Annotated in this window: 43 protein-coding genes, 16 tRNA genes, 2 rRNA genes and 2 pseudogenes; 8 read left to right on the top strand and 55 right to left on the bottom strand. The window is 40.1% G+C overall.

The genetic code is table 11. The annotated features are described in order from the left end of the window. Positions 1-389: 389 nt before the first annotated feature. The 3 genes and pseudogenes from M3650_RS24445 to M3650_RS24435 all read right to left on the bottom strand — a co-directional run bounded on the left by M3650_RS24445 (position 390) and on the right by M3650_RS24435 (position 2,742). A pseudogene (locus M3650_RS24445) lies at positions 390-714 on the bottom strand (NUDIX hydrolase). Between the two features lie 321 nt (positions 715-1,035). After that, positions 1,036-2,253 (bottom strand): serine hydrolase domain-containing protein, encoded by a 1,218-nt coding sequence (locus M3650_RS24440; protein ID WP_251578602.1) that lies wholly within the window; start codon positions 2,251-2,253, stop codon positions 1,036-1,038. 51 nt (positions 2,254-2,304) lie between these two features. Next, positions 2,305-2,742, bottom strand: a complete 438-nt coding sequence (locus tag M3650_RS24435) for a MarR family winged helix-turn-helix transcriptional regulator (protein ID WP_251578600.1) — start codon at positions 2,740-2,742, stop codon at positions 2,305-2,307. A gap of 418 nt (positions 2,743-3,160) precedes the next feature. On the opposite strand from M3650_RS24435, the gene M3650_RS24430 reads away from it, so the two are divergent. From M3650_RS24430 to M3650_RS24420, 3 genes are read left to right on the top strand one after another with little or no spacing between them, the layout of a single operon-like run. Next, on the top strand, positions 3,161-4,315 hold the full coding sequence (locus tag M3650_RS24430; RefSeq protein WP_251578598.1) for a tyrosine-type recombinase/integrase: 1,155 nt from the start codon (positions 3,161-3,163) through the stop codon (positions 4,313-4,315). Further along, positions 4,299-6,242 carry a tyrosine-type recombinase/integrase gene (locus tag M3650_RS24425; protein WP_251578596.1) on the top strand — a complete coding sequence of 648 codons (1,944 nt, stop codon included), beginning with the start codon at positions 4,299-4,301 and terminating at the stop codon, positions 6,240-6,242. Before M3650_RS24430 ends, M3650_RS24425 begins: the two co-directional genes overlap by 17 nt. After that, positions 6,235-6,615 carry a DUF6262 family protein gene (locus M3650_RS24420; RefSeq protein WP_251578594.1) on the top strand — a complete coding sequence of 127 codons (381 nt, stop codon included), beginning with the start codon at positions 6,235-6,237 and terminating at the stop codon, positions 6,613-6,615. Before M3650_RS24425 ends, M3650_RS24420 begins: the two co-directional genes overlap by 8 nt. Positions 6,616-7,014: 399 nt before the next feature. On the opposite strand, the gene M3650_RS24415 is transcribed toward M3650_RS24420, so the two are convergent. Together M3650_RS24415 and M3650_RS24410 are read right to left on the bottom strand one after the other, a co-directional pair. Further along, complete coding sequence (locus M3650_RS24415) at positions 7,015-7,311, bottom strand: DUF2089 family protein (protein WP_251578592.1); 297 nt, start codon at positions 7,309-7,311, stop codon at positions 7,015-7,017. A gap of 732 nt (positions 7,312-8,043) precedes the next feature. After that, complete coding sequence (locus M3650_RS24410) at positions 8,044-8,958, bottom strand: LysR family transcriptional regulator (protein WP_019418942.1); 915 nt, start codon at positions 8,956-8,958, stop codon at positions 8,044-8,046. 307 nt (positions 8,959-9,265) lie between these two features. Between M3650_RS24410 and M3650_RS24405 the strand changes: the two genes are divergently transcribed. Both M3650_RS24405 and M3650_RS24400 read left to right on the top strand, forming a co-directional pair. Next, complete coding sequence (locus tag M3650_RS24405; protein WP_019418943.1) at positions 9,266-9,814, top strand: cupin domain-containing protein; 549 nt, start codon at positions 9,266-9,268, stop codon at positions 9,812-9,814. 203 nt (positions 9,815-10,017) lie between these two features. Next, positions 10,018-10,815, top strand: coding sequence for a dihydrodipicolinate synthase family protein (locus M3650_RS24400; protein WP_019418944.1), 798 nt, complete (start codon positions 10,018-10,020; stop codon positions 10,813-10,815). Between the two features lie 183 nt (positions 10,816-10,998). On the opposite strand, the pseudogene M3650_RS24395 reads toward M3650_RS24400, so the two are convergent. The 18 genes and pseudogenes from M3650_RS24395 to M3650_RS24310 form a co-directional block, all read right to left on the bottom strand. Further along, positions 10,999-11,100 (bottom strand): annotated as a pseudogene (locus M3650_RS24395) (MOSC domain-containing protein); the annotation flags it as partial. 23 nt (positions 11,101-11,123) lie between these two features. Continuing rightward, the gene (locus tag M3650_RS24390; protein ID WP_019418945.1) at positions 11,124-11,510 is read right to left on the bottom strand and encodes an MOSC domain-containing protein; all 387 of its coding nucleotides are present in this window, start codon (positions 11,508-11,510) and stop codon (positions 11,124-11,126) included. Positions 11,511-12,143: 633 nt separating this feature from the next. Beyond that, positions 12,144-16,070 carry an nSTAND3 domain-containing NTPase gene (locus M3650_RS24385; RefSeq protein ID WP_251578590.1) on the bottom strand — a complete coding sequence of 1,309 codons (3,927 nt, stop codon included), beginning with the start codon at positions 16,068-16,070 and terminating at the stop codon, positions 12,144-12,146. A gap of 201 nt (positions 16,071-16,271) precedes the next feature. Further along, positions 16,272-17,378: a DUF3800 domain-containing protein gene (locus tag M3650_RS24380; protein ID WP_251578588.1), complete on the bottom strand. Its 1,107-nt coding sequence runs from the start codon at positions 17,376-17,378 to the stop codon at positions 16,272-16,274. Between the two features lie 315 nt (positions 17,379-17,693). Then, on the bottom strand, positions 17,694-18,293 hold the full coding sequence (locus M3650_RS24375) for a hypothetical protein (protein WP_251578586.1): 600 nt from the start codon (positions 18,291-18,293) through the stop codon (positions 17,694-17,696). Between the two features lie 76 nt (positions 18,294-18,369). Then, positions 18,370-19,119, bottom strand: coding sequence for a TatD family hydrolase (locus M3650_RS24370; protein ID WP_251578584.1), 750 nt, complete (start codon positions 19,117-19,119; stop codon positions 18,370-18,372). A gap of 14 nt (positions 19,120-19,133) precedes the next feature. Further along, positions 19,134-20,477: a Qat anti-phage system QueC-like protein QatC gene (gene qatC / locus M3650_RS24365; protein ID WP_251578582.1), complete on the bottom strand. Its 1,344-nt coding sequence runs from the start codon at positions 20,475-20,477 to the stop codon at positions 19,134-19,136. Between the two features lie 2 nt (positions 20,478-20,479). Then, a complete protein-coding gene (locus tag M3650_RS24360) occupies positions 20,480-21,205 on the bottom strand; it encodes a hypothetical protein (protein WP_155612114.1) in 726 nt (241 codons plus the stop codon). A 7-nt stretch (positions 21,206-21,212) separates the two neighbouring features. Continuing rightward, on the bottom strand, positions 21,213-23,171 hold the full coding sequence (locus M3650_RS24355) for a KAP family P-loop NTPase fold protein (protein ID WP_251578580.1): 1,959 nt from the start codon (positions 23,169-23,171) through the stop codon (positions 21,213-21,215). Between the two features lie 106 nt (positions 23,172-23,277). Continuing rightward, on the bottom strand, positions 23,278-24,444 hold the full coding sequence (locus tag M3650_RS24350; protein WP_251578578.1) for a UvrD-helicase domain-containing protein: 1,167 nt from the start codon (positions 24,442-24,444) through the stop codon (positions 23,278-23,280). Further along, complete coding sequence (locus tag M3650_RS24345) at positions 24,389-26,017, bottom strand: ATP-dependent nuclease (protein ID WP_251578576.1); 1,629 nt, start codon at positions 26,015-26,017, stop codon at positions 24,389-24,391. Before M3650_RS24345 ends, M3650_RS24350 begins: the two co-directional genes overlap by 56 nt. Positions 26,018-26,115: 98 nt before the next feature. Continuing rightward, entirely contained in the window at positions 26,116-27,039 is a 924-nt protein-coding gene (locus M3650_RS24340) for an AlbA family DNA-binding domain-containing protein (RefSeq protein ID WP_251578574.1), read from the bottom strand. Positions 27,040-27,449: 410 nt separating this feature from the next. After that, positions 27,450-29,618, bottom strand: coding sequence for a TnsD family Tn7-like transposition protein (locus M3650_RS24335; protein WP_251578572.1), 2,169 nt, complete (start codon positions 29,616-29,618; stop codon positions 27,450-27,452). Continuing rightward, the gene (locus M3650_RS24330) at positions 29,537-31,246 is read right to left on the bottom strand and encodes a TnsD family Tn7-like transposition protein (RefSeq protein ID WP_251578569.1); all 1,710 of its coding nucleotides are present in this window, start codon (positions 31,244-31,246) and stop codon (positions 29,537-29,539) included. Before M3650_RS24330 ends, M3650_RS24335 begins: the two co-directional genes overlap by 82 nt. A gap of 75 nt (positions 31,247-31,321) precedes the next feature. Then, positions 31,322-33,076, bottom strand: coding sequence for an ATP-binding protein (locus M3650_RS24325; RefSeq protein WP_251578567.1), 1,755 nt, complete (start codon positions 33,074-33,076; stop codon positions 31,322-31,324). Further along, positions 33,069-34,751, bottom strand: a complete 1,683-nt coding sequence (locus tag M3650_RS24320; RefSeq protein ID WP_251578565.1) for a transposase family protein — start codon at positions 34,749-34,751, stop codon at positions 33,069-33,071. The genes M3650_RS24325 and M3650_RS24320 overlap by 8 nt, the downstream gene beginning before the upstream one ends. Further along, positions 34,718-35,248 carry a hypothetical protein gene (locus M3650_RS24315; RefSeq protein WP_251578563.1) on the bottom strand — a complete coding sequence of 177 codons (531 nt, stop codon included), beginning with the start codon at positions 35,246-35,248 and terminating at the stop codon, positions 34,718-34,720. The genes M3650_RS24320 and M3650_RS24315 overlap by 34 nt, the downstream gene beginning before the upstream one ends. 164 nt (positions 35,249-35,412) lie before the next feature. Then, positions 35,413-36,279: a TnsA endonuclease N-terminal domain-containing protein gene (locus M3650_RS24310; RefSeq protein ID WP_251578561.1), complete on the bottom strand. Its 867-nt coding sequence runs from the start codon at positions 36,277-36,279 to the stop codon at positions 35,413-35,415. A 217-nt stretch (positions 36,280-36,496) separates the two neighbouring features. On the opposite strand from M3650_RS24310, the gene M3650_RS24305 reads away from it, so the two are divergent. Further along, positions 36,497-36,913: a helix-turn-helix domain-containing protein gene (locus M3650_RS24305; RefSeq protein ID WP_251578559.1), complete on the top strand. Its 417-nt coding sequence runs from the start codon at positions 36,497-36,499 to the stop codon at positions 36,911-36,913. 376 nt (positions 36,914-37,289) lie between these two features. Here the strand turns inward: M3650_RS24305 and M3650_RS24300 are convergent, their stop codons facing one another. The 22 genes from M3650_RS24300 to M3650_RS24195 form a co-directional block, all read right to left on the bottom strand. Beyond that, the gene (locus M3650_RS24300; protein WP_251578557.1) at positions 37,290-37,646 is read right to left on the bottom strand and encodes a hypothetical protein; all 357 of its coding nucleotides are present in this window, start codon (positions 37,644-37,646) and stop codon (positions 37,290-37,292) included. A 502-nt stretch (positions 37,647-38,148) separates the two neighbouring features. After that, positions 38,149-38,349 carry a hypothetical protein gene (locus M3650_RS24295; protein WP_251578555.1) on the bottom strand — a complete coding sequence of 67 codons (201 nt, stop codon included), beginning with the start codon at positions 38,347-38,349 and terminating at the stop codon, positions 38,149-38,151. A gap of 537 nt (positions 38,350-38,886) precedes the next feature. Continuing rightward, on the bottom strand, positions 38,887-39,984 hold the full coding sequence (locus tag M3650_RS24290; protein WP_251578553.1) for a hypothetical protein: 1,098 nt from the start codon (positions 39,982-39,984) through the stop codon (positions 38,887-38,889). Between the two features lie 60 nt (positions 39,985-40,044). Beyond that, the gene (locus M3650_RS24285) at positions 40,045-40,398 is read right to left on the bottom strand and encodes a helix-turn-helix domain-containing protein (RefSeq protein WP_251578551.1); all 354 of its coding nucleotides are present in this window, start codon (positions 40,396-40,398) and stop codon (positions 40,045-40,047) included. A gap of 228 nt (positions 40,399-40,626) precedes the next feature. After that, on the bottom strand, positions 40,627-42,462 hold the full coding sequence (gene glmS, locus M3650_RS24280; protein WP_251578549.1) for a glutamine--fructose-6-phosphate transaminase (isomerizing): 1,836 nt from the start codon (positions 42,460-42,462) through the stop codon (positions 40,627-40,629). Positions 42,463-42,730: 268 nt separating this feature from the next. After that, positions 42,731-42,916: a hypothetical protein gene (locus tag M3650_RS24275; RefSeq protein WP_157259379.1), complete on the bottom strand. Its 186-nt coding sequence runs from the start codon at positions 42,914-42,916 to the stop codon at positions 42,731-42,733. A 434-nt stretch (positions 42,917-43,350) separates the two neighbouring features. Beyond that, on the bottom strand, positions 43,351-44,694 hold the full coding sequence (gene glmM, locus M3650_RS24270; protein ID WP_251578547.1) for a phosphoglucosamine mutase: 1,344 nt from the start codon (positions 44,692-44,694) through the stop codon (positions 43,351-43,353). Positions 44,695-44,772: 78 nt separating this feature from the next. Continuing rightward, the gene (locus tag M3650_RS24265; protein ID WP_251578545.1) at positions 44,773-46,200 is read right to left on the bottom strand and encodes a CdaR family protein; all 1,428 of its coding nucleotides are present in this window, start codon (positions 46,198-46,200) and stop codon (positions 44,773-44,775) included. Continuing rightward, positions 46,193-47,017 (bottom strand): diadenylate cyclase CdaA, encoded by an 825-nt coding sequence (gene cdaA / locus M3650_RS24260; protein WP_019419002.1) that lies wholly within the window; start codon positions 47,015-47,017, stop codon positions 46,193-46,195. Before cdaA ends, M3650_RS24265 begins: the two co-directional genes overlap by 8 nt. A gap of 298 nt (positions 47,018-47,315) precedes the next feature. Further along, on the bottom strand, positions 47,316-47,933 hold the full coding sequence (locus M3650_RS24255) for a zf-HC2 domain-containing protein (protein ID WP_026010823.1): 618 nt from the start codon (positions 47,931-47,933) through the stop codon (positions 47,316-47,318). A gap of 218 nt (positions 47,934-48,151) precedes the next feature. Beyond that, entirely contained in the window at positions 48,152-48,718 is a 567-nt protein-coding gene (sigW, locus tag M3650_RS24250) for an RNA polymerase sigma factor SigW (RefSeq protein ID WP_019419004.1), read from the bottom strand. A 282-nt stretch (positions 48,719-49,000) separates the two neighbouring features. Then, positions 49,001-51,793, bottom strand: a complete 2,793-nt coding sequence (gene ppc, locus M3650_RS24245) for a phosphoenolpyruvate carboxylase (protein ID WP_251578543.1) — start codon at positions 51,791-51,793, stop codon at positions 49,001-49,003. 367 nt (positions 51,794-52,160) lie between these two features. After that, positions 52,161-52,234: transfer RNA gene (locus M3650_RS24240), tRNA-Gly, on the bottom strand. Positions 52,235-52,241: 7 nt separating this feature from the next. Further along, positions 52,242-52,318 (bottom strand) — tRNA-Pro (locus M3650_RS24235). 18 nt (positions 52,319-52,336) lie between these two features. Beyond that, positions 52,337-52,413 (bottom strand) — tRNA-Arg (locus M3650_RS24230). Between the two features lie 7 nt (positions 52,414-52,420). After that, a tRNA-Gly gene (locus tag M3650_RS24225) sits at positions 52,421-52,495 on the bottom strand. Positions 52,496-53,211: 716 nt separating this feature from the next. Next, positions 53,212-53,285, bottom strand: a tRNA-Gly gene (locus tag M3650_RS24220). A 7-nt stretch (positions 53,286-53,292) separates the two neighbouring features. Next, positions 53,293-53,369 (bottom strand) — tRNA-Pro (locus M3650_RS24215). A 16-nt stretch (positions 53,370-53,385) separates the two neighbouring features. Continuing rightward, positions 53,386-53,462, bottom strand: a tRNA-Arg gene (locus tag M3650_RS24210). 6 nt (positions 53,463-53,468) lie between these two features. Continuing rightward, positions 53,469-53,543, bottom strand: a tRNA-Gly gene (locus M3650_RS24205). 224 nt (positions 53,544-53,767) lie between these two features. Then, positions 53,768-54,004: a (2Fe-2S)-binding protein gene (locus M3650_RS24200; protein WP_251578541.1), complete on the bottom strand. Its 237-nt coding sequence runs from the start codon at positions 54,002-54,004 to the stop codon at positions 53,768-53,770. 215 nt (positions 54,005-54,219) lie between these two features. Further along, a complete protein-coding gene (locus tag M3650_RS24195; protein ID WP_251578539.1) occupies positions 54,220-54,864 on the bottom strand; it encodes a LysE family translocator in 645 nt (214 codons plus the stop codon). Between the two features lie 635 nt (positions 54,865-55,499). Between M3650_RS24195 and M3650_RS24190 the strand changes: the two genes are divergently transcribed. Together M3650_RS24190 and M3650_RS32750 are read left to right on the top strand one after the other, a co-directional pair. Next, positions 55,500-55,937, top strand: coding sequence for a hypothetical protein (locus M3650_RS24190; protein WP_251578537.1), 438 nt, complete (start codon positions 55,500-55,502; stop codon positions 55,935-55,937). 285 nt (positions 55,938-56,222) lie between these two features. Continuing rightward, entirely contained in the window at positions 56,223-56,507 is a 285-nt protein-coding gene (locus M3650_RS32750; RefSeq protein ID WP_369011146.1) for a tyrosine-type recombinase/integrase, read from the top strand. Positions 56,508-56,630: 123 nt separating this feature from the next. Here the strand turns inward: M3650_RS32750 and M3650_RS24180 are convergent. The 10 genes from M3650_RS24180 to M3650_RS24135 form a co-directional block, all read right to left on the bottom strand. Continuing rightward, positions 56,631-56,715, bottom strand: a tRNA-Leu gene (locus M3650_RS24180). Positions 56,716-56,724: 9 nt separating this feature from the next. After that, positions 56,725-56,800 (bottom strand) — tRNA-Lys (locus M3650_RS24175). A gap of 7 nt (positions 56,801-56,807) precedes the next feature. Continuing rightward, a tRNA-Gln gene (locus M3650_RS24170) sits at positions 56,808-56,882 on the bottom strand. A 14-nt stretch (positions 56,883-56,896) separates the two neighbouring features. Continuing rightward, positions 56,897-56,972 (bottom strand) — tRNA-Thr (locus M3650_RS24165). A gap of 6 nt (positions 56,973-56,978) precedes the next feature. Next, a tRNA-Val gene (locus M3650_RS24160) sits at positions 56,979-57,054 on the bottom strand. A gap of 4 nt (positions 57,055-57,058) precedes the next feature. Further along, positions 57,059-57,133 (bottom strand) — tRNA-Glu (locus tag M3650_RS24155). A 42-nt stretch (positions 57,134-57,175) separates the two neighbouring features. Then, positions 57,176-57,251 (bottom strand) — tRNA-Thr (locus M3650_RS24150). Between the two features lie 5 nt (positions 57,252-57,256). Next, positions 57,257-57,332 (bottom strand) — tRNA-Asn (locus M3650_RS24145). A 46-nt stretch (positions 57,333-57,378) separates the two neighbouring features. Further along, positions 57,379-57,495 (bottom strand): 5S ribosomal RNA (gene rrf, locus M3650_RS24140). 68 nt (positions 57,496-57,563) lie between these two features. Then, positions 57,564-57,671 (bottom strand): 23S ribosomal RNA (locus M3650_RS24135); the annotation flags it as partial.

The raw sequence follows: 57,671 nt of genomic DNA, 5'->3' as shown, positions 1-57,671 counted from the left end.
TCTTCAGTCCCTACACATAATTTTCTATTAACTCGAGTTACTCTTGGCCTTACCTTTTTATAAATCTCTTCTGCTGTTCGCTTTCCATAAAAACTTAGGGATACCCCTACTCAGTTAAATAAAAATAATTGCGTTCTAAATCCGACAGAAAACTTTATTTCAAATCTACAAAATCTGTCAGTAGAAAATAAAGTATTAGACTAAGTGCCTTTATTACATGCGACTTTTCGAATTGTCATACCACCAGACTCCATAAAATAAGTTTTAGACTGACCTGAGAAATAGGAACAGCGACAGCTAAGAACGAGAAAATAAAGTCCTAGACTGTCGCTGTTCCATTGAACTAACGTGCCCCGTTAGCTTAATGCTATTTGTTCGATATACTGTAACTAAAACTCTTTATCTTCGGGAAAGGAAAATTGCAGTTCTTTTAGCTGCTCAGAGGCTTTCCAGGCAATTTCATAAATAAGACCATCGGGGTCATGGATTGTTGGTTGTCCGTCTAAAATCTCAATCTCGAAATATGTTACATGGTATTCAACTGGACCAAATGCCCCTGACTTACCTTTTATTTCTTTGACGATTTTACATCGGTAACCTGTCTCCTCATAAACCTCCCTAATACAGCATTTTTCCAGGGTTTCTTCTTGTTCTTTCCCCCCCAGACGGTACCGACCATCGTTTCTCTTCTTCTGGTTTACCTTGTAGAACCATTAGTAACTACCTATCAGAATTAACGCATACACCTGCCGCACCAACCCACTTGTTCAAGGAATTCCCTCCATCATCAGCTTGACCTTCACTATGAATTTTAGCATATATTGGGAGGGAACCTGCCCGTTAGCATAGTGAAGTCTGCCTATCAAGTTGAAGTTTCTAAATCCATGGCAATAAAATCCCTCAGATGCATTCATATTCACCTCTTATAGTTGTCTTATTTCATCCTGTATGATCCAGGAAACTTAAATGATCAATGGCGCATTAGTTAGGGCTTACATGGTTGTCTGGCTGAATTAGATTTCCCTTCATAGATGTCTATTGTTTATGAAACGGTATTTCCACACCTTCATCAATAAAGATTCCTTCAGAAATATGGATATAACTCATCGTGTTTCGAATCCAATACAGATTAGGTTCAACTTTAAATAACTGGGTATCATGTTGGTCATGGAAAGATATAATATAGGAGTTTATCCCCTCTTTAATTATGAAGGATGTTTGGTATTCATCAGCGAGTTGATAGGTACCTACAATATTATCAGCACTATTGAATTTCATGATAATAGGATGCTTTGGAGCATCAGGTTCATTACTATCATTGGGTTGGTTTAAGAATTCTAATATTTGCTGCTCGTAAAAAGGGCTTACCTCTTCATTCGTTAATAGAACCGTCACCTCTTCGCTTGTCAAAGAACATAAGCAATGCGACGAATAGCCCGGCCAACCACCAGAGTGACCAATAGAACCGTCTTGAATGATAAACCCACAACCATATGAGCTATCTAACGGTGAAGGAGTAAGGGCGCGATTCACCATTTCAAGTGATACTAATTTACCTTGAAGAAACCCTTTTACAAATCGGGCTATATCTTGAGCTGTGGCATAAATGCCCCCGTCACCATAAAAATCGTGCTTCTTATCAATATCTTTAAAAATCGGATCGTCTATTACATGGATATATTTCTTATTTATAAAATCAAATAGCTTACCGACAGCAGTTGGCTTAGATTTTGGCTTCGTTGTGGTGTTTATAAGTTGAAGAGGTTGGGCAATCATTCTTTGTAAATAATCCTCATAAGATAGTTGACTTGCCTGTTCGATAATTTTAGCTAGCAAGACATAATTTGTATTTGTATAAAGCCAACCGCTACCTGGTAGGAAATAAGGCTTCTTGTTAAGTAAAATATCTTCAATAGTTTCAACTGAAGAATTATCTATATATTCTGGGATACCGGATGTATGCGTCAATAACTCTTCAATCGTTACATCTTGAAAGGTACTTGTGTCAAACCATTTTGTTAGGTTGTCGTTAAAATGAATCACCTTTTTCTCTATTAATTGAAGTACCATCACAGCTGTGTACATTTTGCTTAAGGAAGCAATGTTAAATAGTGTCTCCCCCGTAATCGGAACTAAATTTTTCATATCTGCAGAGCCTATTGTCACATCTACAATTTCGTTATTGCTCGTTTCTACATAAACTGCACCATTGAACTGGATTTTTTCAAGCGTAGAATAAATAGAGCTGAACATAAGTAAGCCCCCTAAATATATTAGTTATCTAACATATTTGATGTGAAGAACTCAAATGAACTCTTCAGCAGCAATTTGTTTCAATTTATTCGTAATTCTTTCTAACTCATTACGTTCAGCAACAGTTAGTTTAGAAAATAAACGATCGGCCACTGAACGCTCGACATATTGTTGCTTCTCAAAGTACTCCACACCTTTAGTTCCTAACATAATAAAAACTTCGCGGCGATTATCAGGATTGATAGCACGATGAATAAACTGGTTTTTCTCCATCTTCGCAATAAGCTGGCTTACTGCACTAGAACTAATGTTCATTTCTATAGCAATCTCACCTACCGTTATTTTGTTGGCTGAGTATACAATATCCAGCAACACGGCTTGCTGAGTGGTGATAGAGCTAGCTAAATATGGTTCATAGTATTTAAAAATCAAGCGGTTAATGGCATAATCAGCTTCATTAATTTGTTTTACTTGTTCATATAAGTTCACGCAGCTCACCCTCTGAAATATGTTAGATACCTAATATATTAGAGAAGGAGCTACGATAAGTCAAATTTTTCGGTGATGGATTGTAGTGTGATAGCTTTTAACCGATAGGTAATGGAACTTCATAAGGTTTCTAATTGTATTATTGGAAATGTTGACAAGCTATTAGCTGGTATAGTTGAGAAAAGGCATCCATTAAGAATCAAGAATACTATTAAACTGCCCATTAGTTTAACACTATCGCCAGTCTAATACTTTATTTTCTCAGTTTAATTGTAGTAACGTAAATAGAGGATGGTTAGTTCAATATATGAGCTAATCTCCTCTATTTTTTGTTTAATAGAATTATTAACTATGGCTTATAAAATTAGTATGAATTATTTAATATATTGAGGATAAATCTTACGCTGGGAGTGACGCTGTGAGAGTACAAGAGGTATTTCTAAATGATAATAAAAAGAGATATTTGCTGTTGGATGAGGTAGGTGTTCCAGTTGTTCCTGTGATGAAGTATTTAAAACACCTGGATCAGACTGGTAAAAGCAACAACACACTGAAGACTTATTGCTATGCATTAAAACAGTATTTCACTTATCTTGAAGAGCGGAAGATAAATTATAAAGAAGTAGGAGTTAAGGATCTTGCAGACTTTGTAGGGTGGTTACGTAATCCGTTTGAAAGCGGGAAAGTTACTCCTTTACATCAGATTGAAGCGAAAAGAACAGAAAAATCAGTGAATCTTATAATCACAGTAGTAACAAACCTATATGATTACTTTTTCCGTATTCAAGAGATCCAAAACGATATGGTAGATAAACTGGTAAGACAGGTGTTTATAGGTAGTCATAGTAAATATAAGGGATTCCTACATCATTTAAATGAAGGAAAACCGACGAATAAGAACGCTTTAAAGCTGAAAGAACCCAGAAGAAAACCTAAGGCTTTGCATAAGGATGAAGTCGAACACATCTACGAGTCCACAACGAACATTCGTGATCGATTGTTGATTCAGCTATTGTTTGAAACGGGACTACGTATTGGGGAAGCATTATCACTCTTCATGGAAGACTTCGTATTTGATCACAAGAACGGCCATCGAATACGTTTAACGGACCGCGGTGAATTGGAGAATGGAGCAAAACTCAAGACGGGTGAACGGGAATTGCATGTTTCACAGGGACTCATGGATTTATACGACGACTACCTATACAACGTGATTGATGATCTTGAAATCGATACGAATTTTGTATTTGTTAAACTGAGGGGAAACCGAATTGGAAAACCGATGAATGACCGCGATGTACGCGCCTTATTTAAAGTGCTGTGTAAGAAAACAGGGATGCACATTCACCCTCACTTGCTGCGGCACACGCATGCAACAATATACTACCGTCAAACTAAAGACATCAAACAAGTGCAGGAACGATTAGGACACGCCAATATTCAAACAACTATGAACATGTATGTCCATCCATCGGAAGAAGATATTCGTGAGAATTGGGAGAAAGCGCAGCATGCATTTCAGCTTGGCAATATACAATCAAAGGAGATAAGTGATAGTGGAGTTACGGAATAAAAAATATGTGAGTGCGGATAGATTGCAAAATAAGCTTGAACAAGAGATTTCCAGCTATCAAGAGAGGTTAGTTCATGATGATGGGTCTGTGTCATTTCGCAAAGTTGAGAATTCCTATTTCATGACTGAAAATACTTGGAGTGTAGATGTAATTGGTTCAATAGCTAACTTTCAGGATCAGCGAAACAAATATAATCGATCAAATAGAAATATTCGGTTCGAATTTAAGAACCCAAGGGTTAATCTTGAAATCAAGTATGTTGTGTTCTATAAGTTATTTAATGATGAATGGTCTTTTTCAAGCTTATTCGGAACTAATTTCACAAACATAAACCGGCTCACAAGATTTCTTAATGAAAAATACCCTCGACTAGAATCATTATTAGATTTGAACATCGAAAAGGCGGATCAGGAATGGTTGTTTTGGTTGGAGAATCAAAATATCATTACACAAACTATAAGGAAACATGATGTGTACGGAGAACAAATAATTAAATGTTCAATTACACACTTCTTAAGACATTTGCATTATACTTTATCTCAACTTATTGATACTCGTCAGGAATGGGATAAAGATCGTTGGGACATCCGAGCTTTGTATGCTACGTATGGGATTAATTATAATAAGTCACAATCTCAATATTTTGTTGACTTCTCGAAAATAAGGAACCCCTCAATTCGGAGTAATGTTAAAGAATATATAAAGCAACGTCTTTTAAACAAAAACAATTTCTCTTGGTCTACTGCAGTAATTTATATGAATGTTATTCCGGGATTCTTAAACTTCATTTGCAACTTAGAGCCTTTATGGAATGACTTAAAAGATCTTCAAAGAAGTCATATTTTTCCCGAAGACAGACCAAAACGTAAAAAGAAACCTTACGATCAAATTGATTACATACCGGAATATGTATTAGAACAACTTTTTGCTAACTTAAATCATTTGCATTCAGAAGTCCAACCATTGGTATGGATAGCGTTCAAGACTGGTTTGCGTATCTCAGATGTATTGGGATTAACACAAGATTGTTTGTTAAGAATCAATGGAAAATACTACATTGAAACTGATATTGAAAAGACTTTTGTGAAGGGTCATCGCATTCCAATCGATGACGAATTAGCTAATATGTTAGCCGCTTTAATAAAAAAATCAATTGAGAACAGCAATGAGGACAACAATCCAGAAAGTTACATCTTTATTCGATTTCGTGGTTCAAGAAAAGGCAGACCTTATTCCCAATTATGGGTTGGAGAGAAATTGAACTGCCTGGCAAGAAATGTGAACATCACTGATGAAAGCGGAAACGTATTTTACTTTAAAACTCATCAATTTCGTCACACCTATGCTATTAAGATGCTCAACGGCGGAGCAGATATACTAATCGTTCAGGAATTATTGGCGCATGCTTCTCCTGATATGACAATGCGCTATGCCAAACTTCTGGATAATACTAAGCGCAAAGCCTTTGAAACAGTTGTCAAACAAGGCGTATTTAGCTTTGATATGAATGGGAAAATCCATGAGATCCATAAGGATGAAGAGATCCCTTACGATATCCTAGAAACGCTCTGGCGTGATAAGAAGCTAAATGCGATCGATAATCCCTACGGCTCCTGTCGGGCCCGTGTAAATGGTAATTGCCCATACGCGGAAGAACCCCCCTGTTTAACTTGTAACGGCGGCAGCCCTTGTAAAGACTTAGCTGTAGGTCTCTCTGAAATGGACGTACCTAAGTACGAAATTCATATTCAATCAACCTCAAAAATGATAGAAGTTGCCAAACAATACGGCCGCGACGAAATTGCGGAGAAAAACCAAAAGAACCTTGAGCGTCTGACCAGCATCTATGAGACGATCAGGAAAGGTAACATCGTCTTTTGGCGAATGGAGCGTATCAAAGGAAAGCAAGGTGTAAAACATGTCTGATTACGATCGCAGAGCGCATTTAAAGCAGGTTCATGAGGCTCGCAAAGCAAAGACCATACAAAGAGTGGATGAGTCGATTAGAAGGCTTGTAAAAGCCAAAGAGAGCATCAATTTTAATAGTGTAGCAACTGATTCTGGCGTAAGCAAAGCAACGCTCTATAACAATCTTGAGATACGAGTGCGCATTGAATCGCTTCGTCAGCAGCAAGCTCAAGTGCCGACACCAAAACAAATCAAGCAAGAGATGGATGAAAACAATAAGGACGCCATCATTGCTTCACTTAAACGTAAGATGAAGAAGCTCGAAGATGAAAATAAAAAATTACGAGAACAACTTAAGTTTTCATATGCGGAGGTTTATCAAAGGATTTGAAAGAATGTATGCTGCCCTATTCAACTAACGGGCAAGATAGTTGAATTTACATGACAAGAATGACCATCTATTTCTAGGAGATGACCATTCTTTGATTTCTTCTGAATATAAACTATTTTAAGTCGTGAGTTTTTATCTTATCCAATTCTTTTTTTCTCTTCTGGCTAAGGGACTTTCTTCCTGCACTCCATTGTGCAATAAGGAAAAGCAACCCTAATAGTAGATAAAGGATAAAACCTAAAGTGCTTTCGATACGATTAGTAACAAACATCCATATTAAAAACACAATATAGGCTACTGGTATAACTGATCCCCAATATACGTTGTTCCTGGTTGAAAGAAAGTATTGAACTGCTAATATCCCGACTATAACCAAAAGTCTGTATAAATCATCCATTATTATTCTTTCCTTTCTTGTTTATATTTTTCAATGATCAGTTTTGCGTCCTCTACGCTTATGCGATCATCAATCGATAGGTTTTTGATGAATTTGATGAAGTCCTCATTATCTATAGCGTCATTGATTTTTATTTTCTCGATCAATCTATCGAGCTTAATCCTTACTGTTGGATATGACACTTCATATACTTTTGCGATTTCTTTCAAAGAACCTGATTTGAGAACGAAATTTTTTATGAATTCTAAGTCCTCATTTTCCAAGGATAATATCCAGTTAGGCACATTTTTTATATCCATGGCATGTTTCCCCTCCTTTTCCATTAATACAGTAACACATTACTTTAAATAAGTAAAACAAAAACTAAATTATATTTAACATGAATCTTAATTACTAATTTATTTATATAAGTATATAAGTTATATTTACTTCATTTTTTGCTGTTGAAGAGATTAGAAACGCTTAATAATGATTTTTTTAAGGGATAAGAGGGTGTATAAAGTAGATACAATAAACAGTTGCTTCTTCATTTTGGGAATTATGATTAAGCTAACGGGACACGATAGTTAAAAATAAAGAGTTCCACATATTAGTCATGTACAATATGTAGAACTCTTTATTTTATCTGACTTTCTTAAAGTCAGCTCTTGATAAACCGTACTACAACTTTATTTTCCTAGTCTAATACTTTATTTTTCAGTCTAACACTTTATTTTCTTTTAACACATAAAAACACCCCTTTAGATATCCATATCTAAAGGGGTAAAACGATTCGACTTTTTTATATTATCAAGACCTAATTTTAAAAAAGATAAAAAAGTTAAAGGGTTCTACATATTAGATATGACTAATATGTAGAACCCTAGTTGAAGTAGAATAAAGAGCTTATTCAATAATCGCGCCCGATTGTTGAAAAAGAAAATTAAACATTAACAAGGCACTGATAAGTAAGCGTTGTTTATTTCATGTGTTTCTTTTTCCAATCTACCAACGTCATCATTTTTTCGTCTAATATAATGAACTGGTAACCTTTAATCAGTATCTTTATTGGTTCTATAATTCAAATTAATCGTGGTGGCCTTTAGCTGATCAATAAACATACGTGTAGCAGCACCCATATATTTATCTTTCCTATAGACGATTCCTACTTCTCGGGAAAGATTAGAATTTAGAATTGGAATGACTCTTATTTTATTATTGTTAAGGCACTCTAAATAAGGTTTAGGCAATATAGTCACTCCTACTCCTTTTTCAACCATGTCAATTAAAGATTCCATCGTTGTTATTTCAAAATTCGGCTGAGGGAGAAATCCCAAGTCATTACAAGATTTATTGATAAGTTGTCTTAAAAAGTAGTTTTCAGGAAATAAAACGGAAGATGTTGTCCGCAATACATCCAAATGTACCATATCTTGTTCCTCTAATGGATGCCCGTTGGGTACCGCAAGGGCCAGTTCCTCCTTGTACAAAGAAATCGATTCTAATTCTCTATCTTTCATAGGTAAAAAAACAATACCTATATCCAATTTATTTTCTAACAAGCTTTTCCTAATGTCTTCCGTGCGTAGTCCAAACACAGAAATTTTAATAGCAGGGTATAAACGATGAAAATTTAGTAATGTCGGTGGAATTAGGTAGTTTTCAACTGTTAACAATGTTCCGATAGAAATATTTCCTCTTTGGAGTCCGTTTAATTCCTTTATAGCAGTTTGTGCTTGTTCTAATTCATGGAAAATATTCTGAGTATACTTCAGAAGTAGTCTTCCTGATTCTGTAAGTTCCGTTTTTTTACCAATTCGATCAAATAAAGGTGCTCCAATCTCATGCTCTAATAAACGAATTTGTTGGCTTAAAGAAGGTTGGGAAATTCCAATCTTTTCTGCGGCTCTTGTGAAGTGAAGTTCCTGGCATACTGAACGAAAATATTCAAGTTGTCTTAATTCCATTCTAGGGTCCCCCTCAAAAATCATTTTATGGCAATATGTATTATATCATAGTTTTAACCTATTATTACTATATAAATAATTGAATTGAACTATGGTTTAAGATACCCTAAACTGTTAATTAACAAGCCCAGTTTATAACAGTATTTAATAAAGTGGGTTTACCTTTCCATCGCTGTATTGCTAGGTATCATATTGGAAATTTTAAAATCACTTAGTCCTGAAAGGGGGTGCCTTTAAGATTTGATAGGGGCGATGTAAGCACAGGAAGGTTAACAAAGGTTCTCAAAAAATTTAGGAGGTTATTAGAATGAGCGATCAAAGAACAGATATTATTAGTTACAAAGATTTTTTACAAAAAAGTACCAAGCCGACTGTTCGTCCTTGTATTTGGAAAGGAACAGATATAAAGGCACAATTAGATGATTCATTGTCTAGTGATTTTATGGGTGATGGCAGAGGTGCAGTATCGCTGGTAAATAAAGATACTGGTGATAAATACGGTGTGACCCCTACTATAAACGCAGTGGTACAAGTATTGGCGCCAGGTGAACATAATAACCCACATAAACACAGTAATTTGGCTATCTTCATTGTATTTGAAGGAGAAGGCTATAGTATAATTAATGGCGAGAGAATTGAGTGGGAAAAAGGCGATGTATTTGTATCTCCTGCTTGGCTTTCACACGAACATTGCAATACGTCTGATCATGAAAATGCTGTTCTTTATACTATCCAGGATGTACCTACTGTCTCCGGTATGGGGACATGGTTTTTGGAAGAACCTGTTGGGTCAGGAGCAAAACATGTTGTTAAAGAAAATATAACTAATAAGAACGATATTTTACCAGAAAAGTAAAATAAAAAGCTCCTGCCAGCAATGAATATTTACTCATACTTCGGACAATAAGTTTGTACGGATTCGTGTGCACGCGTGGAGAGATAGTTCCCCCTCTCATCCGTACAAAGTGAATACACCCGACAAGTATTAAATTGTATTCAAACGGTATTACGTTGGTTCAATATTAATATTATTGGGTAAATAATTGGAGGATATAATTGATGAAAAATCTAAATGTTGCTATTCCAACTCCCTTTCATGATGATGAAAGCTTATATTTAGAAGGTTTCAACCCCATTGTTGAACATTTGAAGAATAACGGAATTGAGTCACTACTTGTATCTGGTTCTACCGGTGAGCAAAATTCAATGAGTATTGATGAACGATTGCAAATCATTGATTACTTTAATAAGCAAAACTTTCAAAATATTGAACTTATGTTTGGTGTTTCAGGTGCGAGAACGAGAGATGCGATAAAACTTATTCAAGCACTTGAGAAATCTGTTTTTGACGCAATTCTTGTCCAGTTTCCACTTTATATTCAACCATCACAAAAACAAGCCATTGCTTATGTTAATGAATTGCTAAACCATACAACCAAAAAAGTTGTGCTTTATAATAATCCTGCCCGAACTGGTTTTAACCTAAGTGCTGAATCCCTTAATGAACTTGTCTCTCAACAACACTCGAACCTTATCGGACTTAAAGAAGAGTACAATGTGAAGCGTCATAAAAATACACAGTTACCAGATGATTTCATTATGTTTGCTGGAGGAGATGTTGACCTCATAGAAAAAATACTCGATGGCTGCAATGGACTTTCCAGTATGGTAGGAAATGTTTACCCTAAAGAAATCAAGCAAATTTTAAATGACCTATTAATGAAAAAACCAGTTGACGTTCATAAAATAAATCAACTGATTGACGAAGTGACACATTATCAAGCCGTTATAAACATAAAAGAACATTACAATTCCCTTGGTATAAAAGTAGGTCCTTGTCGATCGCCCATTAATTAGTAACTAGTGTCCAGCTACTATACACAGTTGATTCAAACAAACGACTTTTTTGAAACAGCCGCATTTTTCAACAGGAGAATGCGGCTTCATGCTGTTCAAAACAGAAATGGACTGCGAACGCTTAGTCACTCAAGAATCCCACTGACGTTAGTCAGCTTGCCCATTTATGGGTGGGAGTCTCAATTATTCATTAGGACCGATTACGCGGTTACGAATATCTAATTTTCCCTCGCCTTGTGCTCGTTTGTTTAACGTATTACGCCAGTTCGGAGCAAGGAGTTCACAAGCAGCAAGTCTAGCTTCTTGTTCTAGATCTTGTTTTTTTGGTTATGCATAATATCGTTACATTTAGCAACGGTCCATTCGGGAAATGGTCTCTCTTGAAGTTGAAGGTAATCTCCTGCTTGGATATCACCTTCCTTAAGAACACGAAAATACCAACCTGTCATGCCTTGCTGCTGGATTTGTATGGCTAGGTCTTTAATCTTCCAGCGTCGTGCTGGTTTCCAGCAAGGCTGTCTTGGTTGCGAGACTTGTGTTATGGCTTGTCCATCCCCTTGGAGACCCGTTTTGCCTGCCCAGACCTTTCCTTTGACCTCACGCTTCACAATTCCACTTTCCCACTCGCGATCCATTGGTTTTTTTTGCTTCTTTTTGCCCAAATGTTTGTGGCTTTCCGACCATAACTCGCTCAATGACGGGTTGACTCACCTATATCGACTCCTTATTCTTGAATACCTTATATTTAATAGTTGTCTCCTCCTTGAACACTTTTAGTGTTAAAATGTATGCCTGTATATTATTTATCATTTGCCACATTACTATGTCGAAAATTGCACATGTTAAAATGTGAGTAACTCATGATTGATTCCTCCGTGTAATGGTTGTTGTGGTGACTCCATTTTACACGAATCAATCATGAGCCATTTTTTTATATAATGGTAACTGTCGCACTTCATTTTACAATCCGTCTATAATAAAAAATAGAGAATAAATGTTCATATATTGAACATATTATTCTCTATTAATTATAGTCTATTTAATTTATAAACGGTGCAACTTTATTTCAAATCTACAAAATCATGTTAGGTGATAAAAAAGTCGTGAACCGAATTTGTTGGTTTTACTATGTTTGGCGCAGCACGTGATAAAGACGAAAAATAAAAAGTCTGGAACCGCTAGAAAATACCATGAAAAGAAAGTTAGGAACCAATTTGTTCGTTTTTTAATCATTGGCCCTTGAGACACATGATTCAAAGGGAACAAAAGTATAGAAAATGGAATCTACATAAATTGGAGGTCTCTTATTCAACAATACTCAATAAAATTTAAACTTGTGTATTAACTGAGACCCAGTTGTCCAAGTCATAATGGTCATAAAGGTTTTCTTTAACTTCTCTCCCCTTATTACTGCGCTGTTTTTCCGCTTGTTCAATGAGAGTTAGTAATTCATTTTCCGAACCGATATCATTAAAGAATTTTCTTAAGAAGTTTTTCACAATTCTATTAGTAAGTTTAAGTCTAGGTTTATCCTCAATATAAAAATTCAAAAGACAATCATAGGTTGCTTGAACTAATTCTGAATTCTCAACTCCTTGAATCATCTTTCTAGCATAAATTACGAGATTAACAATCGTATAATCCACTTGTACTCTCGGTAATATTTGTTCAAAGAAAATCTCTTTGCCGAAAATTTCATCTAAGTCGTTAAAGTATGAGTACGCCTCAATCTCTTCAACAATATTACTTAAAAAGTGGCCCTTTTTCCCTTGGTCTATATTTCTAAAAAAAACTATCCAAAGATCTTGACTGTCTGGTCCGTTATAAGTAATACATTCCATTCTAAGGGTATTGAATAACAAGTTAATCACATCATCATCATTTGATTTAACAAGTTCACTCCAAATATCCACTACTTTACTTCTAATTTCATCTTTGAAGTCACCCATAATAAATTTATCCACGAAATTTTTAATTGCCACAGTAAATGCAGGATGTTCCGGTAACTCGATAAGTTTTAATAATATTTCAGGCCATCTAGTTAATCTTGCATGATGATAACCTAACCACCACAGCGGTTGTGGGTGTCCAGCATACACCCTTATACAATCAACCAGGAGAGCAGGCGGAAACTTTTCAATGATACTATCAACATCTTCAACTAAGACACTTTTGTTCTCTTCACCTAAAATAATCGTTAGAATTTCAGTAGGAACAATAGATCTAGTTAAACTAACTGCTTTTAACCATTGCAAGTCTATGCGTTGACTTTGTAATAATGAAAAGATTTTTCCTTGCTCTCGCTCGCTTAAGTGTTCCCAATTGTTTATGTATTCTGCTAAGGCAACAGTTAAAAAATTTGTATCTTGTTGATCAAGTATCCGGTCTGTTAAGTGTACTCTTTCTTCAGGTTGTGTACCTGCCAAAAGATAATCTGAAATAGCATACCCAACCTCATGTAACATTCTAAATTGTATGTTTCTTTCTATCCATTCTAGCCACGATTCACAGACATTAATTACTTTTTCGGAAGGAATATTATTTATAGAATTAGTAACAGTGTTAAATAGGTGATATTCATTCACTGACACAAATTTATCTGGTATACTCCGTAAGAATAGAGTAAATAATTCACTCCAAACTTCCCATAAATCTCTTTTTTGACTTACATCAAAATTACTTCTGTCGATATTTTCAGCACCATATTCATCGCCGAAGTCGATCATAAATCTATTGGCTTTAGAAGCGATTATTTTATCTAACATCGCCATTTTCATATGGCTCAATAAATACTTTTTAGAGTCCGCAGACCGACCATGCCATCCATTTAATGCCCCTCTTATAGCTTGGAATACCACGTTCGGGTGTTCATCGCTAAAAACAGTTGTTATTAATTCATCTTGACCTTCGCAAAACTGATCAATAAACGTAAATGTAATTTTTTCTCGAATAAATGACTCTTTATAAGATAACAATTGTTTGATTAATATTATGTTTTTATCAAATTCTTCGAATAAATAACCATTTGATACAATATTCCAGGCTTCCTCTGAAGTTACGGTATGAGCTTCCTCTGGATTGATTAATCTATTAGCAACAACATCAATACCTTCTTGTTTGTGTTTACTAAGCATATCAGAAATACTATCTAAAAAGTTATAATTATCAGTGATTTCTATCCAAGGTTCACCGTTATGCCACAATAATCTCTCGTTATCAATATCATCATGTTTTACATAGTTAAAGACCTTTAACTGAAGTTCGTCTTCCAAATGATCGATATGAGAAACTAATAAACCAAGTGATGCATCTCTTACTGCTGGGAAGATCGAGTTAAGACCGTTTATGGCGATTGAAACAATTGTCTTTTGAAATTCCATGTTACTAAAATACGATTGGTGAAGCTTGTTCAAAAATTTGGTATAAGATAGAGCTGTGTCCGTCTCTAAACAAGACACTCCTCTCCACAAAATACCTTCTACTGCTCTCAATCTTAATCTCGATTGATGAAGGATTACATATTTTGCAGCTTCATGATAGGTCGGATGTGTAAACCTTATCTTATTATTAATTATCGAAATATAGCCATGTGATTCCAGTTCATCTAGCTGCTCTAGAACCCAATCCTGTAGTGTGGTATCGATATCGTATACAGGAAATGATGGCGGTGGTGTCTCCTTACCTGGAAAAGTTATACTTTTGTAAGTGTCTTCTAAAATTATAACGCTTGGACGTGTATCGGAGTTAGATAAAATAAAAGTAAGATCCTCTGTATTAATGGCATGCCTTGGACTCGCACCTAATCCTAGTGCAATTAATGTTTTTCTGAAATTATCCGATTTATTTCCGAAGTACATGCCAAGCTTTTGAGCATCAAAAGTTGCTAATTCTACTAATTGAGAAAAATCTTTATCTTGCAAATTTGATTTATCGGTATAAGCTAGATATCTAAGCTGACCAGGTTGTAGCAAATTTTCTTCAGGTGTATTGGTAAGATTGTACTTTACAAGCTGATACACCTCGTCGGGAATTTGTTTCTCAGTACAATAAGCCTCCCAAATATTCATAACAAATTCATGATTTCTCACAGTGAGATCCTTCCACCTCTGATCATGTATCATCCACTGATCAGGGTTATCTCCCTTACTAATACTTCTTAATAATTCAATTTTGCTAGTTACGATAATTTTTTTATTAGGGGTTAATCTCGTTACTAAGTCACTTAATTCTGCCCATACTTCATAATATCTTTCTTCCAATTCCACTTGCCCGAAGGGATCCTCAATCAAACACAACTTATCTTCAATAGAAATCTGATTAAGAAAACGAGATGCCTCCTTAATATCTGATTCAATAATGCACCTGTATCCTTTTTCTTGATAGCTACTGGCAATTTCTCTAGCGATATGTGTTTTCCCGCAGAAGGAGATCCCTGTCAACAAAAGAACATTTGTTGTTTCCAATGTGCTAATCAGTTCTACATCAGTTTCTCTTTTTACACTTACATGGTTTAAAGGGATTCTCTCACCACTGAATGTGTCGAGTAGTTGGATAATAGAGGGTATAACATTTTTCCGTTGGTCTCTAGCCTGTTTAATTAAATCTAATAGTTGCAGCAAAACTTTATCAGTCATACTAAGAGGAACAATAAATGAATTATGCAGTATCTCCCTGCAGTTATTCTTAAGTGCTTCTTCTTCCCGTTGCTCCCAAACCAGTGTTCTTTTAAATACGCTTCTTAGTTTAGGCCGGTTAGAATTAAAGTAACTTGCTTGTCCAACACAAAAGTTTGCACGTTCCTGTTCTAATGTTGAACCTTCACCATAGGTTGTACGAATATGGTCAATAGCTGAACTTAACAATTCATTGTTAAAAGCGTTAGTGTTTATAGCAATAGTATCAGTTAAAAATGGGCGGACTAAATCCATTGCTCGTGCCCGAGTAATAAACAAAACAAATCGATCATCATCTGATTTTAGGCGGTCTAAAAGGTTATTATTTGATTCACGGTCAGGAAAATGACTTAACCATTGGGCAAATTCTCGAACTGTTAAGTCTTCCCTTGTGCTTTTCACTTGAATTTCCACCGTAACTTCTTTAATTCCATTGATGATCTTTAACTCAGCATCTTCACCACCTGCTTTTTCTACGATAAGTTGGACATCTTGACGTTCTCTCAAGTGTGTCAACGCGATAAATAAAGTGGCTAGATATTGATACTCATATCCTTGTGGACCAATCAGTTCAATTGACATTCATTCCTCCTGGGATCGTCAAAAAATATGCTTTACACACTCTTGCTCCTCATATTAAAAGATCACATCATTTTCAATCTTAGAGAGATTGTCGAGTGATAGTGTCACGCCTTGTGATAAACGCGAAAAGAACAAGTATGGAACCACCAAAAATCATAACCAACGGTTACGTGCGGAGACAATACACACTGCCTGAAAACCTTAATCAGTCCATCCGAAGAGAAAATTTAACTTTCTTCTTTCAAAGTTACTTGAAGAAGAATGCAGTAATGCTCTGCTCTTGTCATTTGATTTATTAATTATTGCACCAAGTAATGATAAATTTTCACGTTGTAGAGCATTCAGGTCATCAATAGTAGTTATTAATTGATTAATCGTATTTTTATTTATAAATGTAAAACATTTGCCAAGCAATCCAATAAAGACATCTGAGATTTGAATGTATTTATCAGCTGTCGAATCAACAAATTTATAATTGTAACTCTCATTTGAAGTAGTTGCAAACTCAGTAATAATTTTTTGAATTTCACTTTCATTATCGAATATGTGCGTTGAGTTTACGAACAACATAAAAGGCCTCAAGTAAAAAGCGGAAAAATCTGAAATTAAAATGTAATCTTGATTATTCATAATAAAACTTAATTTTGTTCCCCGTTTAGCTTGCTTTAGCATTTGTTTTATGGAAGTCACCCAGACATGGAATTTCGGGGTATCTTCGTACTTTTCAAGTATTAAAATTAGTGAATCAATAAAATCTTCAATTCGAGAAGTTTTCAAATTTGGATAGCCATATTTGTACAACAAATTAACAAACTCTTTTTTCTCATTAAGAACTATTTGATAAAGAATATCTTTCATTTCATTTAAGAAAACGAAATTCAATTCCTTAACACCTACATCTACAATTAGCGAATCAACAATATCGACTATAGAGAAATATAGAATGTTAATATTTGAATAATGAACATATAAATCGCTTGCCAGTAACCATTTTAAGAAAGAGTGTAATTTATCAGATGATAAACATTGAATAAAGTCTCCACAAGCAATATATTTAAATTTAAGTTCTTTTACTGTTTCTTGAAGTTTTAATTGCTCTAACAAGGAATCAACGTCGGAAATTGATGTATTTCCTGTGTACATTACCCCCCCTAAAACAAAATCCTCGTCTTCTGAAACATTAAAACGTGTATCTATATCGGTCTGTTTTAAACGGAATTTCCGGTGATTGTTGGACTCATCGTAATAAAACGTCCATGCTGAATCAATATCTGTAAGATTATGAAAGTCAGCAAGCAATTTTCTCATTTCGAAATCGTTCATAATGCTCCTTTCACACATGTCGTAACCTCAGGACATATCTACTTTCTCTATATCAGTTACTAGCATCGTACAAGCAAATGTGCCACAAACCATTTCATTATCTGGACAAGTAACAGGAAAATCGTATGAAAAGTTCTTCTGAAACCTTTTATACGTCCCAACTACTCCGTTATAAACAGAAGTGGTTATTTTTTTCGGAACTCAACTCCTTTTTTCCAAGTTCTCTGTCACTAAAAAACTCATGTGTCATGAATCAACCTCACTTCCATTCATATTGTTAGTAACTCTATGACTCTTAGATCATATTATATTACCAAAAAAAGATGGCTCAACTTCATTTTTGATTAGGCTCTCATTCAACAAATTAAAATGAAAATCTCGAATCATGTTGTTATTCTTCCTCAAATCATCAAGCATTTGTTGAAGCGTACGACCTTTCCTATCCCTTGAGATAATTGTATTAATTGCTTTGATTTGTCCGGGTAGTGGCTCGCGATTTTTATTTTTCTCAATTTCATTCTTTATTTTTTGCAAAACACCTCCTGGAACCTGTCCCCAGCATATAACTATCAGATTGATTGCATTGAACAGTTGTTTTGCAGTTGGATGCCATGTATCATTTAATCCTCTATCTCTATTAGTACCATTGCTTGTTATTGTTCCAACATTTTCGGATACTAACGGGTCAAAGACCTTTAACTTGGGGTGCTGAATTAATTCAAGAAAATGATTTGCTGCATAGGTACCACATAAAAAAGTTCCTGTAACATCACTATCTTTTGCTTTATAAGAGAAACAATAATAGCTGTCAGTAAGTAAGTCCTTAGTACAACTTTGGCGCTTTTGTCCATTTAACAATCGAACATGAGCGATGGGTTTAATGTTATATTCTTGAACCATTTTCTCTCTCACCTTTGATGATCTGCATAGGAGCATTTTATGCACCTCATTCCTCAATGTCCCGTCTCGCCATAAATTAAATCCCTTTAATATACTGTTGTATTGGGAATATAATTTTGTTAAAGTTATTTTTCACTTGCAACTCAGCATCTTCATATGAACATTCCCAAAGATTACTCAAATATTTCAGAACAAGCGATATATCACGAGATGTAACAACATTTCCTTCAACTTTGATAAAAGGTCCATCAGTTTCAGTTAACATTCTATCTCTTGGGATTTTCGCAATGATTTTACAACCATTAGCAGATTCAATCATTGCAGGGTTAATAGAAAAATAGTGTCCTTCTTCAACAATGGCTTTTATTAAGTATAATGAACCACTGTACCAATGGAAAACAGCCTGTTGAATTGAGAACTCTTTTAGCATTTGTAAGACTGTAGATTCTGCTCTTCTTGAATGAAGAGAAATAAATCGCGGTCTATCACTGATATGACTTAACACATGCCGCAGGCTTTGGAGTTGTTTTGTTTTTGTAGTTATGCCTTCTCTTGAGAAATCCAGTCCTATTTCCCCAATGTATGATGTCGTTTTTGCATACTCAATAAATTTATTCATTTCAGTAGGTGTATGCTTAACGGCATAGAGTGGATGTAAACCCAGAGCCACTCGAATATATTTAAATTCTTTCAAATGAGAATATCCCAATGCATAGTGGCTCGGTAAATTTGTAACTGCAATAGTTGATATACCTTTTTTTTCATTTTCATTAGCTACTGTATAAGGGTTCTTGTACAAATCTATATGGCAATGAGCATCGATCATTTTAATTCACATCCTTAAGTAAGACCGATCAATTGTTTAATACCAGTTGTTCCTTTGTCACTAACAAGTTCCTTTACCTCAGCCATCGCTCGAATAACAAGATTTGAATACTCATCAATTTCTTCGATAGACACACCACTTGAAAGCAATAATCTTTTTATTTCCTCAACATTATAGTTGTGCCCCAGAAACGCCAATACAGCCCTAAAATCACTAACAGAGACTTTATTACTTGACAAATCGATTTCATCACTACAAATGTCAATCCCGTAGTTTTCATTGTCTGCATCAATTACATGCAATGATGCTCTTCTAAAAATACAGGGAACACATCTCCCACAACCTTTTGCATCTCTTCTAATCCAACTGGATTTATGTCCACTTTTACCACAAGACACTGAATCGGGAATAGCATTCTGTAGTACTTGTTGATTTCTGCACTGGCTAATTGCCTCTCCTTTGGTCTTCATACCTAACGGGTTCAATATTGGATTTGTAATTCCGACACCTTGTAAAATATGACTCAGCATTCGCAAATAGCTTGGATGAGCAGTTCTCGTGCTGCAAGAGCCTCTTCGAGATGGTGTAAGAGGTATATTTAAAGCAATTGTTCCATTCTCCGGTATTAACAATGGTACATCCTCGCCAATACTTGCAGCTGCATAGATTCCGATGGCAAGGAACAAAATAGAGCGGCTTCTGAAAGTTGTTTCTTTTCCTGAAGGACTCTGACCCGCCCTAACTTGTAATGAATCAATTCTGGAAGCATAATGCTGCTGCAAATGTTGAAAAAGATTACTCTGATCTGTCTTAGGTCCACTTACTTGTCCATCATAGTGTCCCACCAGTAAAATATCTCCTTGTGGATTACTTTCCAGCCAGTCCACAGCACCAACTAATGAATCTAGTCCACCCGAAAATAAGCAAACCAAATCCGCTTGAACACGTGACAAGACTCGCCTTGGTGAACGTCTTCTTTCATTTGGTCTATGCAACGAAGAAGTATTTTGATAAAACTCAATATCCCAAATATCTCCGGTTAAAAATGACATACACTTATCCAAATTTCCCTTTACAGTTTGCCACTTCATCAACTCGTATACAGGGATTTTAATCTTAATATTCCGAGTCCATTTATCCTCTACACTTTTTCTCCCAACAAATTTATCTGTGGCATAGAACACAGTAGCCATAAACAAGAAGTCTAAGACAGTATCGTTTGGAATTCCACATCTTTGAAATAGTGTTTTAAAATCTAAATCAAGATTACTGACTTCTTGAGTATCGGTATTCTGAAGGGACACTTTTGCTAGTTCGAGTTTAGTTTTTTCCGCCGGGCTTACCGTCACATTTATCATGGCTAACCTCCAAATACATCTAGTGTTTTTTCTAATACTTGAACACATATTGATTCGCCTTCTGGCCCGCTCCAATCTACCTGTGTAATGTCTTTATCGAGAGAAAAGACTGTAATTTCTGATTTAATATAATCCAATATATCATTTAAGAATGCATCGGCTTGAGCATTACCAACTTTAGAAGCTAATCTTTCATAAAAAGATCGACAAAATTGTTGATAAACATAATAACCAAAAAACTTTTCCAGCATCTCCGTCAAACTGTCTGGGTTTGAACATCCTTCTAGTACTTGAGTGATTTCATCAATCCCCTCAACTTTCTCAAACATTTCGTCCATAAGTTGAGATAGAGCATTTCTGGCATCAACTTGATCGATAGTACTTGCTTCTTCTCCAAAATAATCAATAAGCGACAAAACAATATCCGATGTTGCCTTTCCCTTTAAATGCTCTAATCCCGTTTGTTTCAGTGCTTCATTGATTCCTAGACGGTTTACTAAGGAAAGAAATGAACCTAAATTCTTTGCAACAGCTTGAGCGCTTTTAGCACCCATACCTCCATTCCTTGCTACACCTTGCGTACCTCCATTGGCACGAATAAACTGTCCCACTAATTCCTTGGAGTTATCAGAGCCAGGGCGACCTACTTTAGCTAGCCTTGAAACTTTACTCTTCAGATCTCCCCATTGAGGGGTTGTTGGTGCATCGTAGCCTTTAGATGTTCCCATTGAATATCTACCTCCTTTTTTCGATAGGTTTTAAAGCTCGACCAATTTTTGTCTCGGTTGATTTCAATTGTTTAATTACGGGTTCAAAATGCTCATTCAGTTCTTGTTTACTTCTTTGCAAAGTAATCAAATCGTTACCAACCGCCGGGGGGATAGCATCCGCAGGAACATTTAATAAAATGCGAGCGAGAATTTCAATACTTTCAATGACATCCTTTTCTATTAATCCTCTTAATGCATCATAGCCAACTTTTTGATCTGGATTTCGGAGGATATGCTTTTCAATTTGATTTAGCAGTAAAATGCGCTCATCTGTACTTAGTTTTAATGTAGAATCAAACGCACGTCCCATCCTTCCTGCATTAGAGGACAGAATGTCTTCAAGTATAGTTCTTACAAATGGTGGAATCATAGATACCCCTGATAAAGTTGAACTCAGCTTGTCCCTTGCTACCCAAAAATAATCCCTCAAATCTATATCGCTCAACAACGGCTCCATTGCCACCCAGCGGCGCATAAAAGAAGAAGACCATTCCGGAGCAATTTGTTTGGCCTCACCTTCATTTTCGAAATTACCATCAGGCGGTGCTAGCACCGCTTCAAGTTGCTTTAACTCTGTTGGCCTACCTTCTTGTTTAGCTTGCCACTCAAATAAATCCATGAATTGCTTATAGTGTCCGTACTCAAGAACCATCAATTTCACCAGAATGTCATCTCGGATACTTTGTAGTCCTGCAACCCTTGCTAGTTCTTTTCTTAAAAAATAGGCATTTAAGAATCGTTTAACTTGCCTTGGATTCCCCTTAAGCCCTTCTGTAATAAGCGGCGCAATGCTGGAACTGAAAATTAAACTTTCACTGAGAGTAGACGGAAGTTCCGCTTCACCAAATGCTTCTTTCACGGCAGCGTAACCAAATACAGAGTAACGATTTGCACACCTTTGTTCATCACAAGCCTTGTGCACTTTTCCAAGTAAGGTTTCATCTTCAACGTCCCTAGCACAAAATAGTAGGGCCATGTAGCTTTCAACCTCAGCCGGTGATAATTTGGGTAACCTATAGGGAACTTGTATTAACTTTTCTAAGTAGTCGGTTACAAGCCTCTCCGAGGCTTCAACAGGGTCTCGCTCATCCTTGAACTTCATTTGCGCATATCTAACTTCAATTGCATGACGTACTATCCGAGGATCTGCACCTATAACAAATGCTGTTCTCTCGACATTTAAAAACAATTTAATTGCTTCTAAATTTTCTATGATGCGTTCGTTCGAGCATCTGTCTAAATCGTCAATTAACACGACTAAGGATTCTATATTCGTATCTTTCAGCAGCTTTTCGAAGTCCTGTCGAAATGTCCGTACATCCATGGCGCTTGCTTCGCTCTTATCTTCCTTTATCATTTCCTCCCAATTAACATCGGATTTTGATTCCCCTTCTTCCCCTGTCTCTTCATCGTCTTTTGTCGGTAGAATTGATCCCAATGCTTTCTTACCAGTGCTCATTAAACTTGGTACAATACTTGCTCCGCCCGTTATGTACGCTGCCAGTGCAGGCATACCTATTTCCTTCACACCGAATTTCGCTACCCGCATCCAATTTACGGATTTCAAGAGCCCGGCAACTTTTTCTTTTATTTTAGGACCAAATCTTTTATGCTCACCGAGTTGTAATAGAATCGAGCTGAGGAGCGCTGACTTTGCATCATCATATCCTTCGAAAAGCCAACCATTGAAATATAAAACTGCTATTTTCTCGTATTTTGCTCTTTCAGGAGCACCCGGTGGATAATTTTCCGGATCTAAATCGTTCTCCAACATTTTCATAATACTTGTTTTTCCACTACCCCAATCCCCAAAAACCCCCAATGTGACTGGGAGTAGCTTAGGATTGGTAACAACTGACCTTATTAAGTCGGCATGAACTTTAAATCCCAGTAGATCCTTAGATGTTTCATTATCTGACCACATTGTAGTACACCTCCACTTTACCAATCTATGATAATGCTATTAAAGCTGAGTTTGCTTAATACGTTGGCGAAGCTCACAACAAGCTCATGTATCCATAAAATCAGTTTCATATTTTAAACTTTAAAACCGTAGCGTCCTTACCACCAAAATTAATACTATCTTCAAAAAAATATTCGTTGGGTTTGAACTCTTTAACCACAAATGCCAAGCTGTATTTGGCTCGAGTGACACCAACAAAATATTTGTCCGGAGCCTTCAATCGACTTATAGGATCTAGCAAGAATGAATAAAGTGGCTTATTAGGGAAAATTAAAACACGATCCAACGTCATCCCTTTACTGACCCCAAAGTTTAATGAAGGATACCCCAAGGTCGGCGTCCTGACATCGTATTTTAAAATAGATGGTTTTAAGTGTTCAATATAAGCATGTACATCAGCTTGAAGAATCTGAAAAACCCCGATAGCCGGTTCTTCTGCTTCTAGCACTCCAACAATCGGGTCCTCTGGGTATACTAAGTTCGCAAAGTTTGCTATATCAGCAACAAATCGTTTGGAAGTGTTATTTTTAATAATGTTTATTTGATGTGTATCTTTGCAAGTCTCAAGGTAACTAAAAACATGCATACCACCCTTTTTTCTATCCGATTTCGGATTGTGAGTCTTAAGAGTTGCTTGTTTGTAGTCACCAACACAATAGATTTTGATGGATGAAAGGAATAAACGTTCAAGAAGTTCTATATCTTTTCCCACCAAATCCTGCAGCTCGTCAATATAAATGCAAGCATATGTTTCCTCAAGCCTTTTCAAGACAGCGCCCTTTGATAATTGATTTAAGAAAAGTGCGAACTCGGTAGCATTGTTAGCCTTCACATCTTTGTTCTTGTTCAAAAAATACGACACGGTATTTTTTCTTGCATAATCAACACCATATGTTCTAGAGAAGTCAAAAGACTTTATTTGACTGATCTCCCCTAAAAAGCTTCTCTGATATGGCCTGATTAATTCTTTTAGTATGAATTGAAACCATGTACTTATAACAACATTTTTATCGAGCACACCGTTATTTTGCTTTGCATACTCTCTCTTTATTGAGTAAACACCTTTATTCGTGTAAGACAGCATCAATATTTTCTTAGTAGATTTCTCAGTTATAGACTTTGCATCACTACACATTCCGTATGTTTTACCTGAGCCAGCACAAGCAAGAACCAATGTATTATCGTATCGCATCTTTAATATACGCGGGGTATTCGATACATTCGTCTGAATCAAATACCCTCATTCCCCATTCAGCTTTATTGTTAATCATAAAAGATTCTATTTCTGCCACATTTTTTTTAATCATCGAATTCCCTTTAGAGATAACCCGTTTAAACTTGTTAAACACTTCCTCCTCAACTGAGTTAACAGCTAGTACACTCGGTTCGATTGTATGAAGTGTTTCATTAGTTTCATAATATATTTTTATCAAATCACCATGCGCCTTGAGGTAGTCCTTATATTTATCTATGATATTCCGTTGAACATCCCCATCATTATCCGTAATAATTCGTAATGGTTTTCTTACTAAAACGGCTAAATCACAATACCTTTTAAAAGCCAGTGAATCAACCGTAATGACATCCACTCCATTTTCAATTGGTAACTTTCCGTGAACATCTTTGTAAGCACGTTGAATAATTAATTCATCAGTCGGCCCTTCAACCAATATTACTTTCTCTGCCAATAGAAAACGAACTGTCCCATAACCGGGCAGTTTTTTAAAGAAATCCATAGTATCAGGATCTACAGCATCCAGTTGATTTGTGTGCCCCTTATACAAGAGAATTATATTTTTAAGACCTAATTTGTTTGCTACAAAACTGCTGTGCGTTGATATAAAAACCTGTTTATTCTCATCTTGATTTATTTTTGAAATAAGACGTGACATATTCCCAAATGCTAAATTATTTTCAGGCTCCTCAAACAATACTACATTAGATTTCTCGGTATCTTGTTTAAATACCAGTTCCATTTTAATTAGATTTTGAGTACCAAAACCCATATCTTCAAAAGGAATGTTCTCGACTTCGATTGAAACCTCGTTCATCCAAGATTCGAGTACATCTTCCTGCATACCAAACTTAATCGCTTTATCATCAAGTTTTTCTTCTACTGCTAACCTTTCATTAAGGGCTATAACATTCGGATTGTTATTAAATTCGTGTTTCATTTTTCTATATGCTCTAGTTAGATGTACTTTTTCATCATCAGATAAATTGTTAGTAATTCTTGAATTAATAAATTTGTTTACTGCTGAGTCATAATCTTTTTGTGTAGTATCAATCAGTGATACCTTTACCGGAAAAGTCCTAAATATAATTGGATTGTCACCAAAATCTCTCCAGCTTACTTTGTAAAACTCAACCGGTATATCATAAATCTCTCCATCCTGTACCATCGTTTGAAATGCAGGTGAATAATCTTGATTAAACTCAACACTCATACGAATGCCCGGACAGTCTTCACCAAGCTCATTATTTGTTCCTTTATAACTAGAGTTACTGACATCATTATCGAAATAAGCTTCAACAATTATAGAAGGTAATTCTTCAATTTTCTGAGAAGGATCTGCAATGATTTCTTTAAAAATAGAACGAGATTCATAGTTGAAAAAAGATGCCTTTAATTGACGCTCAAAGGACGAATTATTTATTTTTCCACTCAGAAGGACTTGAATTATTTCAAGCAATGTACTTTTTCCTGAATTATTATCGCCAACAAAAATATTACAGCCGCTATTCACTTTTATGAGCTCATCTTTGAACATTCGATAATTTTTGATATAGAGTTTGTTCATCTTCATAATGAGTTCTCCCCAAATTCCATATAGAATATCTGTCAACCAACCTCTTTTAAACAGAATACTGATCGATAGTTTCAATACCCACACATGCTATTAAATCATCTATGCGTCCGAAACTTATGTGGGATTCCCTTCTGTTCTTTCACCTTCCAAAGAAAGTCGCCGATCACAAAAACTCTTGCATTATTCATAGTTGCGGAATATCGTTTCTCTCGTGCATCCACTAGCAGAAGCTCGAATACGTACTCCTCAGCACATATTCCGTCCTCATCAATATTTAATCTAAACGGATCTGATGATTCAAAACCAACCATCAAGTGGCCAACTATTTCTGTTTTTGGTGGTACCGCTAATTTGAAATCCGCACCTATAAATTTATCCAATCCATATACATGGTGCCTTGACAGTTCTTTTCCTTGATTATTGCGGACATATAATGTGCCACCGATTATCGTAATAGGTAATTCTGTTGTATTAGCAAACGCAACTTCAATAGATGCGCAACCCTGTGCATCATGTACTGCGTGTAGTGCATAATCTAGAAATCTTATCTCGAACTGTCCTTTATTTAAATACATGTAATCATAGTCGCTGCGTTTGGCTACTGTATTCGTACTACCTTTGCGAATTAAGCAATACCCCTCGTTCAGTCTGTCAAATTTCTTTCTCATCATGTATGGCTTATTTTCTGTTTTACAGATCTTAAAAACAGCTAACACTACGCCTTTGTATTCATATCTGAAATAATCAAACTGTATTTCTGGTTCGATATTATTCAGAACCAGTTGCACATAATTGGATGAATCTATAAACTCTTTCGGATCTATTCCCTTTATCTCCTTACCTTCTGGTCGATCCTTGACTCCAATAATAATGAATTTATCGCCATTATGCCGGGAATTGGCCATCGCCATTATATCCATTAGTAAATCCATACTCTTGTCTTTATGGTATTGTCTCTCTTTAAAGTCCAGATATTCGCACTCATAGCCAAATTCGATTAATTCAGCAATCTTATCCATAGACACCTCACTATTTCCCTATGAACAAGGGACTATATGTTACTGTAAAAATTCGACATCAAGCAAGAAAATCCTACTTCATACCCAAGAATTCCCGAAAAAAGCGGACCGATAGAAGCATATTGAAAAGGATAAGCCGCGATCGTGTTAATACACGCACTGCTCATCCTTTTGATCATTTAACTGTGTGGTTGGCTTCTAATTTATTCAACGAAGCAACGTACCTACTGCTCTTTTAGTAGTAACTTTGCTTCGTAGTTGGTAGGTATTATTTTCTATGGATATTTCACTACTGAAGATCGCCGCGTCTCCATCTTTTTTGACAATTTGTTGCCTATTGGCAGGATGGGCTCCTTTACCAAGTTTTCGATGTCCCATCCGCAGGACAACCAACTCATATAAGCATGATTTCAACGACAATTCATATCCTCATTATTGTGTCTTAGTAACTCCTCTATTTTCACTTTCAATTCCGAACTGCATGATTCATATAATTTCGAATAACTTATTAGTGCGTCATACGAAATATTTTGATAACCATACTTGTATCTAAGTTTTGTAGCAACTCTTGCTACGCTTCTCATTAAATAGGAATCAATTTTCTCAATAGATTCATTTAGTGCTTTGTGACTAGCAGGCAGTCGGTCCTCGTTAAATGATTGCAACCGAGACTTTTCCAATGGAGATAGCCGGTTAAGTATCGTATATTTGCGAATTTGAAAATTTGAATCTTCTTTTAATTCCGCGGCTATTGTACGTATCTTTTGTGATAATATTTCATCAAAAGAGTGAAGATCGATCTTTGCTTTAAACGCTTTTTTTCTAGGAAAATGCTCATCCAGCCAGGTGCTATCGTTTCGACATAACCAATTGTATTCTCGAGGATGCATGCGCAGAAGAAAAAGCCGCTTATTTGTTTGATTAACTTGAGCAGTTTGCAACAGGGTTAATCGGTATGATTCCTTCGTTTCATCACGAGTCGTAGCGGCCATCTGCTCATTTGCCTGTATGGTATCCGATGGAATTAGAGGTGGATTGTGTCCCGAAAGAGTGAGCCTGGTTTTTTTCATCTTTTTAATACAACTATTTATTGCAGTTTCTGAAAATCCAGTTTCCTTATGTATTTGATATGGCGTGAATCCTTCTAAATACAAAGTTTCTACTCTTCCATACCACAAATGCCCCATCGAAACAATAAGAGGCTTATTGGGTTCTTGCCTACCGCGCATCCATCTTTTCGAGTAAGTAAATCCGCATACTGCACACTGAAATGTTGTTGTAATTGAAATCCCTCCTGAGATTTTTAACTTACGCTCGCACCTTTGAATTATCTTCTTTCCTTTCTGGGTGCATATAGGGTTTAGACATTCCCATGGACCATGACCAAAAGGGATTGGATTTGCAATAGGATGCTCATAATTCAGAAAATTTGTTACTGAACTGAAAAGATACCTTATTAGCAAAACATAAAAAAGAATGTGCGTCCTAATATTATGCGGCTGTAAAAAGCGTCCAGCAAAATGTCTCGATAGTAGTGTATCCGCTTTTAATCCTGTAACCTCTAATATTTCAGGACTATGGCTATCTACTATCTTTTTCAATAACTCACTGCGCATAAACCGACCTCGATAATGAATTAAATTAATCTCCCACATTTTCATCATGATTTTACTTTGTATATACTCAGCATGAATGATGCCCGAGAGAGAGTTCAATGTATAAAGGTCTTCAAGTAGAGTATTCTGATAGTCGTATATCGAGGATTCAGATCGGATTTTTTTAACTTTAATTGCATTTGAGCAACTAGGACATTGGGGCTTAGACAACAGTGTTTCTGCATAATCCTTACTGAGTGGGCAGTTACAGTCGGGACAATAATCTATCAGTTCAACACGATGCAGATGACAGCAAGTCATAAAATCGAATTGATGTGCACGATGAACATAACATTCACCGTACTTCTCGTAATCTTCATACAAGCATTTGGGGCAATATTTAACCTGCTTTGAAAATAGTTTTGTTACATTAAGCATGTTGTTGTTATAATTTCCGCTATGAGTTCGAATACGTTCATCCTCGTTGTTTCGATCAGTCCTGGTTAAAAAACAACTAATAAGCCTTGCCCAAGTATGATGATTAATAAAATAACCAGATTCAAACGGATGTCGGTCCGGTAATTTTTCATACAACTTAATCAGGTTAGCAAGAAACATTGGATTTTTGTGAGATCTTAATTCAAATAGCTCTTCCTTGGTATCTGGAAATATTTGATTAGGAGACATAAGGTGGTATCTATAAATGATACTTCTGAAATCTTCATCTAGATACGGTTGCGGAAAAAACGCCAAACGTGACATCATGATCCTTCCTTTATCAAGGATTCGTCTACCGACGTGCAAACAAAACTTACGAAATGTTCGACCTACTAACTTCATATATAACACGGCAATATCGAATAACCCTCTACCAATTTGTTTTCTATGCAAATGAGAAATACTTAGCTGAGCAATTCCAAGTATTTTACATTCACGTCTTTCCTTAGTGGATGGTTTAAGCCAGCTAACTTCAGTAATCTCCACCCCAATGCTTTTCCTTCTGCCCCATTAAGCTCATTTGCAGCCCAAGTTAACCTACGAATTTGATATGTCTCTGTAGAATCGACGTGCTTCTTAATAAATTCATTGGTTTTAGGGAGCTTGTTTAGATTCTTCATAAGCTTATGTTTCAGATTGCCTGAATCCGTATGTCTGGCTATTGAGGCCAACGATATTCTTTGCGGATAAGGCAACTGTTTCATCTGTTCGACTGCCTCTACCACTGCATTATACAAAATCTCATCTCGCTGATCCCAATCCACTTTTCGGCTGACCTTTGTTAGCGAACATCCTTTGATTTTTCTAGATCTGATAGCTTGACTTTGGCTTCTCACTTGATTCGAAACTGCTTTATTTGTATCAAGATACTCGGTTTGATTTTTTACAGTCCCAGGGTCGACACCGAGAATTTTTGCTTTCTGACGAAGAGAGGTATTGGTTTTATTAAGACATCTCAAGTTGTTATACCATACCGGACCAAAAGCTTTAATTCTGCCTATCCGGTTCCGATCCTCATCACATGTGTCCGGGCCTCTTCTTGAGTATACAAATCCGCAACTGCATTGGAAGGTACCGACCGGCTTTGAAGTTGTTGAGCAACGAGTAATTGCACATTTTTCAACAACACTTTGATTGTAATGATCAGCCACTTTATTGAGGCATGGCCATGGCCCGTTTCCAAATGGATGATTATGGGGGGTGACAAAAAAACCACCGACAGATTTTTCAAAAAAACCGAGTATTAATAGATGCCTTAGTGGATGCATAATTTCTTCTTGATTCCTGATTATTTTATGTAACCACGTATCAGTGCTATTTGAATCGATACCGCAGTCTAGGTATTCCAGCAGTTTATCAGTGTAAATATTCCGAAAATCCTGTATAAGGCGATTAAATCGTACCCGACCACCTATTGTTTGGTATCTTTCCTTTGGGAGCACCATTCTATAGGATGCGGTCTTTTCTTTAGATTTTGACTGGGACTGTAGAAGAAAATTCGATTGAACAGCAATGATTGCCAGATGATCCAACCAGTTTGCGTCAATATCGGGTTCGGTATAGTCCGATTCACCGTGCATTGCTAAAGGCACAAATGAAAACTTGTGATGAAGCGTGGAGTATTCTACCCAACTAACCTTTAAGATGCTCCTATGCAATGGACATATAAATACGCCGGGCAATTGATGGCTGCGATGCCAATAAGGCTCGCATATCTCACTATCTGCTTTATAGCATTCGCTACAAAATCTTAGCTTCACTGGCAGTTTTATAGAAGAAGCCAGCAATCCCAAGGAGGCATGAACTTCCCCTTGTTTGTTCCCATCTTCCATCAATGATTGTACTTGATGGATTTTATTTTGCTTCATAAAGGAAGTGTAATAGGGAAGTAAAGTATGATCCTTGATGATTTGATCTGTCGTATATTGTCCATTTACTTTATCAGTAAGACACGTTAAGTGACTTGGCAAATCTGCAGTTGCACAAACCGATCTGTTACCGAAAAGGTCTTCGATGGTTTGTCTTTGTGTCTTATTTCCTGATACTACATGGTATCTGGCAATCCCGCTGTATAGCAATTCATCCTTATAAAGAGTCGGAAAATAGGCTAGCAATAGAATCACCCTTTCAGAAAAGATCCTATTGCTAGTTTTCCCTGTTTTACATGTCCCTAGTACTCAAACAATCCATTAAATTATGAGTTTCGATAGCTCATCCTCCGACGGGATGCTTCCTATATCCACTAGCCTTTCATAGATTGTTTCTGTGTCCTTTTCATTGTTTGCCACGGCGTTTCTAAGGTCATCCTCATCCAGCATAATCTGCTGCTTTTTCTTCTTCCGGGATTCACTGTTTCCCTTTTCATGGAGCCCTTCTCTCTTGTTATCACAGTTCTCATCTTCGCTGGTCATTGGACTGAACGTAATATCCTTAATTAGTTGTTTGCGTAAATCAACCATATCCTTCTCAGCCTCATTAGACTGAAGAACCTTATTAGCAACTTCATAAGCCACATCATAAGAAACTCCGAAGTCTATTGCTGTTTTTACAAGTTCAATTAGCTTCTCATCGTCCTGCTCAATTTTTTCATCTCGTAGTATTTTTGTTCTGATCTCTCCTTGAATATTGACCTTCTCATCTGCCATTTGTAAATATTGATCCAACACGTTCCACTTAGGATATAAATCATCTATTGCCTCTAGCGCTCGGGGATCTTTACTTCTCAGAACCTTTAACATAGGCTGAACCAACTGCATGTGCTGTTTGGCAACGTTCTCCAGAAGAGCCCCTGTTAATTTTTCATTATCTATTCCATCCTCGATGGCTTGCCACTGGGCTAACATGTACAACTTAACCGCAATATCTACAATTCCCTGAGAAAGCTCGTACATCTTCTTACTTAAATGAGGTTTTAGAGGTGTTTCAGTAGCAGTCCATTGATATTTCCACAGAGCATGTAAGAAGAAATCCCACTCCTCGCCTTCACTTAGTCTATCCATGATCAGGTCCCCTTGTCCCGTGCTTCTTCTTGCTTGACTGAAGGAACCGGAGAGAAGTTTCATTGCCTTAAATGTCCCTACTAATACCACGGGAACACCAATCGTGTTAATTAATTGAGTGAAGTAATTAAGCATTTTTTCAGCGCCGCCACTCTTAAGAAAACTCAGGAATTGAATTTCATCAATGACTAGCACTCCTAACCCATGTAATGTAGCAATATGAGCCAGTATTGGTATTAACATATCGACGGATGTTCCCTTAGTAGCAAATTTCCGGTAATAATTTGTGCCTAGGATCGAATCTATGGACTGCAAAAAATTAAAGCATAATCCCTTCAATGAACCATCAAAGGGGCAATTCAATTTTAGCCAGACAATTTGTTTACGGATGAATGGTTGTTCTTTATAGGTCAAATGATGAATGACCTGAGGGTATAAGAGTAATGAGCTTTCTACAGCCGTCGTCTTACCTTGTCCACTTACTCCAAGGATTGCAAATCCAGCGGCGGTTGATCTCACCCCTGCAATATTACCTCCTGTTGAATCAAGCCCTCCTTCAAGAACTTCCTTAAACCCTATGTGAAATTGTCTTACGACTGCTGGTGAGAAAGGATTCCTGGCTTTATAACCATGACGAATTAATCTTGAAAGCCTTTGTTCCACCAAGAAATGTGAAGGTAACGGCTCGACATAATCGGATATCTGTTGAACAAGATGTAGCCTCGTCTGCTTGCCTGATTTGCGTTTTCTTTCATCATAATCAGGGTATTTTCTGATTTGTACTGCGACATCTTCTTCTTCAAATATCGGGGGCAAAGCTTCTATGAAAGGATTATTCCTATAGTCAGGAATCTCCTGATCAGAATAGCTTGCCTCCTCTTGTCTGCCCATGAGGCTTGGAGAATACTGATAATAATCAACCTGCTGTTGAGCTTGCTTAACCATGCTTTTTCTCCTCCGTTTCCTTTAATTTTGCGAGGAGACCCAGCTTTGATTTTGGCTTATATGTCTCAAGAGGAATTACATGATTTCTAGCAGTAGCTGGTTCGTCCATCTCCTCATTTGGAGACTTACCCAGCTCATAAGCTTGTGCTTTTCGCAGCCTGTCTCTCTCACCGGCTTTCTTCCCTTTAATATTGGACTTCCGTTCAGACTTTGTTAAGGAATGGTCTTGGGTATCGGCACTCCGCTCCATTGCTTCCTTTCTAATCGCTTCTAACTTCGCACTTAAGGTTACTTCTTCCTGAAGTTCCGTTTCATCATAGTACAAACTTCTTGACAGTGTTTCCTCGTACCGGGTTGACTTGACCTCTTCAAGGCTCATATTTATGAATCGGGAAGACTTGGCCAATAAATCGCACTTTATAAAAGCTCTGCCGTTGTCCGTCTTCACATAGACATGATTCATACATCTTCTGTCATAAGCAATCGGAACTTTCTGTGTTTCCCCTTTAACAAACCACCCCTGACGCGCTAATTCTTCACAACCGTAATACATTCCTTCAAAGTATATTCCCTCCCGATTCACAGTAACTTTTGCCTCGGGCAATACATTCAATCGAACGATATCCGGATGAACATTCTTCAAATAGTGATTATGGGATATCCCCCAATTCCATAAATCCCTTGCAACGGGCTTCACTTTATCCATTGCCTGATCTTTGTCTAAGGGATAGTATTCCATGTAATGATAGTTGTTCCTTTGAAGAATCATTTCGATCATCATTTGAGTAAACTCTTTAAGTGTGAGCTTCGCATCTAAGACGTAATCCGGTCCCCCACGTTTTTTGTATTCTTTCTTTACCGCACCAGGCGTCCATGGTTGAAGCGTCACGTTCAATGTTCGAAATTGCTGTTCTACTATGCCCTTTAGATCAGCGCGATACGGAGGCGCGTTCATTATTTTGATTCCTAACGCTTTGGCAAGTGAATCGGCATTTTTACTCTCCATCTCGCCTCGGTCAGCCATGAAACTTTCTGGCATATGGTGACACGGCCACTCTTCCTCTGTGATCTCCACATCATACTGCCTGCAAAACTCAATCTTATTTTCCACTGTATTTTCAATGGCCATCATGACTCCAAGCCAGGACGGACCCTCAAACCCAACATATAACCCGACGACCATATGGCTGTATACATCAACAACAATGTATACGACAGGCCTACCAACTATAATATTAGGATCAATTGCACTTACTAAATATACATCCGCAACAGTTGCGTCAACCTCGTAGATCTGTCCCGGTCCAGTTGCTTTCCTTGTTTCAGATCCTAGTAAAGGCCTGAAATCACGATTGAATGTAACCTCGCCTTCGCGATCAATTAGCAGTTTGCGCTTCGTATAATACCTTCGGATGTAATATCGCAATTGAGCAATACTTGGTACATCGTGTCCTGGAGGTATTATCGGGATCTCATATTTGCCCTTCTTAGTGGTACCAATCTGATAATATCTCTTCAGCATCTCAATATATGTAAATTTCACGGAGTCCCTTCGATTTATTTTTGAATAAATATCTCTTATAACCTTATCAAATATTTTTCGATGACCCTCATTAATTAAAACTCCTTTTAAGTTGGGATCTACAGAAATGCTGGTATTCCTGGGCCTACCCATCTTTTGAGTTGGATTCTTCTTGTTACCCCTTCCGCCGCATTTTCTGAATCTGGAAGTATAGCATTCATCATCTTCCCTCCAGTCCAGTAATAGCGTAAGTATTTATAGTAAAGGTTTTTCCCTTTACCGGTTCTTTTCATTTCGCTCTTTATGATTTCATACCGCTCTTTTGGATTGTAGATGTTAGGTTCCAGTTCAACAATGTGTTTAATACATTCCCAGGCTTCATCTCTAAGGCGAATTTCTTTTGGAGTTAGAATTTCTTCCGAAACCATAAATCTGGAATACGGATCATGCTCACGCTTAATCATCGTCCCTTCATTAAGCTCTTGTTGAATAGAGGAGATACGCTTAAACCCAGGAACCCCTGTCTTTCTTATAATAGAAATGGTAATGGCGCAATCCTCAGACTGATTTAGCCACAGGATCCTCTCACAATCAACAAGCTTTGATTCCGAATCTCTTTTTTCAAGCAGAGTATTGATAAACAACTCCATTTTATTCCCCTCCAATTTCAATAAAGGTTAAAATGGGCCTTGTGATTTCATTAGGATTGCCCGAGTTAACCACGTATATATCAGCTAATGTATGATCTAATATTTTGATCGTTTTGCCTTCCACTATTAAGTTGGGCTCCAAGACAGACTTTAGCATAACCTCGTTATCTTCTAGAGATGATGAAACGATTACTTTCATGGTCAGCCCTCCAGTTTTGAAAATGATTGGCTTGTATTTCTAATCGTTTTTGTGTAGGAAGGATGCGCCTGCTCATATCAACTTCCCAAAAGCGATTAGCGATCAGATATCGGACAACATTCATGCTGGTCCCCATTGATAAATCCTTCTTTGCATCAAGATCCAAGGTGATTTTAGCCAAGGGCTTGTCTATATTAACAATCCATTCATGTAGTACAGGTTCCAATTCATAAACCAGTTCATTAGTTAGATACGCCACCTCTTCCAAAACCTTGGCCGAATGCAACCATTTCACGTTTTCAACCAAATCGTAATTGATTTGATTTTCTGTAATCAGCCGCCATTCTATATCCAGATCTTTGTGGTAATACTTCTCTATTTGAAGCTTGTCTAATACCCTTCTATTTAATTTTGCCGAGGGCTTTATGGAATGAGCTATATACCTAAATTCTCCGCCTGATCTTACAGTCAATAACATGTCAGTAGTCATTACAATGGGATGCTTGGTCTTCGGATCAATGGGATGTCGGATGCCCAGTTTTTGTGCAATAAATATTGTTTTATCCAAAGGCAACAAAGGGTATTGCTCTCTGATATCAACAACGTCCATTGCCCAATCCATTTGGTAATGATGAGCTAATTCATAATGTTCGGACAAATAATGGTGTAGCCTCCCACTTTTCCATCCCCGAATTCTTGTTACAACCCCGTGGGATGGAACATCATGGATGGTTAACCAAGGCTTATATTCCGCAAAATCCCCCTTACCTCGTCCTTCCTTAATCCACCTTTCAATTGTTGCTGCTGTTGTGCGCCGACGTCTTTTTGGCATAAACAACTCCTCCGTATGTTGTAGATTTATTATTAACATAAATAAAAATAAAATCGATTAATAATTGATTTTGATAATAAACGATTTTAAATCAACTTGTCAATGCCATATAGTCGAGTAATTTACAACTCAAATGCAGTATGTTACCATACAATAAAGTGTTCACTTTACTGTTCAGTTTTGTATTCAGATAAGCAGATTATGGGTAGGGGGATTTATGTTAATATTAGGAGAAAGAATTAAAGCCTCGCGTATTTCTAGAGGGTGGACTCAAGAAGAACTCGCCGGGAAAATCGACACAACGAAACACGTTATTTCTAATTGGGAACGCAACAAAGGTAATCCAGATCCAGAGCAAATTACCGCATTAGCTAATACCTTTGAGGTTTCGGCAGACTATTTGCTTGGGTTAAGCAATTTTCCCGAACCACATTTTCGTGACCCATTCGGGCAAATCACCTTGATACCTACAATTGACTATTCTTTTGTGAAAGGATCTACATGGGATCTCCTTAAATTGCTACGCTCTGGTATTTCACTAACTGTAGATGTTAATGAAATCTCCTCTAAAGATAAGGAACTGATTGCCACAGTCATTGAAGCCATTCTTACCAGAAGCAGCGCAGATGCTTGATGAGACTTAAAAGAGCTGCCTTATTTTTATCAAACTCTTCTGCTCTTCTAAGATAATACCAGCTCATCACCAATCTTCTGATAGATTTAGGACCCTCTTGCAAATATCACATTGCACCTTAATGACTAATCCCAGCCCAGTGGGAACGAAAGTATATGCGAATTTAGCGCCCGAAACGTCGACAGGCTTACATGAATCCCAGTCTTGTATTTTTTGAAGCATCTCTTCTGTAATCTCAAAGATCATCGTTCCATCTCCATTCTTATGTTTCATTTTCACCTCTTGACGGCCATCATAGAAACGGTTTTCTTCGATAGAACCAGTGCAACAAGGAGCTAATGACTAGAGGGAGACGCGATACCTTGTGAACCTTCCTCTAGTCAGAGATGCCTTCCAGTTGTTCAACTCTACTCTCTAAACGCTTCATATAGGTCAACATCGCGTCAAGAGTACGTGGAGTCACAAAACCAGGCACCCCGTTCCTCTCAACTTTAATCATTCTAGTGAATTCCTTGCTCCTGCTTGGCTCTACTGGTCCCCATCTGTGTTTTTTGTACCTCAAAATTTTCTCCAGACAGATTATCCAAATGTCTAATGTCTTCTGCAGCATCATAAGTTTATAATAGTGATCCGGATTGTTTGTGAACGGGTAATTATAGTACTTTTTTTCTCTTTCAATGCTCAGCCTGTATACGTTGATAATTTGTTCGACATCTTCTATTAATTCTTCCATCTTCCCACCTTCTTCTTATCTCGATTTATGATAAACCCATCGATATTTTACATGTTCCTCAATGCTTTAAGTTTCTGCATACTCTGAAAATAAAGCTGAAGCTTAACGTCTGAAGGTCTCTTGGTGCCAACAATTTGATTACATTTTTCCAAGTCTCCATTACTTGCGACTATAAAAATTGCTGACAATTCTTTGTTGAGACGACAATCCTTACCCGCCACTCTTTCTCAAATGCGGCCCTCTCAAACCACTGTTCTCTGATTGCTTTTGAACATGTAAATCTAGCACCCTTGAAAAAAATGCCACTCGCAGTCACTCTCGCACATCCACTTCTAAGCAAATCTTTTTTCATTCCGATAGAACAACTCCTTCACAGATTCTTCTATCAAAATTATATCCTTTATACAATATTTTATTCATATATCTGATTTTAGATATTTAAAAATAGACCTTCACTCTAATCTTAAATATGTACCTTTGATGCAAACTATGCAGGCAATTCCTAAAGCTCATCATCATCCTTCATGAATCCATCTATCTTTCTGCCCATTAAATAAATCGCTAACATTAACGTACCGATACCAATCGCCTCAATTGCTGTTATCCAATTACGAATACTAATCATCCCCACACCAAAACCAAATAACATAGCAATAGTGACTTTTATCAAAATACCCTCAAGTAACCCTGGCTTTTGCTTCATCAAAGCGCCCCCATTCTTCGTTTTGTTTGATTACGTATTGACCGTACTGATTACCATGTTTTATATCAGTGTTGCCAAAAATCGATATCGACTAACTTCACGTTTATATTCGACAAATGCAAAAAAATAAAAACTCCAGCCAAAAAAATCTCGGCTGAAGCCACTTGGTCATTCAATATTACACTAATTCAAGTTCCTTCCATTCCTCATCTGCAATATAACGATACGACTGCAGAGCTACGAAATGTCCGAAAACCTCTTCCGGTTGAACAGGGTTTTCATATAATGAAATAATATTGGGGATAGATAGAAAGGATATATTTGCTATTCTCTTTGTCAAAATCAAAGGATGATCCGTTTATTTTGCCCGTAAATGTGATCATAGATTTTACAGACATCAACTCTGCATTGCCCTGCCCATTAACGTATCAAAGCCAGCGTGAAAATCCACGGCGGCCTTGTAGTTGGAAGTATGAAAGTAAAGTTCCTCGTTGGGTAATCGATTTACCTATCCTCAGCAAAATGGCTATGCTGCTTTTATTCAATTGGATTTTCTCCAAAGACCTCTTCTATCAGGTTACCTTTAAAGGCATCAAGAATCAAATTAGGGTCATTGAAAAAATGTAAGATCATTTGTCCCCAATCTGTTACACTGATTTCACCTTCAACAAGCCATTGTTTTATATGTAAATTCGCGTGAGCATTTATTTGCTGCTTCACCCTTATTTTATAGTTGTCGTTATTATAAAAATTGAACGATCCATCGACGTGAACAAATGTATTTGTCTGAGGGTTAAAGATGGAATGCAAATATCGTGTTCTAAACAGTTCCTGTTCTTCATTCCCATGAATATCCCATAATTCCTCAACCTCAATCCAGTGTTCAGAATCCTTTCGATGAGAGATCCTAAATTGAATTTTCTTCATGGTTTCCGGATTATAAACACAAAAGAATTCGCTGTTTCCGGGGTGAAGAGGGAATTGAATTTCATCGAGATTAATTTCTCTTCCTTGGTACAACTCAGAAAATTCACGCATAAATGGTTTATAATGTTCTTTTGCAAGACTAATTGTTTTGTCTAAGCGGAGGGAAACTGAATTCTTATTTTTCTTTTGTTCAGTAAGAAGATGTATAAGGTAAGGCGGTGTTTTTGCATCTCTTCTCGCTCTATAAAGAGGGTTATAATAATAAAAATCATCTCCAAAAAAGACTCCTTGGTGATTAGCAGAGCTCTTATCATCAAGGAGCACAATGCCGTATTTAGGATCTGCAGCTTCCGGAAGGGCTTCAAGTGGAATAGCAAAGATATCATAGATATCGAGTTCTTTATCTAACAAACTTAACATAACTAGATCGGTAGGTATCTTGGTTTCAACTAGCAAATAAGCAAGGTAGGGCTCGATATCCCAGAGATATTTTGCTAAATCATCCCTAGCTATGTCGTGCAGTTCCATTGACTGCTGAATTTCATCTAAAGCTGGATTAATGATATCCTTATAGCCGGTAGATTTAAGAAAATCCTCCTTCTGGGGCACTTCATAATATGCGATGCCCATCGAGAACATGAAGTATATCGCTTTTTTAATTACAACTTTTTGTTTTATATAATCAAGAAAGTCTTTCAACTCAATCATCCTTTATATCATTAATAAGCACCATTCTTTCATCACTTTAATTAAAAGAGGAGTTTTCTGTCAACAAAAATCCCAAGGGCTGTAATTTGATCTTAATCTTTTTTTTAGTTGCATTATTTCGATTATTTCCTTCTTATCATAATCATCAAGATTTCTAAAAACTTCAATCAACCTTTTCTCGAATTCATCTTCATATGTCGCCCCATCTTCTGTAGCGACACCGGTTAATAGCCAATTTAAGTTCACATTATATTGTGTTCGAATAGATATTAATGTTTCCGCAGATGGATTACTATTTCCCAGCTCAATTTCACTCAGGTTCCCTTGAGAAATTCCTATGCTTTTTGCAAATTGAACTTGGTTTAAATTGTTTTCTTTACGGATACATTTTATTTTATGGCCAATGTCATTCAACATTTTCACCACCAATCATGAAGTATGTATAATGTTTTATTAGCATTTTAAAAGGGAGCCACGAATCAATCCCTCGGGCTCCCTTCTAGATGCTGAAAATCATTCATCTTGCATTTCGGTTCACGACATCTTTTACTGGTTCACAACATTTTTTACTGGTTCATGACATCTTTTACTGGTTCACGACTTTTTTATCATCTGACAAATCAAAACAACATCCTACAACTTTTACTCCACCGTCACGCTCTTCGCCAGGTTGCGCGGCTTATCGACGTCATTGCCGCGAGCCAAGCTCGCGTAATACGCAATGAGTTGCATTGGCACGACCGAGAGCGCTGGAGCAAGCCGCGGCAGCGTCGTCGGCAGGACGAACATGCCGTCAACCGCCTTTTGCACCGCAGTAGCGTTCGCTTCGTCGGTAATCGCATAGACGACCCCGCCGCGCGCCTTTACTTCCTTAATGTTGCTCACCATCTTCTCCACCAGCGCAGACTGGGTAATCAGCGCCACAACCGGTATGCCCTCCTCAATCAGCGCAAGCGTACCGTGCTTCAATTCACCTGCAGCATATGCCTCTGAATGAATGTAGGAGATTTCTTTCAGCTTCAACGAGCCTTCCAAGGCGACCGCATAGTCGAGGCCCCGACCGATAAAGAACATATGGTCGTGCTGCGCCATTTCTTCCGCCACCCGCTTCAGCTCGTCAGCCTGCTCCAAGATGCGTTCCACCTGCTCCGGCAAAGCTTCCATCGCCGCCAGCTGCTCCTGAATCCAAGCCCCTTCCTTTGTGCCTAACGACTCAGCCATGTACAGGCTGAGCAGCATGAACGCAACCAGCTGCGACGTATACGCCTTCGTCGAAGCGACGGCAATCTCCGGGCCTGCCCAGGTGACGATCGTATCATCCGCTTCACGGGCGACCGAGCTGCCGACCACGTTCGTGATGGCCAATACCGTTGCGCCGCATCGCTTTGCTTCCCGGAGCGCCGCGAGCGTGTCCGCCGTCTCACCGGATTGGCTGACGACGATGACGAGCGTCTCTGGCGTAATAATCGGGGACCGATAGCGGTACTCCGACGCGACATCTGTTTCCACCGGAAGACCTGCGCACTGCTCAATGAGCGTCCGTCCGACAAGTCCCGCATGGTAGGCCGTACCGCAAGCGACAATATGCACGTTGCGGATGGCCCGCAATTTCGATGCCGTCACATGCTTCAATTCCGGCAGCTTGATTCCACTGCGTTCTTCCTTGATTCTACCGCGCATCGTGTCGCGATACGCTTTGGGCTGCTCATGAATTTCTTTGAGCATGAAATGGTCGTAACCGCCTTTTTCTGCAGTCAGCGCGTCCCAATCGACAACAATCATTTCCCGAGAAATAAAATTCCCCTCTAGCGTCATCAATTCGACAGCGTCCTTAGTTAGGACCGCCATTTCTCCGTCATTGAGAATGTACACTCGACGCGTATATTGCAAAATAGCCGGTATATCCGATCCAATAAAATTCTCTCCATCACCAATACCGATAACGAGCGGACTGGCGAATCGGACTGCAACCAGCTTCTCCGGTTCATATTCGGTCAGCACGGCCAAGGCAAAGGCTCCGCGCATATGCGACGTTGCCCGCTGTACCGCCTTCACGATGTCTCCATCATATTCTCTCGCAATCAGATGGGAAATCACTTCCGTATCCGTCTCCGACACAAAGGTATACCCGGCCTCGATAAGCTCCTCTTTCAGTTCCATATAGTTCTCGACGATACCGTTATGGACGACAGAGAACTTCATGGCCTCATCCGTGTGCGGATGCGAGTTCACATCCGACGGCTTCCCGTGCGTAGCCCAACGCGTATGACCGATGCCTACTGTTCCTTGCAGCGGTTCATCCTCCAGGCGCGAAGCAAGCACTGCCAAGCGGCCCTGGGCTTTGCTGACCTGCAAGCCTTGTGGCGTAAACACGGCAATGCCTGCGGAATCATAACCCCGATATTCCAGTTTGCTTAATCCGTCCAACAGCACTGCTTGAGAATCCCTTGTTCCGATATATCCGACAATACCACACATAATCCATATACCTCCGTCATGCTGCGTTCTGGACGAACGTGCACACAGAAGTCATGCTGCTGGCCATACAGGCGTATGCATTCAATGATTTATAAGGTTAAAGATAACACCGCAACATCCTGCCCATGGAAAACGTCAAGAGGAGATTACACACTCCGTACGTCTTGCAAGCACAACAGCAATATAGGATAAGGATCCCTTGAACTCTGTGCGCTCCGTCCATCCATGAGGCAGCCCATTTTTTTATATTAAACGTTCATCATATTCACTAATTGATTTCACATTCACCTTCGCAAGCAGGCGTTGTGCGACAAGTCGCCTCGTCGTTTTCCGCTCTGCCATTACGGTGCCGGTGACACACCGGGAGGTCCCCGCCGATAATTTCGAACACCTCCACCTCGTCCACTTGCTGCAGATGTCGAATCTGCCATCCAAGTGCTGGCGCTTTTAACACAGTTCCCGCTTTATTTTACGTCCTGCCTCTATCCTCACTCTCTATTCTGAAATGAAACTTGCACGATTAGACACGTTACTTCACGCAGCGAAATTCAAAAGAAAAATGCTGCACCGAGTCTAGCTCCAATGACACGCCGGCTTCTTGCATGAGCTATGGAAGTTCGACAGTCTTCTCATCGCTCCGTCTCAGAGGAACATGCTTATTATTATATGCATTTCGGTTTTTGTTGGCAATGGGTACACAATAATAGGAAAAAAGCCGCCTTTCTGACAGCATGATAAAACCTCTAACGAGGCCTCTCGAAGATGATCGACCGCGTTTAAAGCCAGGCTTTATCGGCATAAGGAATGTTTGATTTCGCTCTATCGCTTCACAGAACGTAAACATTCCTTAATGGTCAGAAAAGCAGCTTGATTCCTTCGTTTACAATATTAGCTCAATTCCTTCTGCACAACGTCAGCAATGCGCTTTACATATGCTTCGATGACATCTGCATCTGGGCCTTCCGCCATGACGCGAATAAGCGACTCCGTACCGGACGGACGCACAAGAACGCGCCCGTTATCACCGAGCTCCTGCTCCACAGAGGCAATGACTTCTTCAATTACAGCATTGTCTTTGTACTTGCTCTTATCCCCGACACGCACATTGACGAGTACTTGCGGATACTTGCGCATAAGCGACTTCGCTTCACCCAAAGTCTTACCGCTGTTGATTAACGTATCGACAAGCTGGATGCCCGTCAGCATTCCGTCTCCAGTCGTATTATGCTCAAGGAAGATGACATGTCCAGACTGTTCTCCACCAAGATTGTATCCGCCACGTCTCATTTCTTCCATGACATAACGGTCACCGACCGCGGTCTTGGCAGTGTTCAAGTCTAGCTTCTCTGCCGCCTTGAAGAAGCCGATGTTGCTCATCACCGTCGTTACGACTGTATCGCCCTTCAACAGGCCGGTACGTTTCATTTCGTGTCCACAAATGAGCAGAATGAAGTCTCCGTCCACTTCTTCCCCATGCTCATCAATCGCAATCAACCGATCGGCATCGCCATCGAACGCAAGTCCGAGATGCGCCCCTTGACGCACAACCTCTTCCTTCAACTGCTCCGGATGCGTTGATCCACAATCCGCGTTAATATTCAATCCAGTAGGTTCCGCCCCGATAGCAATGACCTCTGCACCGAGTTCCTGGAACAAACGTGGAGCCAGCTCATATGCCGCCCCATTCGCGCAATCAAGCACGATGCGCAGGCCTTCGAAACGGTTCAATACGGTGGATTTCAAGTACTCCACATAGCGCCATTTCGCTTCCGTATCCGTAGTGACAGTACCAAGGCCTTCACCAATTGGACGTGGCAGCTCATCCGTCTCCGCATCCATTAGACGCTCGATTTCAAGCTCCGTCTCATCCAGCAGCTTGAAGCCGTCAGCTCCGAAAAATTTGATGCCGTTGTCTTCTACCGGATTGTGAGAAGCGGAAATCATAACCCCCGCATCCGCGCCCAATACCCGCGTCAAATATGCCACAGCAGGAGTCGAAACGACACCAAGCTGCACGACATCCGCCCCGATAGACAACAGGCCTGCCGTCAAAGATGATTCAAGCATACGTCCGGATACGCGCGTATCCATCCCAATCAGCACCTTCGGCTTGCCTGAAGCTTCGCCGGTCAGCACATATCCGCCGCAGCGGCCAATCTTAAATGCGAGTTCCGCGGTCAATTCTTGATTCGCAATTCCACGTACCCCATCTGTTCCGAAATATTTCCCCATCGTCTTTTCTCCTAACCTCAATTTAATGCGTGTTTTCAAGAAGATCTATTTAGGTGTCCCGATATTTTATGCATTTCGTCATGATGATTGATCATTTTCGGAAATCGAATCAGGAGAGGTGTCGTTCGTCTCCGTCGAAGTTCCTGCGTCCTCCTGTACGGCCGGCTTATGCTCCTCTTGTCCCGTCTCACTCTGGCTTCCCTCTGAATTGCCGGCATCCCCTCCCGCGGGAGGGGTCGGTTTCGTATCGGGCTCTGTCGTTACGGGCGTACTATGATCCTGGATTATAATCGTCACCGTAAGCGGTATATTGTCCGCACGTCGAACAAATCTTGGAAGATTGACTTGAAGATTCACCGTATGCTTGCCCGGAGGCAAATCATTTACGTTCGCAATTAATTGAATATCTCCGGCCTTCAGTTCATCAACTAGGCTCGGTGCGCCGACAACTGTGACATCCATCTTGCGGGTAGCCGGTTCCGCAACCGTCGTCTCTAGCCGGTCATTCTCCCCTGTTAATATGATAGGCACTCCGGAAATTACTCTTTGCTTCACGCTCGAAATTTGTAAGTCGACGGTAATATCACTCGGTTCTATTTTCTCAATGTTCGACGGAGGCGTCAATCTCACATTTAATTTATATACACCCTCGGCCTTAATCTGACGCAGATCGACCTGTACACCATCGAAGAATTCAAATTGATCCAGCGCTTCCTGTGGACCGTATAACGTAATCTGGTTCACATCAGGCGTAAGGGTCGATACGGCCAAGCCATCCGGCAATTGACCCGTCAAATTCACCTGCAGTGGCACGCTCTTGAACGGCTTCGTGATCGGTATTTCGACCTCTACCACGGAAGGCGTCATAACCGCGTCCTGAATCTCCTGACCTTTGGAATTATATGCAGTCAGCTTGACCCGCTTCAACATAACGGACTCATTTGCCTTATCAATGTTGACCATAGCCGTCACCGATTTCACTTCAGCCATACGGGATGCAGGAAGCGTCACATGCACCCGGTTCGACGGGCTGACAATTGGCGTTCCGGCTTTGTAGCCTGCTGCCGCTATGCCTTCCGTCTTCACCCGCACTTCAAATTCCTTCGTCTGCACATCCTCCAGATCGACCGTTACGCTCGACGGCAGCATGGAGACAAGCTCGATTCCTTGAGGGAATTCATGGTGAAGCGGAATGACATGTCTCCCTGTACCATACCCGGTCAAATCCAAAGTCACTTTATAATCTTCCGGCAAAGCGGCCGCAATGGTCGTTCGTTTCCCGCGAACTTGAATGCGCACCGTTTCTGGCTTCATTGATTTAATGACCTGCTGCTGCGTATCCAGTCCTATCGTCCGTACCTGAACGCTGTCAATCCATCGTGACTCCATCAACGGTGGCGTCGTTACAGCCGTAGAATCATCCTTATGTACTACGGCGAAGAGCAAAATACCCAGTACTAGCGCTATCACCTTCGCTGCATTGTTATTCATTAGCCACTTATCCATGATGCTCACCTTTTCGCTTCCAGAACAACCGGCGTTCTTTCTTCGTCTTTGGCTTCAATTCCTCGAATAGCTTGGAAATAAGCGATTCCTCTTTAATGTCTCGTACTACTTGTCCATTCATCGCTAAAGACACCTGCCCGGTCTCCTCCGAGACGACGACAGAAATAGCATCGCATACCTCGCTAATCCCGATGGCAGCGCGGTGTCGTGTTCCCAGTTCCTTGCTGATAAAAGGATTCTCCGACAATGGCAAATAACAGGCGGCTGCTGCGATATGACCTCCGCGTACAATAACCGCCCCATCATGCAGCGGGGTGTTCGGGACAAATAGGTTAATCAGTAGCTCCGAGCTAATGCGCGATTCCATCGCAATGCCCGATTCGGTATATTCATTAAGTCCCGTCGTGCGCTCGAATACGATCAGCGCTCCGATTTTTCGACGCGACATATAATTAACGGATTTAATTAACTCGCCGATGACTCTTGCGGTTTCATCCTCTTCTGCAATCAGACGGCCGCCGAAGAACTTGCCTCGGCCTAATTGTTCCAATGCCCGCCGCAGCTCAGGTTGAAAAATAATGACAACCGCAAGCACACCGAACGTAAACATCTGATTCATCAACCATTTCAACGTATACAAATCAAACCACGTACTAATGGCCCATGTGATGACGAGGATAAAAACCCCTTTCAGCAACTGTACGGCACGGGTTCCGCGGATGAGAACGAGTAACTTATAAATAATGAAGCTGACGATTAGAATATCGATAATATCTTTAATCGTGTCTTTCCACGTCATATCCGTAAAATAATTCATGCAGGTACCCCCGGCAATTCCCTGATAAGATCCTGATAAGAACATCTTTCTCTCTACGTACTAACTATATACTTTTCGATGAGTTGACGCAAAACTCCTTTTCATATGAGAAAACCTCTATCGAGGCCTCTCGAAGATGAGCGGCCGCGTTTAGAGGTAGGTTTTATCGCCATACGAAATGTTTGATTGCGCTTTATCTCTTCACAAAACTTAAACATTCCTTAATGGTAAAAAAACTCTCCTACATTTATCGCAGGAGAGTTGTGGTACGATACGAATGATTTGCACACTCGCCCGGTTATGGCAATGAAGGCCCTGAACCGAACAGATTCGTAATCTGGTACCAAATCCAGCCTAATGCTTCGTCGATTTGATGAACCGAGCCCGAAATGTTCGCCGTAGATGCTTGGAACACTTTGCCGTCAATGACCGTTACATCACCCTGTACTTGACCATATACCTCGGCCATTCCATTGTGAATCGTCAAATCACCGGCAACCACTTTGTCTGAGGGAACAATAACTTTGTTATTCTCGATAACAACACCGTCCAAGTGTGCTCCTTTGACCATAAGCTGTTTATCTGCATTCCACATGCTAAGCGCACTTGTCATCATGACCAATACAAAGACGGCTGCGACTGTGATAGCCGGGTGTCGCTTCACCCACACCAATAAAGCACTTTGCTGCCTTGGCTTCGGAATGACACTCATAATTCGATCGGTTAAATCATCCGATGTCGGCTGCAAACGATGATTGAATCCGTACAGCAGGCGGTCCGCCTCTTCTAATTGACGAAAACGCTCACGGCAAGCCGGGCATTCAAGCATATGCGCTTTGAGTTCTTTCGCACATTCTCGGTCCAAATCGTCATCTAGTAAGTCGTGCATTAATGAGACGGCTTGTTTGCAATCCATTTGAGCCAATCCTTTCATGGAGTTTCCAAATAGAAACGGCTGTACCACCGTTAATTGCAAGGGCGGAATGTATGTGCAGGATGAAGCTCGTTCATCCAAAGTAACCCGCATGCTCCGCTCTTGTCCGGTTCCATGCGTAGGACGCACGTTATGCCGGTTTGATATACGATACGACTTGAGATCAAAATAGTTTCAAACTTTTAACCTGCTATTATTTGTCAGATTTTCCGTTCGAGCTTTTTGCGGAGAAATTCACGTCCCCGATGGACCCTCGTCTTAATCGTCGTGACAGGCATATCCAGCACGTCGCTAATCTCTTGCAAGGACATATCCTGCAAGTAGCGAAGTATCATCACCGTCTTATACTTGGCTGGCAGACTGTTAATAGCCTCATGCACCATACGCTGTGTTTCGCTCACAATCAAATACGACTCCGGTGTCCGGTCGTCGCTCGGAATCATCGCGTAGCCGTCAATGCCTTCTTGTTCAGTCATCTCCGCATCCAAAGAATAGCTTGGCTTACGCTTGCGCAGACGGTCGATGCATAAGTTCGTCCCGATACGATATATCCAGGTCGAGAACTTCTGATTATCATCATACCGATCCAGATTGCGGTATACTCGCAAAAAGGTATCTTGAACTACGTCTTCCGCTTCATGCCGATTGCTCAGCATGCGGTAGGCGAGGTGAAATATTTTATCTTTATATAGTTCGACAATCTCGGCAAACGCCCGCGTATCCCCTTTTCGAGCCAATCTCACGAGCCGTTTTTCTAACGTATCCAACGGTCTCCCTCCATCCTCACTGCTCGTTACGCCGATGTCTTCTACAATCATTGAGGTACAATGACAATGCCGGACATCGTAAGCAGGAATCCGAACCTTGGAGCACCGTCATCTGTACTCATCCCATCCACTTCTGCTCGGTTCCTGGTCATCGCTGCACCAGTCGTTCCTATGCATAAACACAGGAAAAGTCGAGCCTTGATTGCTCAAGACTCGACTGCATCGTCGCTACTTCGTGCTCCAGTCGAATCGATGATTAGCCACTGCACATGCCCGTCATCATCAACCCGTGTTTCGAAGTCCTGCTGCAATGCCGTTAATTGTCAATAACACTTCCCGCAGCAAAATCGGATCGTCTTCCTCAGCTTCACGCAATTCACGCAGTTCGGCCAGCAGTTGAACTTGCATATAGCTCAGCGGGTCCACATACGGGTTGCGCAAGCGAATCGACTCCTGAATGACGGGAACGTTATCTAGAATTTCTTCTTGTCCGGTGATTTGCAGAATCAAATCAGTCGTTAATTTATGTTCTTCTTCAATTGCTGTAAAGATACGCTCCCGGATCGTTTCATCTTTAATCATATTGGCATATTCTTTCGCAATGACCAAGTCTGCCTTGGCGAGCGCCATTTGCAAGCTGTCGATCATTGACTGGAAGAAGGAATAATGTTGGTACATGTCCCGCATAATCTCCATATTCTCTTCTTTGCCTTGATAAAAACTTTGCAATCCAGTCCCTGCCGCATACCATGCCGGAAGGAGATAACGGCTCTGCGTCCACGCAAACACCCATGGAATAGCACGCAAATCTTCGAAACGATCGCTGTTCTTCCGCTTCGATGGTCTGGAACCAATGTTTAGCTCCCCAACTTCAGGAAGCGGCGTCGATTCTTTGAAGTAAGTCAGGAAGCCCGGATCGCGGAAAATTAAATCCTGATACTTTGTCAAAGAAGCTTGCGAGATATTCTCCATTAGTTCTTTCCATTTGGACTCATACAAATCCGAATGCGGCGTACGTGCCAGCATAGCCGCTTGAATGAGCGCAGAGGTAGCTTGCTCCAAGCTGCGGTAAGCAATGCCCTGCATCGAATACCGCGAGGACAATACTTCCCCTTGCTCCGTTATCTTAATGCCACCGCCAATCGTATGAGGCGGTTGAGCCATAATACTTCGGTTGAGCGGCATTCCTCCGCGTCCTAAGGCACCTCCGCGACCATGGAAGAACTTGAGCTTCACATCATAGTTCTGAGCCATTGCGGTTAATTCCTTAAGCGCTACGCGCAGCTCCCAGTTCGCGGTGAACGCGCCGCCATCCTTGTTGCTATCTGAATAACCTAGCATAATTTCCTGCATGTCATTCATGGCGCTGACGGCACTGCGATAAATCGGAAGATCGAACAACGTCTTCATAATGCCAGGCGCATCATGCAAATCCTCAATGGTCTCAAAGAGAGGCACCGCTTGAAGTGTGCAATGGATAGCGCCGTTCGCCTCTTGACGGAACAAGCCGACTTCTTTCGCCAACAGCATGACTTCAAGGACATCGCTTGCCGCTTCCGCCATACTGATAAGGTAGCTCGTGATGCACTTGACCCCGAATTCCTTCTGTGCCTCATAAATCGTAACATATACGTTCAGGCACTCCGTCGTGGAATCGCTATATTGAATATAAGGCGAAATCAGAGGACGCGGGTCGTTCAGCAAACGGTTCAGCAGTTCAATCTTGTCTTCTTCGCTTAGTTGGCTGTAGTCCTCGACAATATTCATATTCGCCAATATTTCCGTCATTGCATTCTCATGTTCCTTGCTATGCTGACGGACATCGAGCGTTGCCATATGGAAGCCGAACAGCTCCACTTGGCGAATCAGTTTACTCACATTTGTATCAGCTACATAATCTGCAAAATGGTGACGCAAGCTGCGGTCAATAATTTTCAAATCTTCCACAAATTCCATCGGCATACGGTAACGCTGCAAGGTGTCTTTCGTGGACTCGTCGGAGATGTTATTCAACTTCTCCAACATATAGGTCAACTTGATACGATATGGTTCTTTTTCATTGTTCCAGAATGGAACGTATTTCAACGTTACGTTCTCCCGATCCTTCGCAATCGAGCTTAACAGCTCATCAGATACTTGAACGATGCTTGTGCTAAAGCTTAATGTGCGGAACAATTCTCTTAATCGTTCTTCATATTTGCGAATGGCCAGGCCGCGGTGCATCGTTAATGTCTCCCATGTGACGGAAGACGTAACCGATGGGTTGCCGTCCCGGTCCCCGCCAATCCATGAACCGAATCGGAGGTAAGTCGGAACGTGCCATGCTTGGGTTGGATAATATTTATCAAGGCAACGCTCTAGCTCTTGATACACGTCAGGTAGAACATTGAACAATGTTTCATGAAAATAGTACAGACCGTTGCGTACTTCATCCAATACGGTAGGTTTACGATCGCGCAATTCATCCGTCTGCCACAGCGTAATGACTTCATTGAGCAGCTTATCGCGCAATTGCTCCCGTTCACGGTAGGTGAGTGTCGGATTATCTAATAGCATGACGTCTTCGGCGATGCGTTTGTGAATATCGAGAATCGCACGACGCATCGCTTCAGTCGGATGAGCCGTAATGACGAGTTCCAAAGAAATGCTTTCAAGAATTTCTTGCAACTCATTTTCCGAAACTTTCCGCTCTTTCAACTCCAGAATGACACCCTCAATGGAGCCCGGCTGTACCGTCTCCCCGGCAGAGCGCTCGTAATCACGTTTGCGTCGAATCCGATGATTCTGTTCCGCAATGTTTACCAGCTGAAAATAGATAGCGAATGCACGAATCACTTGATGTCGAATTTCAGGGTTCAACGTATTGATCAGCTTTTTGAACTCTTCGTATAATTCAGGCAAAAATAAAGCACGTAATGATTTGCTTAATTCCCGAATTTTCTCCACAATGTTCAGCAGTTCATGACCGCCTTGATGGACGAGTACTTCGCCAAGGATATTTCCCAGAAAACGAACGTCCCGCCGCAACAAGTTATTTGAATTGGTTTTGTTTGCGGTTAACGTATGGTCAGTCATTCGTCTCCCCCTATCTCTGCATATTCAGTTCGCACTGAATTGGGCTTTCCTAACATCATACTACAAAATCAGACTAAAATCTTTACTTTTACATGAAAAAATCGTACATTCGTTCTGTATCCCCTTACATTAGTTCGGATTTACATATACAAAAAAAGACCTTTCAGTGAAGGTCTTTATGTACGTTATGGCATGTTTATGCATTTTAATCTGAATGGAGCGGGTGATGGGAATACTCAACACCTCTGATTCAGAGCGAGTCTTCGACTCGTCTTAGAGGAAGTGTTGACGCGCGTCCTACTCTGCATTGCTGCGAAGATGTCACGGACGGTCGAACCCATGGTTCGCTTCCGGCTAAAGATGTGTATGGAGCGGGTGATGGGAATCGAACCCACGCTACCAGCTTGGAAGGCTGGAGTTCTACCATTGAACTACACCCGCGTATGAATGGTCGGGACGACACGATTTGAACATGCGACCCCTTGGTCCCAAACCAAGTGCTCTACCAAGCTGAGCTACGTCCCGATCGCTTTATTTAAAAAATGGCGCGCCCTGAGAGATTCGAACTCCCGGCCTTTTGATTCGTAGTCAAACGCTCTATCCAGCTGAGCTAAGGGCGCATATTTCTGGAGCGGACAACGGGATTCGAACCCGCGACCCTTGCCTTGGCAAGGCGATACTCTACCACTGAGCTATGTCCGCATTTCCGTAACATAAACATATTACCACATTGTTCGATACATTTCAACATTTTCTTTACACAAGCTTTACTGCCAGGAGATGCCCCTCCGCTTCCCGTTAGGACCCCGCCTCAAAAGATAGGTTTCTATTGGCTAATGCTGTCCCCTTTCATTTTCCCTACTGCTAAAAAGCTAACTCAGAATGGGAACGTTTTTCCATGTGATGAATATAAGAACTACCACGACCACTTCTCGCATCTGGTGATGAATCCTTAGTTTCAGACACATCAACCGCAGCTTGACCAAGTTGATGTACCTCACACCTTAACGGCCCGCAACAACCTCTAATATAGCTTCTGAACTAACGGGATAGCGGCTTAATGTGCTGCAAAAGTGTACAGTTACCGACACGTCACTTCTGATTCCACTTATTCTTTTTCTCAAGAATATAATCGTCATGGTACATGGCATGCATCATGCTTCTGCCGATTCTGAACCAAAGGAATAGTGAAGCTAAGCACTTAATTGGAAATGCTACGGGTCATAACAAGCTAAACATCCCGTCGCTTGCTCTCGTGTGCCACCAATATCGGCATCTCTCATAGCGATCCCGGACGCGCGCCCTACTTTTCTTATCCATCGATGTCTTCACGGACGGCCGAATCTCTCGTTGGTTCTCTCCCCCACATCCGCACCACATCAAAAAAACCACCTATTAGGTGGTTATCTTGTTAATTATGGAGCGGGTGATGGGAATCGAACCCACGCTACCAGCTTGGAAGGCTGGAGTTCTACCATTGAACTACACCCGCGTATAAATGGTCGGGACGACACGATTTGAACATGCGACCCCTTGGTCCCAAACCAAGTGCTCTACCAAGCTGAGCTACGTCCCGATCGCTTATTTAAAAATGGCACGCCCTGAGAGATTCGAACTCCCGGCCTTTTGATTCGTAGTCAAACGCTCTATCCAGCTGAGCTAAGGGCGCATATTCTGGAGCGGACAACGGGATTCGAACCCGCGACCCTCGCCTTGGCAAGGCGATACTCTACCACTGAGCTATGTCCGCGCATATCGCTGCAATCACGTTTTTAGAAGCGACAAGTATTAATATATCATAATACCGAATCAATTGCAACACTTTATTCCGTACTTCTTAATGACATTAAATGCCTTGTCAAATAATTCTTTCGCTCATCTTATGCAATAGTGCACAATTAATTAAATCCAAACAAAGAAGCGACAAGTAATAATATATCACAATATCGAGTGAAATGCAACACATTTTATTTATTAGTTCATTTTGGCACAAATATGTTGTTTAAATATCTCTTCTCGTTCTTCTTCCGTCACATGTGGACACGTTGTGCAATTCATCTGGCGAGGAACCCGGAATTTAAGACAGCACACTTCGTGTACACGCACTTGTTCCGCTGTCCGTAGCGGATGTTCCTTTATTTCGTAGCGAAACGCCAGCGGATTGGCTGCTAAATTGCCGTATAAGGCGCCAGGCTCCTCTTGCACCACCACGTTCTATCTGACTCCATTAGACGCTTCTAAAGGTCGTTCTTTGCCTCACTAGCCTACTTATCATACTAACTTATCAGCAGGTTCGACACGTTCCCCCATAACGCTGTTCCCACTTCATACACCGAGACTACCTGTACGTTAGATAATGTGGATACTTTGTGTATATGAAAAGCAGTTGCGACTTTTATCCACAATTGATTGCAAGTGGACTCAAATTAAGGCCGCTGCTCCAACGCCACTTTAAGGCCAAATCCAATCAGCACTACTCCTGTTACTCGTTCAATTGTTTTATGGACGGAGGGCTTCTGCAGCCAACTGCGAAACGCATGAATAAAATAGACGAATATGAGCAACCACACAATTAATAAAAAGGCATAAATAAGTCCCATGGTCAGGTACTGAGTAAAGGAAGCACTGTCCGCACGAACGAATTGAGGCAAAAAGGTAAGAAAAAACAAAGCGACTTTCGGATTTAGTACATTCGTCAATACGCCTTGGGAAAAACACTTTATAACCGAGCTTCCGTCCACTGGAACGTCTGCATCTTCCACAGAAGGCTGTGCAGCTTTTCCCGAGCTTGAGCCCTTTGATAGGAGTGAACTGATGCCTAAGTATATCAAGTAAACAGCCCCGGCCCATTTAACCGTCTCATACAACACCGCGGATTGAGCCAACAATACGGACAACCCCAAAGCTGCTGCACAGGTATGAATAATAATGCCGGCGGCGGTCCCTGCCGCGGTTGCGATTCCCTCGCGCTTCCCGTGAACAATCGTGCTTTTCGTGACCAATGCTGTATCAGCACCCGGCGTTAAAATAAGAGCGACAGACATCATTAAAAACATGGTGAATTGTTCCAATAGCGAAACCTCCCTAAACGAATAAAACAACTGAGACGGATTGCTTAAAGGACTCTGTCAGCAATATGCCAATAAAGTCCTTAATTGATTCCTTTTCAATATTATCTTTTAGATACTACCACATATTCCCTTGAAATTGTTATAGCTCAATATTACCATTGCCATTACTCAGTTACAATTACTCCTTAGGCGTTTATCATCTCAGAAAAGCAAAAAAACCTTGTATCCCAAAGGGTTTAATGATAATGGTGCGCGTGGAGGGACTTGAACCCCCACGTCGTTAAACGCTAGATCCTAAGTCTAGGAGATGTGTTTCACTCGTTTTGCCTAAGTCTTGAATACATAAGGGTTTGTCGGTCATCCACAGGGTTTTGTTTCCCTCTGTTTTACCCTGTTCGTTAACAAGTCCGTTAACAAATCCGTTAGCATGGTTAGCAACTCATTACGTCAGTTAAATCGTGTTTCTTCCTATTATAATGTATGTTACAAACTTGTACCTAATTAATGCCAACAAGTAAAGCCTCGAATAGTTCGGGTCTTCGTCACAGATGGGACTCATGTACAAAACAATTTGATGGTTATATATGGTATATTAGGGATGTACACCATTACTATACATTTCCAAGGAGGTTACTATGAAAAAATCGTTAGTCGTCATTTCAACAGTGCTGATGTTATCAACATTTACCGGTTTTGCTTCTGCTGCGCCTGATTCAACTAGAATTGCACCAACTCAATCAGAAACTCTTTCAATCGAAACCAACTACGAAGAAGGAGATGTTCATCACGTTGGGTACGATTCCTTCCAGAGCTCATTTACTGCAAACATCCATGCTGGAAGATTTATGGACCTTTATGTAAAAAACGATGGTCCAGGAACAGTGTACATGACGTTAATGAAAGATGGAAGAACTTATGCGGCAGACATTCCGATACCTTCAGGCCAACAAAAAATAGAGACAGTTGGGGTCTTTGGCGGCATTATTAATGAAAAATGGGAAGTATCCATTAATTCTAAAGATGGCCATAATATGGACTTCCAGTTTAAGATAAGACAATATAGAAACAAATGATCAAAAAAAAGCCTCGGACTAATTGATATTATCCCCTTTAAGTAGACAGTGTGTAAAAAGCCCACTATGGTTTACTTGGAGGGGATTTTTCATGGGCGAAATGATGCTATATAAGTTGAACGAAAGAAGATAGCATTCAAAGTAGAACGCATAGGCCAGCCACGAGGATCTTCTGGAAGAAAAGTTTCAGCCGTATAGTGTTCGTCTTCTTGGCAAACGATTCGTCCCGTCTCATAGTCAACCGTCGCGAGTAGCTTGACCCCGCGATGCTTGCCCGTGGTTGGAATGATTTGTTGCTTCCCGCGAAGAAACCAACGACCTTCTCAATTGAGACACAATTATGAAAAGATTATCAAATCGTGTGGGCTACCGTACATTTGTTTCCACGATCTGCGCCACTCATTTGCAACAAACCTATGGGAACTTGGATTCGACCTCAAGGACATCCAGGAACTCCTTGGTCACTCAAGCGTAGCAATAACCAGTGACATATATACGCACATGCGAGAAGAGAAGAAGAAGTCAGTAATGGAACGGTACAGCGAAGCATTAAACAAGTCAAAGGAATAATACAAAACCTGTGGATAACTACATGTCGGTTAGCAAGCCTGTTAGCAGCATGGGGGGAGTTAGATAAAATAAACTTCCCTTAGAAAAACAAAAAACCCTTGTATCCCAAGGGTTTAATGATAATGGTGCGCGTGGAGGGACTTGAACCCCCACGTCGTTAAACGCTAGATCCTAAGTCTAGTGCGTCTGCCAATTCCGCCACACGCGCACAATTAACTGGTGAGCCATGAAGGACTCGAACCTTCGACACCCTGATTAAAAGTCAGGTGCTCTACCAACTGAGCTAATGGCTCTTATAAATGGCTGGGGATATAGGATTCGAACCTATGGATGACGGAGTCAAAGTCCGTTGCCTTACCGCTTGGCTAATCCCCACTATAAATTGTAAATGGTGCCGGCGATAGGAGTCGAACCCACGACCTACTGATTACAAGTCAGCCGCTCTACCAACTGAGCTACACCGGCATGTTATGGTGGACGCTGACGGGATCGAACCGCCGACCCTCTGCTTGTAAGGCAGATGCTCTCCCAGCTGAGCTAAGCGTCCAAAATGGTGACCCGTAGGGGATTCGAACCCCTGTTACCTCCGTGAAAGGGAGGTGTCTTAACCCCTTGACCAACGGGCCTTAGTCATAATACATAATAATTGCTTCTGTGCAAGTAAGTAGTGGAGCTCTCAACCGGGATCGAACCGGTGACCTCATCCTTACCATGGATGCACTCTACCGACTGAGCTATGAGAGCAAAAGTGGCTCCCCGAACAGGACTCGAACCTGTGACAACTCGGTTAACAGCCGAGTGCTCTACCAACTGAGCTATCAGGGAATATTGTGGACTCTCACAGGACCCGCCTGAAGAGTCCTAACAATCTGCTTGGCAACGTCCTACTCTCCCGGGACCCTGCGGTCCAAGTACCATCGGCGCTGGAGGGCTTAACGGTCGTGTTCGGGATGGGTACGCGTGGAACCCCTCCGCTATCGCCACCAAACAGATTTACAAGGTTTTGCACCTTGAAAACTGAACGCGAAAGTTTCATTTGCTTCGAATCATATTGCTTAGGATAAGCCCTCGACCGATTAGTATTCGTCAGCTCCACACATTGCTGTGCTTCCACCCCGAACCTATCTACCTCGTCGTCTTCAAGGGGTCTTACTAAATTGGGAA

It is taken from the genome of Paenibacillus sp. MER TA 81-3 (assembly GCF_023713585.1).
Lineage (GTDB): Bacteria > Bacillota > Bacilli > Paenibacillales > Paenibacillaceae > Paenibacillus_B > Paenibacillus_B profundus.
The sequence above is the reverse complement of the archived record's forward strand: the minus strand, read 5'-3'. Positions and strand labels throughout refer to the sequence as shown.

Excerpts from the sequence above, each read along its gene's own strand:
- M3650_RS24340 (WP_251578574.1), bottom strand. The coding sequence starts at position 27,039 with ATGGATAAGATTGCTGAATTAATCGAATTTGGCTATGAGTGCGAATAT.
- M3650_RS24190 (WP_251578537.1), top strand. The coding sequence starts at position 55,500 with ATGAAAAAATCGTTAGTCGTCATTTCAACAGTGCTGATGTTATCAACA.
- cdaA (WP_019419002.1), bottom strand. The coding sequence starts at position 47,017 with ATGAATTATTTTACGGATATGACGTGGAAAGACACGATTAAAGATATT.
- M3650_RS24355 (WP_251578580.1), bottom strand. The coding sequence starts at position 23,171 with ATGTGGTCAGATAATGAAACATCTAAGGATCTACTGGGATTTAAAGTT.
- M3650_RS24255 (WP_026010823.1), bottom strand. The coding sequence starts at position 47,933 with ATGGATTGCAAACAAGCCGTCTCATTAATGCACGACTTACTAGATGAC.
- M3650_RS24345 (WP_251578576.1), bottom strand. The coding sequence starts at position 26,017 with ATGAAGATGAACAAACTCTATATCAAAAATTATCGAATGTTCAAAGAT.
- M3650_RS24305 (WP_251578559.1), top strand. The coding sequence starts at position 36,497 with ATGTTAATATTAGGAGAAAGAATTAAAGCCTCGCGTATTTCTAGAGGG.
- M3650_RS24410 (WP_019418942.1), bottom strand. The coding sequence starts at position 8,958 with ATGGAATTAAGACAACTTGAATATTTTCGTTCAGTATGCCAGGAACTT.
- M3650_RS24385 (WP_251578590.1), bottom strand. The coding sequence starts at position 16,070 with ATGTCAATTGAACTGATTGGTCCACAAGGATATGAGTATCAATATCTA.
- M3650_RS24290 (WP_251578553.1), bottom strand. The coding sequence starts at position 39,984 with ATGATTGAGTTGAAAGACTTTCTTGATTATATAAAACAAAAAGTTGTA.
- M3650_RS24440 (WP_251578602.1), bottom strand. The coding sequence starts at position 2,253 with ATGTTCAGCTCTATTTATTCTACGCTTGAAAAAATCCAGTTCAATGGT.
- M3650_RS24360 (WP_155612114.1), bottom strand. The coding sequence starts at position 21,205 with ATGGGAACATCTAAAGGCTACGATGCACCAACAACCCCTCAATGGGGA.
- M3650_RS24310 (WP_251578561.1), bottom strand. The coding sequence starts at position 36,279 with ATGCCAAAAAGACGTCGGCGCACAACAGCAGCAACAATTGAAAGGTGG.
- M3650_RS24300 (WP_251578557.1), bottom strand. The coding sequence starts at position 37,646 with ATGGAAGAATTAATAGAAGATGTCGAACAAATTATCAACGTATACAGG.
- M3650_RS24370 (WP_251578584.1), bottom strand. The coding sequence starts at position 19,119 with ATGATCGATGCTCATTGCCATATAGATTTGTACAAGAACCCTTATACA.
- M3650_RS24380 (WP_251578588.1), bottom strand. The coding sequence starts at position 17,378 with ATGAGAAAATTGCTTGCTGACTTTCATAATCTTACAGATATTGATTCA.
- M3650_RS24295 (WP_251578555.1), bottom strand. The coding sequence starts at position 38,349 with ATGAAGCAAAAGCCAGGGTTACTTGAGGGTATTTTGATAAAAGTCACT.
- M3650_RS24415 (WP_251578592.1), bottom strand. The coding sequence starts at position 7,311 with ATGGATATAAAAAATGTGCCTAACTGGATATTATCCTTGGAAAATGAG.
- M3650_RS24400 (WP_019418944.1), top strand. The coding sequence starts at position 10,018 with ATGAAAAATCTAAATGTTGCTATTCCAACTCCCTTTCATGATGATGAA.
- M3650_RS24405 (WP_019418943.1), top strand. The coding sequence starts at position 9,266 with ATGAGCGATCAAAGAACAGATATTATTAGTTACAAAGATTTTTTACAA.
- M3650_RS24375 (WP_251578586.1), bottom strand. The coding sequence starts at position 18,293 with ATGGTTCAAGAATATAACATTAAACCCATCGCTCATGTTCGATTGTTA.
- M3650_RS24265 (WP_251578545.1), bottom strand. The coding sequence starts at position 46,200 with ATGGATAAGTGGCTAATGAATAACAATGCAGCGAAGGTGATAGCGCTA.
- glmM (WP_251578547.1), bottom strand. The coding sequence starts at position 44,694 with ATGGGGAAATATTTCGGAACAGATGGGGTACGTGGAATTGCGAATCAA.
- glmS (WP_251578549.1), bottom strand. The coding sequence starts at position 42,462 with ATGTGTGGTATTGTCGGATATATCGGAACAAGGGATTCTCAAGCAGTG.
- M3650_RS32750 (WP_369011146.1), top strand. The coding sequence starts at position 56,223 with ATGATTTGTTGCTTCCCGCGAAGAAACCAACGACCTTCTCAATTGAGA.
- M3650_RS24420 (WP_251578594.1), top strand. The coding sequence starts at position 6,235 with ATGTCTGATTACGATCGCAGAGCGCATTTAAAGCAGGTTCATGAGGCT.
- M3650_RS24315 (WP_251578563.1), bottom strand. The coding sequence starts at position 35,248 with ATGGAGTTGTTTATCAATACTCTGCTTGAAAAAAGAGATTCGGAATCA.
- qatC (WP_251578582.1), bottom strand. The coding sequence starts at position 20,477 with ATGATAAATGTGACGGTAAGCCCGGCGGAAAAAACTAAACTCGAACTA.
- ppc (WP_251578543.1), bottom strand. The coding sequence starts at position 51,793 with ATGACTGACCATACGTTAACCGCAAACAAAACCAATTCAAATAACTTG.
- M3650_RS24325 (WP_251578567.1), bottom strand. The coding sequence starts at position 33,076 with ATGGTTAAGCAAGCTCAACAGCAGGTTGATTATTATCAGTATTCTCCA.
- M3650_RS24320 (WP_251578565.1), bottom strand. The coding sequence starts at position 34,751 with ATGGGTAGGCCCAGGAATACCAGCATTTCTGTAGATCCCAACTTAAAA.